Source organism: Salmonella sp. NW722 (genome assembly GCF_051702785.1).
In the GTDB taxonomy this organism is placed as follows: domain Bacteria; phylum Pseudomonadota; class Gammaproteobacteria; order Enterobacterales; family Enterobacteriaceae; genus Salmonella; species Salmonella enterica.
Genome location: NZ_JAMMIN010000002.1, coordinates 624,975 through 682,645 on the forward strand (window position 1 = coordinate 624,975; position 57,671 = coordinate 682,645).

The following is a 57,671-nucleotide window of genomic DNA, read 5'->3' on the forward strand; positions in this document are numbered from 1 at the left end:
ATATTCTCCATACTTTATTCTCCGTACTTTCAGCGATGAAGATGCAGATAAGATAGCGGTAATCACCGCTGGCATCAGAAGGATAACGTTGCGTCAGCAACGGCCCATAAGGCGAATAATCCTCCCGGATACGTCACTGCCCTGCAATCGCTTTTCCCCTTATCCTGAACACACCTCCTCATCTCTATTAGCGACAAAATCAACCAATTGCGATAAAGTACTGTCTGGTTATTCGGTTTGCGAGAACACGATGTACGCACGTTATGCTGGTTTGATTTTTGATATGGACGGTACTCTCCTGGATACCGAACCCACGCATCGCAAAGCGTGGCATGAGGTTTTGGGGCGCTATGGTCTTCGTTTTGATGAACAGGCAATGGTCGCGCTTAACGGTTCGCCAACCTGGCTTATTGCCCAGTCAATCATTGAGCTTAACCATGCCGATCTTGATCCCCTGTCACTGGCGCGTGAGAAAACCGACGCGGTAAAAAGCATCCTGCTGGACTGCGTAGAACCGCTGCCGCTGGTTGAGGTGGTTAAAGCGTGGCATGGGCGGCGTCCCATGTCGGTCGGTACCGGTAGCGAAAGCGCTATCGCGGAAGCCTTGTTAGCGCATCTGGGGCTGCGTCGTTATTTTGATGCGGTTGTGGCGGCAGATCACGTACAGCATCACAAACCTGCGCCTGACACCTTCCTACTGTGCGCCCAGCGGATGGGCGTTATGCCGACGCAGTGCGTGGTATTTGAAGATGCCGATTTTGGTTTACAGGCGGCGCGGGCGGCGGGAATGGATGCCGTGGATGTTCGACTATTGTGAGTGACGGACTGTCGCTCCTGTCTCTGTTTGCCAGTAGTTTTCTCAGCGCGACGCTGTTACCCGGTAATTCTGAGGTGGTTTTGGTTGCTATGCTGGTCTCCGGCGTCAGCCATCCCTGGGTCTTAGTCTTAACAGCAACAATGGGTAATAGCCTTGGAGGGGTAACTAACGTTATTCTTGGGCGTTTCTTTCCGCTGCGCAAAACGTCGCGCTGGCAGGAAAAAGCGACTGGCTGGCTAAAGCGTTATGGCGCAGCCACACTATTATTAAGCTGGATGCCGGTCATCGGTGATTTGTTGTGCCTGTTAGCGGGATGGATGCGCATCCCGTGGGGGCGGACGATCTTTTTTTTGTGTCTTGGTAAGGCGCTGCGCTATGTTGCGCTCGCAGCGGCGACGGTTCAGGGCATGATGTGGTGGTAATAATTGTAGGTTTGGCATGTATGGCCGCCATTACAGTTATGCTTATTAAAACGATTTGGACAGGCGGGAGGTCAATTTGATCCCGGACGTATCACAGGCTCTGGCCTGGCTGGAAAAACATCCTCAGGCGTTAAAGGGGATACAGCGCGGGTTAGAGCGCGAAACGCTGCGTGTCAATGCTGATGGCACGCTGGCGACAACAGGTCATCCTGAAGCGTTAGGTTCAGCGCTGACCCATAAATGGATTACCACGGATTTTGCGGAAGCCCTACTGGAGTTTATTACGCCAGTCGATGGCGATATCCAGCATATGCTCACCTTTATGCGCGATCTCCATCGGTATACGGCCAGGAAACTGGGCGATGAGCGGATGTGGCCATTAAGTATGCCCTGCTATATTGCGGAAGGGCAGCACATAGAGCTGGCGCAGTACGGCGCATCCAATACCGGGCGCTTTAAGACGCTCTATCGCGAAGGGCTGAAAAATCGTTATGGCGCCTTGATGCAAACCATCTCCGGCGTACATTACAATTTTTCATTACCGATGGCGTTCTGGCAGGCGAAATGCGGCGTTACGGAAGGCGAAGCGGCAAAAGAAAAAATTTCTGCCGGCTATTTTCGTCTGATTCGCAACTATTACCGTTTTGGCTGGGTCATCCCCTATCTGTTTGGCGCGTCTCCGGCCATTTGTTCCTCTTTCCTGCAAGGAAAGCCAACCACATTACCGTTTGAAAAAACGGACTGCGGCATGTACTACCTGCCGTATGCGACGTCGCTGCGTTTGAGTGATTTGGGCTATACCAATAAGTCGCAAAGCAATCTCGGAATTACGTTTAACGATTTGCATGAGTATGTGGCAGGTCTGAAGCGGGCGATTAAAACCCCTTCCGAGGAGTACGCGCGGATTGGTGTGGAAAAAGACGGTAAGCGGCTACAGATTAACAGCAACGTTCTGCAAATTGAAAATGAGCTGTACGCGCCCATTCGTCCCAAGCGCGTGACGCGCAGCGGCGAATCGCCTTCAGATGCGCTTCTGCGTGGTGGTATTGAGTACATCGAAGTTCGTTCTCTCGATATTAATCCGTTCTCACCGATCGGCGTAGACGAGCAACAGGTGCGCTTCCTCGATCTGTTTATGGTCTGGTGCGTATTGGCCGATGCGCCGGAAATGAGTAGCGATGAGCTGTTATGTACGCGTACTAACTGGAATCGCGTTATTCTGGAAGGGCGTAAGCCGGGCCTGACGTTAGGCATTGGCTGTGAAACTGCGCAGTTCCCGCTGCCCAAAGTAGGGAAAGATCTCTTCCGCGATCTGAAACGCGTGGCGCAAACGCTGGACAGTATCCACGGGGGAGAGGAGTATCAAAAGGTATGTGACGAGTTGGTCGCCTGCTTTGATAATCCTGAACTGACATTCTCCGCCCGGATCCTACGGTCTATGATTGATGAAGGCATTGGCGGCACCGGGAAAGCGTTCGGTGAGGCTTACCGTAATCTGTTACGCGAAGAGCCGCTGGAGATTTTACAGGAAGAAGAGTTTATTGCTGAACGTGACGCTTCAGTACGTCGTCAGCAGGAGATTGAGGCGGCGGATACCGAGCCGTTTGCCGCGTGGCTTGCAAAACACGCCTGATCCAAAAGAAAAAGGCCACTCACGGAGTGGCCAAAATTTCATCGCTGAAAACAGGGATGATGATAACAAATGCGCGTCTTTCATATACTCAGACTCGCCCCGGAACAAAGAGTTCAGTTTATTTTTAAAAAATTATCGGAGGTGACTAAATGCCATTATTAGATAGCTTCGCAGTCGATCATACCCGGATGCAAGCGCCGGCGGTCCGGGTTGCAAAAACGATGAACACTCCGCATGGCGACGCAATCACCGTGTTTGATCTGCGTTTTTGCATTCCGAACAAAGAAGTGATGCCGGAAAAAGGGATTCATACGCTTGAGCATCTGTTTGCTGGCTTTATGCGCGACCACCTCAACGGTAACGGCGTTGAGATTATCGATATCTCGCCAATGGGCTGCCGCACCGGCTTTTACATGAGCCTGATTGGCACGCCGGACGAGCAGCGTGTTGCCGACGCCTGGAAAGCGGCGATGGCGGATGTGCTGAAAGTGCAGGATCAAAACCAGATCCCGGAGCTGAACGTTTACCAGTGCGGTACGTATCAGATGCACTCGCTCAGTGAAGCGCAGGACATTGCCCGTCATATTCTGGAGCGTGATGTGCGCGTGAACAGCAATAAAGAGCTGGCGCTGCCGAAAGAAAAACTGCAGGAACTGCATATTTAGTCTTATTGGTAAGCGTTTCCAGTATTTAAATTAACCCCGGTTTATGGCCGGGGTTTTTTATTGCTTAATATAATTTGCGTTTATTATATTTGCGGCGAGAATACATTTTAAATTAAGTAATGCCTGGCCTGTTAAATAATAAAATGTGATCTGGTAAACAGAAAAGGCGGATAACTCACGATGCCAGAGTGTATTGATCACATAAACTAAAAATCATAAATAATTAATAGAAAAACATAATGGAATGCGCCAGATATCCAGGTAATAACAAGACTCTACTAATAGCCGGTCGATGGGGTTTTTAGCAAATCTTATCTGGTATACATCAAACTTAAGGGATAAAAAATGAAGGCTAAATATTTGGCGCTGATGATCGGTGCTTGCTTTTCTCATAACCTTTGGGCAGCGAATAATATCACTATTGAGCAGCGTCTGGCTGAACTGGAGCAACGTGTTGTTAATGCTGAAAAACGGGCATCCGATGCCGAGGCGCAAATTCGCTCGTTGAAACAGCAGCAGGTCGCCGCTACGCCGACGGTGAATGTCCAGTCTGCCGAGCCCATTGCAGCAGGTAAAACACCGCCGAAGCTGACCTTATCCGGATTCAGCGATATTAAGTTCTATGGCGATGTCGAATTTAATATGGATGCGGCAAGCCGTTCCGGTAGTCTGACATCGATGAGAACGTCAGCGAATAAAGATTGGGCACCGGGAACCAATGAACGCTGGGATATTAACGGGCGCCTGTTGCTGGGCTTTGATGGCTACCAGCGGCTGGACAACGGTAATTTTGCCGGATTCTCTGTACAGCCTCTGGCGGACCTGACCGGAAAAATGAACCTTGATGATGCCGTTTTCTTCTTTGGTCGTGAGAATGACTGGAAAATTAAGGTTGGTCGTTTTGAAGCCTACGATATGTTCCCGCTGAATCAGGATACGTTTATTGAATATTCGGGGAATACAGCGAACGATCTTTACAGTGACGGTTACGGCTATATCTATATGATGAAAGAAGGACGGGGACGTAGCGACAGTGGGGGTAACTTCCTGCTGAGTAAAACCATCGACAACTGGTATTTCGAAGTTAACACATTGCTGGAAAATGGCAGTACGTTATATACCGAGAAGCAGTACCACGGAATGGATTTAACCAACGATAAAAACGTGGCTTACGTCCGTCCGGTTATCGCCTGGCAAAACGGGCGTTTTTCAACGGCGATAGCGATGGAAAGTAACGTCGTTAACAACGCCTATGGCTATTATGAGAATGGGAAGTGGATCGATCAGTCAGATCGTACGGGCTATGGTTTTACCATGACCTGGAATGGTCAAAAAACTGACCCGGAAGATGGCGCAGTGATTAACCTGAATACCGCCTATATGGATGCGACCGATGAGACAGATTTTACCGCTGGGGTGAATGCGCTGTGGCATCGATTTGAACTGGGTTATATCTATGCGCATAACAAAATCGAAGCCTTCAATGCTGCCAATATCGATGCCGTTTGTGAGGACGATTGTTGGATCACCGATCCCGGCAATTATGATATTCACACTATTCATGCCTCATATTTATTCCCCAACGTGATGGATATGAAAAACTTTAACATCTACCTCGGTGCCTATGCTTCATGGGTAGAGGCCAATCCGAATAATGGCGATAACAGTGAAGATGCGCGTTACGGCGGGCGTCTGAGATTCAAATATTTCTTCTGATTGTTGGTCTACTAAAAAAGGGATCCGCAGATCCCTTTTATCAGATAGTTAGTGCGCGCCGCCACCGCCGCCGCCCGCACCGAAGGGCGGTTTGGCGAACCACACCAGGCCGAGCAGCACCAGGAAGATCCCCGCCGACATCCAGAAGATTTCGTTGGCGGAAATAATCAGCCCTTGATTCGTGATTTGCTGGGCTATCCAGCCTGACGCCTGTTGGTGCGTCATCCCTAAGCCTTCCAGTTTATCGTACATAGCCTGAGCGTTTGGATTATACGCCGTAATCGACTCCGTGAGCTGAGCATGGTGTAGCGACTCACGATCGGTCCACATAGTGGTGGTAATCGAGGTGCCGATGGAGCCCGCCAGCGTTCGCGTGAAGTTCGACAGGCTTGATGCCGCCGCCAGCCGTTCTGGCGGTAACCCGGAGAGCGTAATGGTGGTCAGCGGCATAAAGAAGCAGGCGACGGCAAATCCCTGAATAAACTGCGGCCATGCGGAAGCGCCGAAATCCATACCCGGTTCGAACGTCCAGGCGCGCCAGTAAAAACAGACGGCGTACATAATGAAGCTGAACGTGACCAGTCTGCGCATATCCAGTTTATGCGCGAAGCGTCCGATAATCGGCGACAAAATTACCGGAATAATGCCGACTGGCGCCGACGCCAGACCTGCCCACGTTGCGGTATAGCCGTACACCTCTTGCAAAAGCTGCGGCAGTAGAACAATGGCGCCGAAATAGAGCATATAGGCAAGGCTGATGCACAAGCAGCCAATCGTGAAGTTACGCGATTTAAAAAGAGAAAGATCGACGATAGGGTGATCGTCGGTTAGTTCCCAGACGATCAGGAAACTGATGGCGATGACGGCGACCACGGTCAGGATGATAATTTCCTGCGAGGAGAACCAGTCCAGCTCTTTACCGCGATCGAGCATAATTTGCAGGCTGCCGATGCCAATCACCAGTAACGCCAGCCCGACGGCGTCAATACGTCGCCGTTCGGTATGCGTTTCACGTCCGCGCAGCGTGTGTAACGTCATCAGGACGACGGCGATGCCAATCGGCACGTTGATGAAGAAAATCCATCCCCAGTGGTAATTATCACTGATGTAGCCCCCCAGAATCGGGCCGCAAATCGGCGCGACAATGACGGTCATTGACCAGAGCGCCAGCGCAATGGAGCGCTTTGCAGGCGGATAGTTATTCAGCAACAGGCTTTGCGAGAGCGGAATCAGCGGCCCGGCGACCACGCCCTGCACCACGCGGAAGAAGATCAGCATATTCAGGCTGCTGGATACGCCACAGGCCCAGGAGGCCGCGGCAAAGGCGACCGTCGACCACATGAACAGTTTGACTTCGCCAAAACGTTTCGCCAGCCAGCCGGTTAAGGGAATCGAGATAGCGTTCGCCACCCCGAAAGAGGTGATAACCCATGTCCCCTGGCTTAGGGAAGAACCCAGGTTCCCGGCGATGGTCGGAATCGCCACGTTGGCAATGGTGGAGTCCAGCACCTGCATGAATGTCGCCAGCGACAGCGCGATCGTCATGATGACGAGCTGCGCGCCCTCCAGCGGTTTTTGCTGTTGCATCACACGCACCTCAGGATTAACCCGCGTTAGCCTGTACGATGTCGTCGATCAGTTTATTGACCGGCGCGAGATTAATTTCGCGTGCGTTACTTTCGGCAACCGGCGTCGTTCGTACCTGGCTGGCCAGTACCTGACCGTCGCGATTAGCGGTATCCACGGTGACCAGCGTCGATAAACCAATACGCAGCGGATGTTGTTCTAACTGGCGGGCGTCCAGTTCGACGCGTACCGGCAGACGTTGAACCACTTTAATCCAGTTACCCGTCGCATTTTGCGCGGGCAGCAGGGAGAAGGCGCTGCCTGTTCCCATATCCAGACCGACGACTTTACCGGTGTATTTTACGTCGTCGCCATAAATATCAGTAATCACCGTCACTGGCTGCCCAATGCGCATATTCGCTAATTGGGTTTCTTTAAAGTTAGCGTCCACCCACAGATCGGTTGCAGGCACCACGGCCATCAGCGGCGTGGTGGGGCTGATTTGCGCGCCAGGCTGGACGGCGCGGCGGGAGACATAACCAGTCATTGGGCTGACGATGCGAGTACGCTCCAGCGCCAGCCAGGCGTTACGCACTTCGGTCGCCGCTTGTTGAACCGCAGGCTGATCTTCCAGATTACTGTTGAGTATCATTGCCTGGTTGGCATTGTACTGTTGAATGGCGACATCCAGCTGTGCCTGCGCGCTGGCGACGGCATCGCGGGCGTGTTGCAGCTCTTCACGGCCAATAAGATTGGCATTACCCAGCGGCACACGACGGTTAAGGTCGCTTTGCGCTTGCGCCAGGGCGGTTTTTTGCACGTCGATATTCGCCTGCAACTGCTTGCTGTTAATCATCAACTGGTGCGTCTGGCGCACGCTGGAGGCCAGCGCCGTTTTGGCTTTTTCAAACGCTTGTTTGGCGTCAGTCTGATCGAGCGTGACCAGAACATCGCCCTCTTTTACAAAGTCGGTGTTATCAGCCCAGACTTTCGTCACGCTGCCTGACACCTGCGCCATGATTTGAACCTGGTTCCCTGCCACGTAAGCATCATCTGTCTCTTCAATATGACGCAATACTAAAAACCAATAAATTCCATATGCCACGGCAATAATAACAAAGAGCAAGGTAAGAAGTAGCAGCGCTGTTTTGCGCTTGCCTTTCTTCTTAGCCGGTTGCTGCGGGGTTTGGATCTCCGCATTTGCGCTCATGTTGTTCTCCACGATCTTATTATTCACATCGGCTGAGCCGACCTGTTGTCAGAAAGGCCAGCAGTAATGCGTGCCGGCCTGTCCGCTTTCCTGTTATTAATCTGGATTTTTGAGCGGGTCGGCGCTTTAGCGCAGCGCCTCAAGAACAGTGCCTTCCTGCTCCATTTGATCAAGACGCGTCAGGAGTTTACGAGTGATGTGCTCAAGTTGATCTTTTTCGGCTGTGCTAAGTGATGACCAGAGTTGATGCAGACAATGATGCTGAGGCGGAAGCACTTCTTGCAAAAATGCCTGGCCTTTCTCCGTTAATTGCAGATGCAGGCAACGGCGGTCGTTATCGCTCTCACGACGCTCAATCCAGCCGCGTTTTTCCAGCTCATCTGCAATGCGTGTCGCATTGGTGCGAGATGAACCCAGCGCGCAGCTTAATTCAGACGGCTGAATACTGTGGTTTTCCTGAGACTCCAGCGTAATCAACGCCATAAACAACGTCTCGTTAATCCCTTGAGCCTTCAGCATTTTATTGCGGTTTTCCAGGAGCTTGCCTTGCATGTGCATACAAAGACGAGTCAAAAGAATTTCCTGGTAAGGAAAGTCTTCGTGACGGCTGGCGCGAAATTTTAGCATTTGTTCAATGGGCGTAAACGAACTATCCATTTGGGCATGACCTCATTAATTTCAGCCGATATAGTAACGACAGTGACAAATAAAGTAAATGTATTATTAATACAAAATCATTCTTTCAGGCTATAAAGCAACCAATGATACGCAGACTGAGACGTCAGCGGGAACATTGGGCCCGGTAAAGCGCCGCCTGCGGCAAATCCAGGAATGACGAGAAAAGCGTGAGTGCCTGCATGAAAAAATCAGGAGAGAACGATAAGCGGGAGGGGCGAAAGCCGGGTAAACGGCCTTACAACCCGATGCAAAAGCCACCGGAATATCACGGATAGCTATCGGTGAACGACCTTCGAATCCTTGAACGGGCGCTATTGGCCTGGGAGCAGATGGGGATGCAGGGCTTTCCATAGAATTATATTATTCTTCACCGGTATAAAAATAACCATGATAAATGAATAGCATAACCTTAACAGACTGGGGAGCTCCTTAACACCCTAAGGAGCTTAAACAAAGGTAAACGCTCACTATCCGCTTAATTTACGGCTTCCTGTCGGTGAAAACCTCGCCACCAGACCAGTAAATTAAGTAAGGCTACCGTGACACCCGCCAGACAAACGCCGGCCCAGCCGGCATGTTGCCAGGCGGAGGCGGAAATCAGCGACCCTGCGGCGCCACCGATAAAGTAGCTGGTCATATAGCCGGCGGTGAGCCGGTTACGCGCATCCGGATGCAAACGATAGATGACCGTCTGATTGGTGATATGTACCCCCTGAACGGTGAGGTCCAGTACCAGAATGCCAATAATCAGCGCCAGTACCGAGGTGTGCCCAAGCCAGATCGCCAGCCAGGAGAGTAACAGCAGCAGTAAGCCGAACGTGGTGGTGAGGTGAGATTTACCTTTATCGGCAAATCCGCCCGCCGGACGCGCGCCTAAAGCGCCGGCGGCCCCCGCCAGGCCAAACAGGCCAATCATCCCCTCGGAATAGCTAAACGGCGGCGCGGCGAGCAAAAAGGCCATTGACGTCCAGAGGATGCTGAAATTAGCAAAGGTCAGACAGCCCAGCAGCGCGCGGGTACGCAGCAGCTTATCGTGAATAAACAGGCTGAATACAGAACCCAACAGCTGCGGGTAGTTAAGATGGGTGTCGGATTTGAGCTTTGGCAGTCCGCGCCACAACGCGACGGCCATCAGCGCCATCAGCGCCGACGCTACCCAAAATACGGTGCGCCAACCGCCGAGGTTTGCCAGCAGTCCGGCGACCGTTCGCGCCAGCAGGATCCCCAGCAACAGGCCGCTCATAATGGTGCCGACCACTTTACCGCGGGTGGCGGGCGTCGCAAGCGTGGCGGCCAGCGGAACCAGAATCTGCGCCACCACGGAGAACAGTCCGGTTAAGGCCGTTCCGAGTATCATCATGCTAAGCGACTGACTGCTGGCGGTGATCAGCATTCCGCCAGCCGCCAGCAACGTCATGGAGACAATCAGCGTTCGGCGTTCAAACATGTCGCCGAGCGGCACCAGAAACAACAGGCCAGCGGCATAGCCCAACTGCGCGGCGGTAACGATAAACCCTGCGGAGCTGGCGGAAAGCGAAAAGTGATGCGCGATGGTATCAAGCAGCGGCTGGGCATAGTAGTTGCTGGCGACCGCCAGACCCGTGGCCACAGACATTAAAACGATCAGCGCCGGGCTAAGCTCATGAGTGGGTTTCGTCATTATGGTAATCGTGATTCAGATAATTATTTCCTGGGAAAACAATCATAGCGGATGTTGATGAATAAAGGGGAACAGTGACGTGATGAATCGTGCGCTTTGAGGAGAGATTGCGTTGGCCGGATAGCGGCGCATGAACTGCGCCTTATCCGGCATAAAAAACGATCTTATTTCTGCGCGGCCAGCGCTTCTTTCACCCAGCCGTCAAACTGCTGCTGGTGGGCGTTGATCCAGCCGTCCACGTGACCCTGAACATCGGCTTCAGACGATTTACCGGCATGCATCATGGCGTTCTGCGCGTTGATATCCGCCAGCGGCAGCTTCATGATGGCGAACAGTTTCGCCGCCGCCGGGTTTTTCTCCGCCCATGCCTTATTGGCGACAATATGCATGGTATTAACCGGGAACCCATAGTTCGCGCCGTTCGGCAGTTTAGTATCAATATTTTTCTGTTCGCCCGGCAGAGAGGAGAACGGCACCTGTAGCCAGACGACATCTTTACCCGGCTTCATTACGTCGCTCACCCAGTACGGGGTCCAGGTGTAATACAGCACCGGCTTGCCTTCTTTAAAACGGGTAATGGTATCAGCCATCATCGCCGCATAGTTACCGTGGCTGACCTCAACGGTTTTTTGCAGATCAAACGCTTTATTCTGGTGATTGATCACGGCTTCGCAGCCCCAGCCCGGCGAGCAGCCCATCATGTCCGCTTTTCCGTCGCCATTGGTATCGAAGATTTTGGCGATTTTCGGATCTTTTAGCTGAGCGATATTGGTGATGTTGTACTGCTCGGCGGTTTTTTTATCGATCAGATAGCCCTGCGCAGCGCCGGAGACGAAGACGCCCTCGCGGTAAAATTTTTTGTCTCCGCCTGCTGCGGCATACATATCATCATGCAGCGGCTGCCAGTTCACGGCGGTAAACGTCGCATCGCCAGAGGCGATGGAGGTATAGCCTACGTTGTAATCGACTTCACTCGGCTTATTTACGGTATAACCCAACTTTTCCAGCGCCCGGCTGACCAGTAACGTCTGGAAGGACTCTTCAGAAATCGTGCTTTGGATAGGTTGGACGGTAATGCCTTTGCCAGGCAGGTCGGCAGCGAAAGCGCTGGCGGTGACAAGGGTGGCAAACGCTGAGGCAAATATCACAGTATGTCGCATCGTTGTTCCTTTAATTATGGTAGGGAGTTGTAAGCCCGGTAAGCGCAATGTCACCGGGCGTCAGGAGAGTTACTTAACGAAAGGGCGGGTGATTAGCCCAACAGGACCGGTGGTATACCAGCGACGGTTACCGCGGCTACGTGAGTCGCGCCCGACGGCCTGCGTCAGACGGTCCAGAATGATGGCGAGAATCACAATGCCGACGCCGCCGACGGTTGCCAGCCCCATATCAAGACGACCAATGCCGCGTAGCACCATCTGGCCAAGCCCGCCGACCGCAATCATCGAGGCGATGACGACCATCGAGAGAGCCAGCATCAGCGTCTGATTAACGCCTGCCATAATGGTGGGCATCGCCAGCGGTAGCTGCACTTTGAACAACATTTGGCGCGGGCTGGCGCCGAACGAGCGCGACGCTTCAATTAAGTCGGCAGGCACCTGGTTAATGCCCAGGATCGTCAGGCGTATAATCGGCGGTAGCGCAAAAATAATCGTCACCACGACGCCCGGCACGTTACCGATGCCGAATAACATGACAATCGGCACCAGATAGACAAACGCAGGCGTGGTCTGCATCGCATCCAGCAGCGGACGAACTATTTTGGCCGCGCGCGGGCTGCGCGCCAGCCAGATTCCCATCGGTAATCCGATCACGACGCAGAACAACAGGGCGGTCAGCACCAGCGCCAGGGTAATCATCGCCTGCGACCAGGCGCCGATCGCGCCGATGGCGATCAGCGATATCAGCGTTGCGATCCCCATGCCCACGCCGGAAACCTGCCAGGCAATCAGCGCAAAGAGAATAATCGCCACAGGGGCGGGCATGCCCAGCAGCAGTTGCTGAAAGCCGTTAAGGATGTAATCCACCGGCACACGAATCCCCTGAAAAAGGGGACGGAAATGGGTGACGACCCAGTCGATTCCCTCTGTGACCCAGCTATCCAGCGGGATCAGCGTCTTATGGAACGGGTCCAGAAGAGAAAAGTGTTCAGGGGCTGGCGCGGGCGCGCTGTTCAACCAGTCGGTACTGCCGCCGTCCGTGGCTACGCCTGCCGGTGTTCCCCAGGCATCAGCCGTTTGCGTCGTAGTATCGGCCACCTGTGCGGTATCCCACGGATTCGTTTGATCAGCCATTGTTACCCCCCTCGCGATCTAAAGCCTGTAGCAACATACGTTTTGAAATAATGCCAACATACTGGTGTTCTTCATCGACAACCGGCACCGCGCAGGGCGCCTGGCCGACGTGAGAGAGCAACTCGCTGAGTGGGGTTTGCGCATCAACGACTAAAGGGTCGTCGATAAGCGCCGCTTCAATCCCTTGCGCCTGGCTTAATGCCGCTTTTAATGAGTCGATGGACACGACGCCCACGAATTTATTGCCACGCTCAATGACGTAACCATATTCACGGTCTTCGTCCTGTAATAATTTCAGTGCCGAACGGGGACCGAAACCTGGCGTTTTACGAATTAAGCCGACCGGACTGCGACGGGCAATATCTTTGGCGCTAAAGACCTGACTAATATCCACGCCACGGAAGAACGTGCGGACATAATCATTTGCCGGATTATTCAGGATCTCATCCGGCGTACCAACCTGTACGACCTCGCCATTTTGCATAATGGCAATCCTGTCGCCAATACGCATAGCCTCATCAAGATCGTGGGAAATAAAGACAATGGTGCGCTGATGTTTCGCCTGTAATTTCACCAGCTCATCCTGCATCTCGGTACGAATTAATGGATCGAGGGCGGAAAACGCTTCATCCATTAATAAGATATCAGGGTTGATTGCCAGCGCGCGGGCAAGCCCAACACGCTGACGCATCCCACCGGAAAGTTCATCCGGGTAGGCGTGAGCGTAATTCTCAAGCCCCACCTGACGCAAGGCGTCCAGCGCTTTTTCGCGACGCTCTTGCGCCGCGATGCCCGCTAATTCCATACCGAATGCCGTATTATCCAGCACGGTCATATGTGGCATGAGCGCAAATGACTGGAAGACCATCGCAATCTTTTTCCTGCGCACCTCGCGAAGCTCAGCGTCTGATATTTTGGCAATATCAACACCGTCAATCAGTACCTGCCCGCGGGTGGGTTCAATCAGGCGATTGAGAAGGCGTACCATTGTGGATTTACCCGAGCCGGATAATCCCATGATGACAAATATCTCGCCTTCTTCAATGGCCAGACTGGCGTCTTTAACGCCAAGCGATAGCCCCGTTTTTTCCAGTATTTGCTCTTTCGATAGTCCCTTTTCAATATATTTGAAGGCACGCTGCGGATGCTCTCCAAATATTTTATACAGATTCTTCACTTCTAATTTAATTGCCATGCAATAGAATGATTCCTGTTATTTACTTATGTCGATATGTTACCTGATAGAAATAGTTACCTTTTTCTACCCTAACATACTCAGAATCTGAGACAACCCTGAATTTGCTTCTGGCATGAATATTGCGAGGTGCTATCGGCTGTGATTTCCCATGATATAAGGGCTGAACGCGAATGGGGAGGGAGAGATATTTTTTGAGACAACCAGCAAAAATCCACCTGAATTGGAAGAATCCAGGTGAATAATGTCACTCGTATTGAGTGTAGGACATGTTGTAATATTTGCGCGATTTAACCCGGTATTGCTTGAAATAAAGGCATGGAAAATGTAACGTTATTTCCCATGCCCGTAAGGTTAAAAGTTCCAGTCTTCGTCTTCGGTTTCGACTGTTTTCCCCATCACATAAGATGAACCTGAGCCGGAAAAGAAATCATGGTTTTCGTCGGCATTCGGCGAGAGCGCGGCAAGGATTGCGGGATTCACGTCTGCCATCTCCGGCGGAAATAACGCCTCATAACCCAGGTTCATTAAGGCTTTATTGGCGTTGTAGCACAAGAAGGCTTTGACGTCGTTAACCCAGCCGGTTTCCGCATATAACGCTTCTGTGTAGCGGATTTCGTTGTCGTACAGTTCCATCAACAAATCGAGCGCGAAAAGCTTTAACTCTTCACGCTCGATTGCCGATAGTTTTTGTAGCGCTATCTGATACTTATAGCCAATATAATAACCGTGAACCGCTTCATCGCGAATGATTAAACGAATCAGGTCGGCAGTGTTCGTGAGCTTACCGCGGCTGGAGAAATACATTGGCAGCCAGAAGCCGGAATAGAACAGAAAAGACTCTAAAAAGACGCTGGCAATTTTTTTCTTTAGCGGTTCATCGCTGACGTAATGAGCCAAAATAATCTGCGCCTTACGCTGAAGCGGCGGGTTTTCTTCGCTCCAGGCGTAGGCGGCATCAACCTCTTTCGTCTGGCACAGCGTGGAAAAAATAGAACTGTAAGAGCGGGCGTGTACCGCTTCCATAAAGCTGATGTTCGACAGCACTGCCTCTTCATGCGGCGTGATGGCATCTGCCATTAACGACGGCGCGCCTGCGATGTTCTGGATAGTGTCGAGCAGCGTAAGTCCCGTAAACACGCGAATGGTGAGCTGCTGTTCGGCGGCGCTCAGCGTCTGCCAGGCCGGAATATCATTCGATAACGGCACTTTTTCCGGCAGCCAGAAGTTACTGGTCAGCCGGTTCCACACCTCCAGATCTTTGTCGTCCTGGATCTTGTTCCAGTTGATGGCGCTAATACGAGATAATTTCATATGGCTTTCCTTATAGCGCGCAGGATACGCAGCCTTCAATTTCAGTACCTTCCAGCGCCAACTGGCGAAGCCGGATGTAATACAGTGACTTAATACCTTTTCGCCAGGCATAGATCTGCGCTTTGTTGATATCGCGGGTCGTGGCGGTATCGGGGAAAAACAGGGTGAGCGACAGCCCTTGATCGACGTGGCGCGTGGCCTCGGCGTAGGTATCAATAATTTTTTCCGGACCGATATCGTAAGCATCCTGATACATGTCCAGATTTTCATTGGTCATAAACGGCGCGGGGTAATACACACGCCCGGTTTTGCCCTCTTTGCGAATCTCAATTTTGGCCACAATCGGATGAATGCTGGAGGTCGCATGATTAATGTAAGAAATCGAACCGGTCGGCGGCACCGCCTGCAAATTTTGGTTATAGATGCCATAGCGCATCACATCGTCGCGCAGCTTTAGCCACATTTCTCGTGTGGGTAGCGTAATGCCGCTGCGGGCAAATAGCGTTCTGACTTTCGCCGTTTTCGGTTGCCAGTCGTCCTGTAAATACTGCGTAAAATAGTCGCCGCTGGCATAGCGCGACTGCGCAAATTCGGCGAAGGTTTTGCCGCGTTCGCGGGCCAGCCGCATTGAAGTATGCACGGCATGCCAGGTAATGGTGTAAAAATAGAAATTGGTGAAATCCAACGCCTCCGGCGAACCGTAGGCAATGCCTTCTCTTGCCAGATAGCCATGCAGATTCATCTGGCCCAGACCGATGGCATGAGAGGCGGCATTACCGGCGGCTATTGAGGGCACGCTGCGTATATGGCTCATGTCCGACACCGCCGTCAGGCCGCGAATAGCGGTTTCTACGGTACGGCCAATGTCCGGTGAATCCATGACGTGAGCGATATTCAGCGAGCCGAGATTGCAGGAAATGTCATGCCCGATGTGGGTATAGTCAAGGTTATCGTCGTAACGGGAGGCGCTATTGACCTGTAAAATTTCCGAGCACAGGTTGCTCATATTAATGCGACCAGCAATGGGATTCGCGCGGTTTACCGTATCTTCAAACATGATGTAGGGATACCCGGATTCGAACTGAATCTCCGCCAGTGTTTGAAAAAAGTCGCGGGCGTTAATATAGGTTTTACGCACGTGCGGATCGGCAATTAATTCATCGTACCGTTCGCTAATGGCGATATCGCCAAACGGTTTGCCGTAGCGTCGTTGTACGTCATAGGGCGAAAAGAGCGCCATTTGCGCGTTTTCTTTCGCCAGCCGGAAGGTGATGTCCGGGATCACCACGCCGAGAGAGAGCGTTTTGATCCGGATTTTTTCGTCGGCATTTTCCCGTTTGGTATCCAGAAAACGCAGAATATCCGGATGGTGCGCATGGAGATAAACCGCGCCGGCCCCCTGGCGCGCGCCAAGCTGGTTGGCATACGAAAACGCGTCTTCCAGCATTTTCATCACCGGGATCACGCCGGAAGACTGATTCTCAATGCGTTTGATCGGCGCGCCCGCCTCGCGCAGATTGGAGAGTAAAAACGCGACGCCGCCGCCGCGTTTGGAGAGTTGCAGCGCCGAATTCACCGCCCGCCCGATCGACTCCATATTGTCTTCGATACGGAGCAGGAAGCAGGAGACCAGTTCCCCACGCTGCTGTTTGCCGCAATTTAAAAAAGTCGGGGTAGCGGGCTGAAAGCGACCAGAAAGCATTTCATCGGTCAGTTGGGTGGCCAGCGTTTCGTCACCCTGCGCCAGCGTCAACGCCACCATTGTCACCCGATCTTCAAAGTGTTCCAGATAACGTTTGCCGTCGAAGGTTTTCAGCGTGTAACTGGTATAGAACTTCCAGGCGCCAAGAAACGTCTGGAAGCGAAAGCCGCTGGCGTGGGCGTGCTCGAACAGGCGGAGGACGAAGGCGCGGTCGTAACGCGCGAGGACAGCGTCATCGTAATACCCTTCCCGAACCAGCGTCTCCAGACGTTCATGCTGGCTGGCAAACGTCACGGAATGCGGGCGGACGTGGGCGGCAAAGAAGGCGTCGATCGCCTGCTGGTCCTTGTCGAACTGAATATGGCCTGCTTTATCATAAAGATTCAGCATCGCGTTCAGGGCGTGGTAATCCATGGTTTCCTGCATTACGCGCTCCGGGGTAGTTGTTGCCAAAATTCATATACTCCTTTTCGGACGTTATCGATGTCGCGTTGTGTGCCCATGAGCTCAAAGCGGTACAGCCAGGGTACGCCGCATTTTTGTGCTATCACATCGCCTGCGCATCCCCAGGCATCGCCGAAATTGCGATTACCGGAGGCAATGACGCCGCGAATGCGCGCCCGGTTGTGTTCATCATTTAAAAAGCGGATCACCTGTCGCGGCACCGCACCGGCCATCCCGCCGCCGCCGTATGACGGCACAACCAGAATGTACGGTTCGTCTACCTGAATTCGCTCCCGTTCATTGAGCGGAATACGCGTGGCAGGCAGCCCCAGACGCTGCATAAAGCGGTGCGTATTTTCAGATCTGCTGGAGAAGTAGACGAGCGCGCTCATGCGTTTGCCGCGTGGGGTGTCGGGTGCAGACGGTTAATCATGTCCGGGCGGAAGCCAGACCAGCTCAAATCGCCCGCCATCACCACCGGTAATTGACGAAATCCTTGCGCCCGGAGCGTATCCGCTGCATCCGGCACCAGATCGACGTTCACCATCTCAAATTCAAATCCACGGCTTTCCATCGCCCGCTTTGTGGCGTGGCACTGGACACAGTTATTGCGGGTGTAAATAGTAATGCTCATGATTCGTATTTCCATTTAAAATGAGAAAACGGCGCGATGAAACGCGTCGGATTGTCGGGTGTTGATACAGGAAATACTAGATGTAGTTGAATTAAGATTCAACCATACAAGATATGGGAATTTTCGATTGATTTTAACGCCGCTGATGAACGCAGCGGGGTAGGGGCGGCATGGCTAATTTTTGCCGGATGGCGGCGTGAACGCCCGATCCGGCCTGCAGGTTGACGCATAATAGAGTTGGCTGACATCTGCGCCATCCGGCAACAATGCGTCACATTCGCATACCGATCGCCAGACGGTTAAAGCAGTTCATTAAACCGATGGCGAAGGTCAGATCGCTGATTTCACGCGCGCTGAAATGATCGAGCAGCGGCAGGTAAACATTATCTTCGGCGTGGGTTTCAGCAATGTGCGTCACCGATTCCGCCCAGGCTAACGCCGCGCACTCTTGCTCGCTGAAATGGTGGCTTACCCGCCATCCTGCCAGCGCATCTAATTTAGCTTGATTTACGCCAGCCTTACGCAGCGCTTTACTGTGCATCTCCAGGCAAAATGCACAACCATTTATTTGCGAAACACGCAGGTAAATCAGCTCCATCAGAGTGAGGTCAAGCGTGCTCTTTTCCAGCGCGTTTTTCGCCTGCACCAGAGCGCTGTAAACCTCCGGGCTCAGTTCATAATAGGGTTGGCGTAACGTCGTCATCATGTTTCTCCTCGTGTTGATGACGAGCACTGTAGCACTATAATGGTCTGTAAAAGAGAGCCATATTTTTACAGAAAAAGCAGACCATATGCCGCGCTATCAGCACATCGCTCGTCAGTTAAAAACGGCCATTGAGCAAGGAGAACTCGCGCCCGGAACGCGTTTGCCTTCCAGCCGGACGTGGGCGCAGGAATTGGGCGTTTCTCGCGCCACGGTGGAAAATGCCTATGGCGAGCTGGTGGCGCAGGGCTGGCTGGAGCGACGTGGCCAGGCAGGCACGTTTGTGAGCAACGCTCTACGGTTTGAGACGGCGCCGCCGATACCCGCTGTTTTTGCCGGAGAAAGTCCGGAACCGAAACCCTTTCAGATGGGGTTACCGGCGCTGGATCTCTTTCCACGCGAGAAGTGGGCGCGAGTAATGGGGCGTCGGTTGCGCACGCAGACACGCTTCGATCTGGCATTAGGCGACGTCTGCGGCGAGGCGATTTTGCGCCAGGCGATAGTCGATTACCTGCGGGTTTCGCGTAGCATTGAATGTCTGCCGGAACAGGTATTTATTACCTCCGGTTATGCGGATTCTATGCGGCTAATCCTGCGTACATTGTCTGTGCCGGGAGACAGCATGTGGGTGGAAGATCCCGGCTTTCCGTTAATTCGCCCGGTGATAACGCAGGAGGGGATTACGCTGGCGCCGATTCCGGTCGATGTCGATGGGCTGAATGTCGCGGCGGGGATGCGGGATTGCCCGCAGGGACGCTTTGCATTGGTGACGCCCGCCCATCAAAGTCCGTTGGGGGTGGCGCTGTCGTTAACTCGCCGACGGCAACTTCTGGCATGGGCGGCGAATGTGCAGGCCTGGATTATTGAAGATGATTACGACAGCGAATTTCGTTATCACGGTAAACCGCTTCCGCCGCTCAAGAGTCTGGATGCCCCGCAGCGAGTGATTTACGCCGGAACGTTCAGTAAGTCGCTCTTTCCGGCATTACGTACCGCCTGGCTGGTGGTGCCGATAAAGCAGATTGAGCATTTCCGCCAGCAGGCGTCGCTGATGCCCTGTAGCGTACCGTTGTTATGGCAGCACACGCTGGCTGATTTTATCCGTGATGGCCATTTCTGGCGGCATCTGAAAAAGATGCGCCAACATTATGCTCAGCGACGGTTATGGATTAAAGAGGCGCTGGCAGAACAGGGATTTGTCGTGACATTACAGAAAGGCGGTATTCAATTGGTTATTGAGGTTGAAGGCGATGATAAAGCGCAGGTAGCAAAAGCGAATCAGGCCGGACTGGCGGTACAGGCGTTAAGCCGTTGGCGAGTGGTTTCGTCAGGAAAGGGGGGCATTTTACTGTCGTTTACCAATATTACTTCCGCTGGCATGGCGAAACAGGTCGCATGGCAGCTTCGACAGGCGATACAGTAACCGTTTCGCCGAATGGCGCGACCTGGGCCTGCGGCAATGATGCAGGCCCAATAAAGTATGTCGCCATCCGGCAGCGCACGTCGTTAGCGACGCAGGCTAAGCAGCGCCCCGATAAAAATCCCTACCGCTGCGGCGGTTCCTACGCTACACCAGGGTTTTTCACGCACAAACGTATCCGCGCACCCCATCGCATCACAGGCGGCTTGTTTTACGCGAGTACGACCCTGCATCCGCGCCCGGGTCTCTTTCAGCAACGCCTGTGCTTTACGTCGCGCAGCCTCGGCTTCGTCTTTCGCATCGCTTCCCCAGGATTTAAGGACATCTTCCAGACTGTCGGCTAATCGATTGACATCATTCTGAATATCCTGAACACCATCATCGACGTCGTTTCGGTTCGGTTTGTTAAGCATATGATCCTCCATTGATTTCGATGTAGCTTTCAGTGTAGTTCATATTTTTACCTGCTGAGGCTTGTTACGGCGATATCATGCGTTTCTGGACTTTTCTGAAAGCGTTGATAACGCGCTATCGGGTAAGGTAAGCCCGCAGTACAAGAGAATGAGGATAAAATATGTATTTACGACCTGACGAGGTGGCGCGGGTACTGGAAAAGGCAGGGTTTACCGTCGATGTGGTGACGAATAAGACGTATGGTTATCGACGCGGCGAGAATTATGTTTATGTTAACCGCGAGGCGCGTATGGGGCGTACCGCGCTGATCATTCACCCCAGATTAAAAGACCGTAGCTCATCACTGGCTGACCCGGCTTCGGATATTAAAACCTGCGATCACTACCAAAATTTTCCGCTCTATTTAGGCGGCGAGACCCACGAACATTACGGTATTCCCCACGGCTTTAGCTCCCGAATAGCGTTAGAACGTTATCTGAATGGGCTTTTTGGCGACGAGAAAACCGACTAAAAGCGCGACTGGCAATGCCAGTCGCGACGCTAACTTACGCCTTAGCCTGATGATAGCTGCTCACTTTAAACAGGCGACGACAATAATCCAGGAAGTAGCCATAAACCGCGCCCATTAACATTGAAACAACAATGTTTGAACTCACGGCGGCCACTATCTGATGCCAGCCGGCACCGACGGTCAGCAAGATGATAATATAAACGGGTGACTGAAAGGTGACATAAGCCAATACATCCGCCAGGTTTTTGGCCCATCCCGCCGGGCTTGCCTTACGCGCGACGCGCATAATCAGATCGCGGTAAACGCCGTATGGCCATGCAATCAAAATGTTGACAGGTATCGCCACCAGCCTGGAAGAAAGCGACTGCTCAAAGCTCATTCCGGAGAGGAATATCTCGATCAACATGTTCACAACAGAACAGTAAACAACCATCGCAAACGTGTCTGCTACGGCATGACGCAAGCGTGACTGTGGAGAGAACATGTTAATGCTCCTTGTAGCGTATCAATCAGAATGAGGTGATGGTTGGTAGTGAAATCATAAAGCACTTTTGTCTTTGCATAGAGTATATCCCTATATAATAACTATCAACTAGTGTAATATTTTTATTTATAGGCTTTTTGTCGATAAAATACTCTGTGATTGTGTGTTTTTTGCTCGCGGCGAGATTTTCGTTGTTGTTAGTTATTAATTACTTTTAAATCAATGCATTATAATGCATTGTTTTTCTGGCGATTTTCAGCCACATTCCAAATGTTGTCAGATGCGATGTATTCTCGGCTAACGGCACGCGCTCTACTTTTCTCAGCATAATTATAGCTATTGCAGGGTGATTTTTAGCATAAAGCTCTGATGATGATTTTTGAATGGTTAATCTCTTATTGTGCTGAAATATTCACTTCTGTATAAGGTCAGCCACCGTGAGGGTCACCGCGGTTACTGATATACGCAATACGCTATATACGCTATGGATTTCGAGTTGCTTAAAGGCGGCAAGGGAGTGAATCCCCAGGAGCATAGATAACGATGTGACTGGGGGGAGCGACAAATCTGCCGGGAGCAGATTTGAACGTCGCGTGCGACGACCCGTCAGGGCGAGGCCCATGGATGGGCCGGGTAATCCGTAGCCAACACATAAGCCACTTGAAGAATGAAGGATATAAACAGCCGAACGGGAAACCTACAGATATACCGTAGGCAGAATAACCTGAAACACACAGGGGGTAATGAATATAACCTTCTGGTTAACAGATTAATATAATTAATCGAGTTATACTGAGTATATCTGTATGAACTTTAGGATCTGGAAATATAATCAATAATCGCATACAATACCGCCTGTAATAGTTTTTGTTTTCTGCGTTAAAAGGTTTTTATTGATATGAATTTGATGTTACAGAACTTAAATAATATCCGCACGCTGCGCGCTATGGCTCGCGAATTCTCCATTGACGTTCTTGAAGAAATGCTCGAAAAATTCAGGGTTGTCACTAAAGAAAGACGCGAAGAAGAAGAATTGCAGCAACGCCAGCTTGCCGAGAAGCAAGAGAAAATTAATGCCTTTCTGGAGCTGATGAAAGCAGACGGTATTAACCCAGAAGAGTTATTTGCCATGGATTCAGCAATGCCGCGTTCTGCTAAAAAGCGCCAGCCGCGTCCGGCAAAATATCGTTTTACTGATTTCAATGGCGAAGAAAAAACCTGGACCGGACAAGGTCGTACGCCTAAACCGATTGCCCAGGCGCTGGCGGCGGGGAAATCTCTGGATGATTTCTTAATCTAATCACGGATAACCTTTAACTGATGGCGCTTCGTTTCCTGTCTCTATTAATCGGGACTCCGGGAACGTTGCGCCATGCTCATTCTGATAAATCAGCACACGCCAAAATCGCCCTCTTCGCAATAGGGGGTGACATCTGCTGCTTTGAGGATCAATTTTTCGCCCGGTTCATTACCGACCTGTACCGCGACAATATGATCCTCGTTGACTTCAATCACTTTCAGTTTCGGCCCACCCATTCGGGGCTGTACGATATCGCCTGGTGTGAACATCACGCCCTCCTGTTGAACAATGCTATAAACCCGCCTTCAGTCTACTACACACTTACCGACGCGTGGTGAAGGTATCGCTTAATGAGTACGGCTATTCCAGGGCATTTTTTCCAGTAGTCGCGCCATTCCGCAGAAGCCGGTCATGCCTGCCAGCATTAACCCGGCCCCGACAAAACCGCTAATGAGGAAAAAGCCGCCGTGGACCGTATAGCCCAGAATCACCCCAAGCAACGTCAACCCGCCGGCGGCGATTTGCACCTGACGCATCAGCGGCAACGGTTGCGATTTGTCTTCTGTGACGGGCAATCCTGCCGCTTTCCATCCGTCGATGCCGCCTTCCAGTAGACTGACCTGAGCAGGGGCGGCAATGGCCTGTAGTTTTGCTGCATTGCTGCTGGTTCGTTTACCTGACTGACAGTGAAAAATAATCTGTTCCGCTCGCAGGTTGGCGGGCAAATCGCCCTGTTCAAGCCGGGAGAGCGGCGCCAGTTGCGCATGTGGAATATGCTCGCGCAGATATTCATCGGCGTCGCGCACATCAATCAGTTTCGCGCCTTGCGCTATCAGCGCTTGCGCCTCACGGGGGGAAACTATCCCAATGGACATCGTGCCTCCTTATGGACAATAGAGATTCTTTAACGTGGCGATAATCGTATTAACCGCCTCATTTTTAATGAAATAGTGAATGCGCTGGGCATCGCGTTGACTATCAATCAGCCCTTCTTCCCGCATCCGCGCCAGATGTTGCGACGTCGCGGAGGGGCTTAGCCCGGTAATGCGCGCCAGTTCGCCTGCGCTGGTTTTTGGCGAACCGCAAAGCATACATAAAATCAGTAATCTTTTTGGGTGGCTCATCGCTTTGAGCAGGGCCGCCGCCTGTTCTGCGCTGGCCTGAAGTTGTTCAAGCTCTGTCATAGTTATTTAAGCATTTTCTAAATTTAGTTAATTCTAAAATAAACGTCAACCTGATGCCAGCGTAAAGAGCGTAAAGGAGGGTAAAAGCGCGGCGCGCGACTGGCAGGCTCAGGTAAACTGACTATGCTTAGAGATAAAATCTCTTTTTAAACAATGACTAATTTTGCTTGTATGGAGTGTATATGGGTTTCTGGAGAATTGTATTTACGATTATTTTGCCTCCGCTCGGCGTACTTTTAAGAAAAGGGTTCGGTTGGGCATTTATCCTTAATATCCTGCTGACATTACTCGGATATATTCCGGGGCTTATCCACGCATTTTGGGTTCAGATGCGTCATTAATTACCGGCCACCGGCGGCGCATAAGCGCCGCTTATCAGGATAACTTCATTCCCTCTGCTACACTTTTCTTTGTGTGTATTTTTGACAAGCGAGGTGAATATGGGACTTTTCAATTTTGTAAAAGATGCAGGTGAAAAACTCTGGGACGCGGTAACCGCTAATCATGATAAGGACGATCAGGCGAAAAAAGTCCAGGAACATTTAAATAAAACGGGAATACCCGACGCTGACAAAGTGAATGTGCAAATAGCTGATGGAAAAGCGACAGTGACGGGTGATGGGCTGAGTCAGGAGGCAAAAGAAAAAATTCTGGTTGCCGTGGGGAATATCGCCGGGATTAGCAGCGTTGACGATCAGGTTAAAACCACGACGCCGGCGGCTGAAAGTCAGTTTTATACCGTAAAATCAGGCGACACCCTGAGCGCTATTTCAAAGCAAGTGTATGGTAACGCCAATCTGTATAATAAAATCTTCGAGGCAAATAAACCGATGCTGAAAAGCCCGGAAAAAATATATCCGGGACAAGTGTTGCGTATTCCTGAAGAATAATGGCTATCAGGTCGCGCCAGGCTACATTTTCCCTGCCATCGCCTGGCGAATAATGGGAATCGGCGTCAGCAAATGCTGACGCATTAATTCGCTGGCGCGTGCCGCCTCGCGCGCCAGTATCGCTTCGGTTAGCGTGTGATGCTGGATATGTTTATCTTCCAGCATCTCGACGGACAGAACGGTTTCACGTAACCAAATAAAGCGGTAGCGGGCCGCCAGGTCAAATAAGCGTTCGCGCATCTGTAGCAAGTAATGGGAGCCGCACCCGGCGACAATGGCGGAATGAAACGCCTGGTGGCGCTGATCCCATTCATCGAGCATATGTTCACTGGCATCGCTGGCTTCCAGTTTGCTGAGCATATGCGCTCGCGCCAGGATCTCCGCCTCCCACGCATCATCGCCGCGTTCAATCGCCAGGCGTACCAGCATCGCTTCCATATTGGCGCGCGCGTCAAAAATATCGAGGAGTTCCGCCTCTGACATGGACGCCACGCGATAGCCTTTTTGATTCACCACGGTGACCAGCCGTTCCGCCACCAGTTGTGACAGCGCCTCGCGCAGCGGCCCTACGCCAAGCGCATAGCGGGCGGTTAATAAACTCATCCGCAGTTTCTCATCCGGCTGATAAGTGCCGCGAATAATGTCATTTTTAAGCCAGCGATAGCCATCTATGGCCGTCGGTTGGGAAAGGGCGGTCATCTTTTACTCCTGAGAAGCTTCCCGGCCGACGCCGGGAATAACTAACGTAGGTTTTGCAGGGGGGCTTTTTGCCACCTTATCAGTTTTTTCCAGCGAGACATAATGGGGACAGTACCTATTATGCCCAGCCCTAACAGCCCCGTCGAAATGACTTCCAGTTGCTGTGCCGGTCGAAATAGCATCACCACCAGAACAAAGCAGATAAAGCCGATAACCAGCCAGGTGAGCCACGGATAAAGCCACATTTTCAACTTAATTTCTCCGCCCTGCGCCAGCAGAATTTTACGCATCCGCAATTGCGAAATCGCAATCACCAGATAGACCAACAGCGCGATGGCGCCGGAACTGTCGATAAGAAATTTAAACACTTTTGCCGGGGCGTAATAATTGACGATAACGGTTAAAAAGGCCGCGCCGGTAGAGAGGAGAACCGCTACCCAGGGCGTTTTGCTACGGTTAGTTTTTCCCATTATCGCAGGCGCATCGCCGCGGCGGCTAAGGGAATAGAGCATCCGGGAGGCGGTATATAATGCGGAGTTCAGACAACTGGTCACCGACAACAAAATCACGCAGTCCATAATGAATTTTGCGTGCGGAATATGAAGCAGCTCCAGTACCGAGCGGTACGAACCTACGCTTTTCAGGCCCGGCATATTCCACGGGATCAGCGCCACCACCACAAAAATGGAACACAGGTAAAAGATGGAAATTCGCCAGATAACAGAATTGGTGGCGCGTACGATATGTTTATCCGGCGTATCGGATTCCGCGGCAGCAATAGTGACGATTTCCGCGCCCATAAAAGAGAACATGGTGATCAACATGGCGCTTAACACCGCACCGAAGCCGTTAGGCATAAAACCGCCGTGATCCCATAGCCGGGAGATACCGCTTACCTCGGCATATGGATAAAAACCGCTAATCGCCGTCGCGCCCAGCGCGATAAACGCCAGGATAGCAATCACTTTACATAGCGCCAGCCAGAATTCGAATTCGCCGTAATTTTTGACGCTCAATAAATTGCTTCCGGTTAAGGCAAGCGTAATCACTAATGAAAATAGCCACACCGGAATACCCGGTATCCATGAATTCAGAATAATGGCGGCAATATTGGCCTCCAGCGGAATAACCAGCACCCAAAACCACCAGTATAACCAGCCGATGGTATACCCGGCCCAGGGGCCGATCGCTTTATCCGCATAGGTGGAAAAAGAACCGGTATCCGGCGTGGCGACGGCCATTTCAGCCAGCATTCGCATAATCATGACGACTAAAAGTCCTGCGAACAGATAGGCCAGCAGTACCGCAGGGCCGGCCTCCGCAATCGCCACGCTGGAACCGACAAACAGGCTGGCGCCGATGACGCCGGCGATCGATAACATGGTGACGTGGCGTGATTTCAGCCCGCCCCCTAATGCATGTGATTCTGACAATTGCCCCATCCTAAAACCTCTTTATTGTTATTGCGCTCGTTTACCGGATGGCGCCTGGCTTAATTATTCGGCCTACAATCGAAACGGTTTTTGTAGGCCGAATAAGACAGTTACGTCGCCATCCGACGCTGCTTATTGGACATTACGCTTGTTTCGCCTCATCAAAGCACTGGGCGATAATCTCCAGGCCTTGCCGAATCTGCGAGGCCTCAATAGTGAGTGGAACGAGGATGCGCAAGATGTTGTAGTAAGGACCGCAGGAGAGCAGAATTAACCCTTTATCGCGGGCGCGGGCCACAATGTCGGCGGTCAGAGTCGCGTTCGGTTTGCCGGGGTCGCCATTTTCAAACAACTCAATGGCGATCATGGCGCCCAGTCCGCGCACGTCGCCAATCTCACGGTGCGTTTCCGCTATCTCCATCAGGCCATCGCGCAGCGTTTTGCCAAGCGTATTTGCCTTTTGCAGTAGATTTTCCTGCTCGAAAATGTCCAGTACCGCCAGCGCGGCGGCGCAGGCAATCGGGTTTCCGGCATAGGTGCCGCCCAGCCCGCCCGGCGCGATAGCGTCCATCACGTCTGCCCGGCCGGTAACGCCTGCCAGCGGAAAGCCGCCGGCGATCGATTTCGCAAACGTGGTAATATCTGCCGCAACGCCCATCTGTTCCATGGCGAACAGCGTACCGGTCCGGCCCGCGCCGCTTTGCACTTCGTCGGCAATCAACATAATGCCGTGTTGGTCGCATAGCGCGCGCAGTCGCTGCATAAACGCGGGAGAGGCGGCGTAAAATCCGCCTTCGCCCTGTACCGGCTCAATAATAATGGCGGCGATATCTTCCGGCGCGGCATCATTTTTAAAGATGCGCTCAATGCTGGCGATGGCGTCGTCGTCGCTGATGTTGTGTAGCGGGCAAGGATAAAGCGCGCGGTAGACATGGCCTGGCATCAATCCCATACCAGCAGAGTACGGGTGTACTTTCCCGGTCAGAGAGAGCGTGTAGTGGGTACGACCGTGGTAAGCGCCGCTAAACGCGATAGCGCCGCTGCGTTTTGTCGCCGCGCGGGCGATTTTCACCGCGTTTTCAACCGCTTCTGAACCGGTCGTGACCAGCAACGTTTTTTTGGCGAAATCGCCCGGTACCTTCTGGTTCATGCGTTCGCACAACGCCAGGTACGGTTCATAGGCCAGCACCTGAAAACAGGTATGCGACAATTTCTTCAACTGCGCTTCGACCGCTGAAACAATGCCGGGATGTAAATGACCGGTGTTCAGGACGGCAATGCCGCCCGCGAAATCGAGATACTCACGGCCTTCGACATCCCAGACCCGACAATTTTCCGCCCGCTCGGCGAAAATCGGGTGAATCTGGCCCACGCCGCGAGGAACGGCGTTATGACGGCGCTGCATTAAAGCGTTATTGGTATTCATTAGCGACTCTCCTGTTAAAGGCCGATGCACATATATTTGATTTCTAAATAATCTTCGATGCCGTATTTGGAACCTTCACGGCCTAATCCGGAGGCCTTAATACCGCCGAAAGGCGCGACTTCGTTGGAGATAATGCCGGTATTAATACCGACGATGCCGTATTCCAGCGCTTCGCCGACGCGGAAAACGCGGCTTAAATCGCGTGCATAAAAATAGGCTGCCAGGCCGAACTCGGTATCGTTAGCCTGCCTGATGACATCCGCCTCGTCGCTGAAGCGGAACAGAGGCGCGAGCGGCCCGAATGTCTCTTCTTTGGCGACTTTCGCGTTATCAGGGACATCCGCCAGAATGGTCGGTTGAAAGAAGTTGCCGCCCAATTTGTGCGCTTCACCGCCCGTAATGACGCGGGCGCCTTTTTCCAGCGCGTCGGCGATATGCTCCTGGACTTTCGCCACGGCTTTTTCATCAATCAGCGGCCCGATAGCGACGTCGGCTTGCAGGCCGTCGCCGACCGCGAGCTTATTTACCGCCTGGTTGAGTTTTTCCGCAAAACGATCGTAAACGCCGTCCTGAACATACAATCTATTGGCGCAGACACAGGTCTGCCCGGCGTTGCGAAACTTCGAAGCCAGCGCGCCTTCGACGGCTTTATCCAGATCGGCATCGTCAAAGACGATAAACGGCGCATTGCCGCCCAACTCCAGCGACACTTTTTTAATGTCTTTGGCGCATTGTTCCATCAGCTGGCGGCCAATCTCCGTCGAGCCGGTAAACGACAGTTTGCGTACCAGCGGGTTGCTGGTCAGCTCGCCGCCAATATCGCCTGCCGAACCGGTAACGACGTTAAATACGCCTGCGGGAATTCCGGCGCGCCGGGCCAGTTCCGCCAGCGCCAGCGCGGAAAACGGCGTCTGGCTGGCGGGTTTGAGTACCATTGTGCAGCCTGCGGCCAGCGCGGGGCCGGCTTTACGGGTGATCATTGCCGAGGGAAAGTTCCACGGGGTAATCGCGGCGGTGACGCCGATGGGCTGTTTAATCACCAGCAGCCGTTTATCGGCCTGATGACCTGGAATCGTGTCGCCATAGATACGCTTCCCCTCTTCGGCGAACCATTCAATAAACGAGGCGGCGTAGCTAATTTCGCCTTTCGCTTCCGCCAGCGGTTTGCCCTGTTCCAGCGTCATCAGACGCGCCAAATCGTCCTGATGTTCCATCATCAGATTGAACCAGCGACGCAGGATATTGGCTCGCTCTTTGGCAGTGAGCGCGCGCCAAGCGGGCAGGGCGCGATTGGCGGCGTTGATGGCGTCGCGCGTCTCTTCCGCCCCCATTTTGGGCACATTGCCAAGCGGTTTCCCGTTGGCGGGGTTGCTCACGGGGATGACATCGCCGCCGCGCGCGTCGCGCCAGTCGCCATCGATAAAGGCCTGCTGGCGGAACAGGGTAGAGTCGTTAAGTTGCATAATTGCTTCCTGTCTGAAGGGTTAACGGGTAAATGCGGCGTGTAGTGCGTCCACGCTGCGTGCCGCACGCAGCGTACGTCCGGGGTTGCTCTGGCTTGCGCGTAGCGCCTGAACTTTGCTGACGATATGCGCGCCGATAGGTATCGCGGATGTCGCCGCCGGGGAGGGGGCGTTACAGGTGTGAATGGAACGCGGCGTCGTGACAAACAGAAAATCATCAATCAGTTTGCCGTCCGGCGAAACCGCCTGCGCCCGCACGCCTGCCGGCCAGGGCTGGAGATCGTTGACGGTCAGGCTGGGGCAATACTTTTGTACTCGCCGCAAATAGCCGCTTTTGCACAGCGAGTTTTTCATCTCGCCCAGCCCGGAAAGCAGATGGTTTTGCAGTACGCGGCGAATGCCGGCGGAGCGGAAAATCTCCAGGGTGTCGGTGAAGGAAACGTCGCGCTTACGGTAGCCTTCGCGTTTAAGCGCCAGCACCGCATTCGGCCCGACCGTAACGCTGCCGTCGATCATGCGGGTAAGATGGACGCCGAGAAACGGCATTGCCGGATCGGGGATCGGGTAGATCAAATGGTTAACGATCCGGTTGTGTCGCGGGGCCAGACGAAAGTACTCGCCGCGGAAAGGGCAGATAATAAAACCGGGCTCCACGCCCAGCATTTTGACCAGCCGATCCGCCATCAGTCCTGCACAGCCGATAAGCGTAGCGGTTTCTATTTCCCGACCTTGCGAGGTGCGAATAACAACGCCAGCGGCATGTTCTGTTAGCGCGCTGACCTCGGCATGGTAGATGATCTCGCCGCCTTTGGCCTGAAAGCGGTTCGCCATGGCCGTCGCGACATCGCGATAGCTGACAATCCCGCTGGAAGGGACAAAAATTCCGCCCAGGCCAACGATATTGGGTTCGCGTTCACGCAGCTCCGCCGCGCTTAACCACTCGCGCTCTAAGCCGTTGGCCGCCGTCCGCTCCCATAGCGCGCGCATCCGCGCCATTTCCAGCTCCGAGGTGGCGACCAACATTTTGCCGCAGGTGTCGTAGCGGATGTTGTTTTGATCGCAAAAGGTTTTGGTCGCCTGATTGCCTGCCAGACAAAACCGCGCTTTGAGGCTGCCGGGCGTGTAGTACACCCCGGCATGGATCACGCCGCTGTTATGCCCGGTCTGGTGGCAGGCTGGCGCGGGCTCTTTTTCCAGCAACGCGATGCGCGCATCCGGGTAGAGATCAATAAGTTGCATGGCGGTCGACATGCCGATAATGCCGCCGCCGATAATCACAAAATCATACATCCGCGTAATTCCTTCGCCGTGGCGCTTATTGGTGAGTTTGATAATGGCTGGCGGCGTAGGCGAAGTAACCGCGCTGGCGCATCAGTTCGCGACGCAAGTCAGGATGCGGCGTAAAACGATCGCGTCCATGTAGCCAGAACAGATTGTTAATCAACAGGAATTTGCCGACCGGTACCGGCACGGAGAGGATGTTTTGACTGGTTTCCAGCGCGTCTGAAAGCTCGCTGAGCCAGACGCCTTCTTCAAAGTCTTTTGGCTGGACGAACTGGTCGATATAACGCATGACCGGGCGGCCTTGTTGGTCGACATCAAACACCGGGTGCCAGACGTCATGGCTAACATTCTTGCTTGGCGGCGCCGCCCAACGCATGACGCGACGCGCCAGCGGATGGGTAAAAAACGACTCCAGATGTTCCCAGTCATCAAGGTGCAGCAGCAGCGAGTTACCGCCTTCCATATTTTGTTCGTCGATTTTCATCATCAGCACGTAGTCGGTCACCTCCTCAACATAGGTACCGTCATTGTGCAGTTCCATTACGCGGTGGGGCTGGCGCAGATAACTGTCGGAGTTGTCGACGTTTTTGACCACGAAACGCGCGTAATACTGGCCGCTCATCGCATCGTAGTTGGAGCGACCAATAAGATGCGCCACCGCCGTCGCCAGTTTGACCATCTCTTCTGCCTGTGCGACATCATCGATCCCTTCGGCGCTGATCAACAGCGCGCCTTGTGCACGGTTGAGGAGCGTTTTGATCAACAGCGGTTGTAGCTGATTGCCGCACAGATCGTCGAGGATCTTGCCGATTTTGAAACGTAAGAAAGATTTGTATTCCAGCGCCTGCACCGGCCACTGCGCAACCTGATGGAGAAATTGTCTTGTGGTATCCGCCGTAAACGTTAACGCCAGCAGGCGCGGCGACTGCGCCGAAGGGGCAAGGGTGAAACCAGTATGGCGTTGGGCTAAATCATCTGTGTTCGCTTTTACGGCAGTCAGTGCATTCATCAGAATCATTCCTCTCGGTAGATGGTCAGGGAGACATGGCGATGCTCATTTCGTAGCCATAAATTAAAAATATCGACATTTTCCAGAAACGCGTATGAAATAACCGCTTTTGTTTAATTATTGTGATCAAAAACAACAAATATTTAACAATACGAAAGGTGAGGTTAGCGGCGCCACGAGCCTGACAACGGCAAGAAGGGGTGTAAAATGAGCGAGTTATGGAAAGAGTGATGCTGGCGGGGTTGCCCGGCCTGGCACATGAGCGCGTAGGCCGGACAAGTACAACGTATTTCAGCAGTCAATTAACCGGCGTCAACCTGCGGTTTACGGCTGTGTTTACGGATCAGACGTAACACTGGCGGTACGACAATGACCATGATCGCCATGATCAGCAGGGCTTTGGCAACGCCGCTTTGCCACAAAATCGCCATATTGCCGTTACTGATGGAGAGTGCGCGACGCAGGTTTTGCTCCAGCATTTCCCCCAGTACGAATCCCAGGATCAGCGGCGACATGGGGAAGTGCATTTTACGTAAAATGTACCCTAACACGCCGAGCGCGACCATCAGCACCAGATCGAAGGTGGTGCTGTGTACCGCATACACCCCTACCGCCGATACGGCAGCGATGGCGGGTACCAGGAACCACAGCGGAATGGTGAGCATACGGGTGAACAGACCGATCAACGGGATATTCATGATCAGCAGCATCACGTTCGCAATCAGCAGCGCAGCGATGAGTCCCCAGACGATATCCGGCTGTTCGGTGAACATCGCCGGGCCTGGCGTGATGTTGTACAGCGTCAGCGCCCCCATCATCACTGCCGTAGTGCCGGAACCGGGAACGCCCAGCGTCAGCATCGGGATGAAGGAGCCGCAGGCAGAGGCGTTGTTTGCCGCCTCCGGCGCCGCGACGCCGCGAATATCCCCTTTGCCGAAGCTATCGCTGTTGCCACTGAGTTTTTTCTCGGTCATATAGGTAATGGCGCTGGCGATGGTCGCCCCGGCGCCGGGCAATACGCCGACAAAAAAGCCGATTACCGAAGAACGCAGGGTGGTGCCGATACACTGCGCGCCTTCTTTCAGGTTGAACAACATTCGACCCGTTTTGCGGACCATTGTTTGCCCGCTGCTGGTATGTTCCAGCATTAAAAGTATTTCTGATACCGAGAACAGGCCGATCACCACGACGATAAACTGTACGCCGTCGGAAAGATGAACGCTGTCAAAGGTAAAGCGATAAACCCCGGTGTTGGCGTCCACGCCGACGGTCGCAAGGCCAAGACCGATCAGAGCTGCCAGAAATGATTTAAGCGGGTTTTGCGCCATCATGCTGCCAAGACAGGCGATGGCAAAAACCATTAAGGCGAAATATTCCGCCGGACCAAAGGCCAGCGACCATTGCGCCAGTAAAGGGGCGAACAGAATGATGCCGCCGATAGCGATTAATGAACCGAAAAACGAGCTGACTGCGGAAATCGACAGCGCTACGCCGCCTTTCCCTTGCTGCGCCATTGGGTAACCGTCCAGCGCCGTCATGATCGCCGCCGCATCGCCGGGGACGTTGAGCAATATGGAGGAGATCCTGCCGCCATACTCACAGCCAATGTACACCGTCGCCAGCAGAATTAGCGCCGACTCCGCAGGCAGATGCAACGCAAAGGCCAGCGGCAGTAAGATTGCCACGCCGTTGATCGGTCCCAGGCCCGGCAGCAGACCGACGATCGTGCCCACGAAGCAGCCAATCAACGCGATAACCAGGTTTTCCGGCGTCATCGCCACCGCAAAGCCCTGAGAAAGATATATCCAGGTATCCATCGTTGCTCCGTTAACTCAGCCAGGCGCCGAGAGGTAAGGTGACATCAAGCAGCCGGTCAAAGGCATACCACAGCAGAATACCCAATACCGCGCCGGAGATACCCGCCGCCGGAATCGTGGCGCCGAACAGCATCCCGATAACCATGGTGAGAAGCGCGGTGGCGATGGGAAAACCCAGCCATTCGAATCCCCAGGCATACATCAACAGGATGATGATCATGGTAATTAGCTTTTGCAGAACATGGCGGCGCGGCCAGCTAACCGTGTCGGGATGGCGCAATAACAGCGCCAGCGCGCAGAGCGCCATCAGGCCGATAATCCCCAGCGGAAAAGGGCGGGGGCCGACGGGTTCATAGCTGTATTCGCTTTGGATCTGCCAGGCGATGAATAGCCCGGCGATACAGAGCAACAGCCAGATACCCGCAAAGATACGATCGCTCATCATTGCCTCCGCGATTATTTCGCGAGTCCGAAGGCTTTCGCCTGTTCACGGTAATCAGTAACCTGTTTTTTCACGTAGTCATCGAGCTGCTGGCCGGTCATGTCGAACTCAAACAGGCCGCGCAGATCGCGCTGCTTTTTAAACTCGTCGGTTTGCTGAAGCTTCTTGAAGGTATCCACCCACCACTGGTAATCGGCATCGCTGACTTTGGGCCCGACGTAGAAGCCGCGAATAATCGGCCACACCAGGTCGTAGCCCTGTTCTTTAGCGGTAGGGATATTGGCAAGCTGGCCCGGCAGACGATTTTCTGAAAAGACGGCAAGCACGCGGATTTTGTCGCCGCCCAGATAAGGCACCATTTCACTGAGATCGCCGGAGACAACCTGAACATGGTTGCCCATTAATGCCGTCACCGGCTCGCCGCCGCCCTCAAAGGCAACGTAGCGCATCTTGTGCGGGTCGACGTTCGCCTTTTGCGCCAGCAATGCCGACTTCATCCAGTCCTGGCTGCCAATAGAGGCGCCAGCGCCAATGACCACGCTGTTGGGATCTTTTTCCATCGCCGTCATCAGATCTTTCAGCGTTTTCCACGGGGAATCCGCACGCACGGCGATCATGCCGTAATCAGTGCCCACGCTTGCCAGCCAGCGCACATCATCCACGCCGTAGCGACCAAATTTCCCCTGCGACAGGTTGAGCAGCGAACCGCCGGAAAAGGCGACCACAGTCCCGGGTTCGCCAGGGCGTTGAGCGACTATCGCGTTATAGGCCACAGCGCCGACGCCGCCGGGCATATACGTTACCCGCATGGGTTTCTCGATAGCGCCAGTCTCCAGCAAACTCACCTGAATCAGCTTACAGGTAAGGTCGAAACCGCCGCCAGGTTTGGCTGGTGCGATACATTCCGTTCGCGACGGTGCCTCCTGCGCCAGAACAGAGGTACTCATTAATAAAATGCTTGCAGTAAGGGTACGAAGTAATTGTTTTTTCATTTTTTATCCTCACGCCGGACGTCCGGATTTTTCAGGTTCGGAAGAAGATTTTTGTGATTATGTGAGCCGACATGTAGCAGTTCGGTTGCGTGATTGTTAAAACAATAACCTTTCAATTCCCTTTCAATGCGGCAGAAACTTTACAGGATGTGATATGCGTCTCTTATTGGCGGAAGATAACCGTGAGCTGGCTCACTGGCTGGAGAAAGCGCTGGTGCAAAACGGCTTTGCCGTGGACTGCGTATTTGACGGCCTGGCGGCTGACCATCTTCTGCACAGTGAAATGTACGCGCTGGCGGTGCTGGATATCAATATGCCGGGAATGGATGGACTGGAGGTGGTGCAACGGCTGCGTAAACGCGGTCAGACCTTGCCCGTTTTGCTGCTCACGGCGCGAAGCGCGGTGGCGGATCGTGTAAAAGGTCTCAACGTCGGCGCCGATGACTATCTGCCGAAACCCTTTGAACTGGAAGAGCTGGATGCTCGTTTACGGGCCTTGCTGCGACGCAGCGCTGGTCAGGTTCATGAAGTTCAGCAACTGGGTGAATTGATCTTTCATGATGAAGGGTATTTTCTGTTACAGGGACAGCCGTTAGCGCTGACGCCGCGTGAGCAGGCGCTCTTAACCGTATTGATGTACCGACGAACGCGGCCGGTTTCGCGTCAGCAGCTTTTTGAACAGGTGTTCAGCCTGAACGATGAGGTAAGCCCTGAAAGCATCGAACTTTATATTCATCGACTGCGTAAAAAACTCCAGGGAAGCGATGTACGAATTACGACGCTGCGCGGCCTGGGTTATGTGCTGGAGCGCGGCGATGAAGTGGGTTAAGCCGCAATCGTTGTACCTGCAACTCTTGCTGTTCCTGGGGTTGCCGCTGATTCTGCTATGGGGGCTGTCGGCGTTTAACAGTTATGTCAATGCGCTACAGGCCGCCACTCAGGCTTATGATCGTACGTTGCTCTCCTCGGTGCGAACGGTATCGGAACGGCTGGTGGTGCGCAATAACCATCTGGAAGTTAACGTGCCCTGGGTGGTGCTGGATAGCTTCGAGCTTAATATGAATGATCGACTCTATTACAAAGTCGTCGACCCTTCCGGAAAGGTCATTTCCGGTTATGACGATCTGCCTGCCATGCCGCCCGCTACGCCTCGTACCCGGCTTTATCCGGCGCTGGCGTGGTTCTATCATACCGAGTATCGCGGCGAGGCGATCCGCGTGGCGCGTTTGCTACAGCCGGTCAACGAAGGCGGCATTATCGGCATGGCGGAGATTTATGTCGCAGAGACGCTGCAGTCCCGTCGTTATCTGGCGGGCCAACTGCTGTTCTCTTCCTGGATCTCACAGGGTCTGCTGGTGCTGCTAACCCTGGTGCTGGTTGGCTGGTTATTACGCCGGATCCTGCGCCCTATGCGTCAACTTTCGTCATTAATGGTACGTCGCGAACCGGGTCTGTTAACGCCGCTGCCGGAACTGCTGCCGTGGTCGGAAACACGCTTGTTAATCGTGGCGTTTAATCGCTACATTGACAGGCTCCGAGGCATCCTTTCCCGGCAGGAACGCTTTAGCGCCGATGCTTCTCACCAGTTAAAAACGCCGCTGGCGGTGTTAAAAACGCAGGCGGCGGTGGCGTTAGCCAGCCAGCACCCTCATCACTGGTACGAAAGTCTGCAGGCGATGAGCGTAACGCTGGATAGCACCATTCAGCTCACGGAAAGATTGTTGCAACTTTCTGCGGTAAAGCATAAAGAGCAGGGCGAGCGGCGTTTTTCCCCAGTGAATCTGTACGATATCGTACAGAGCGGCTGCTTTACCCGCCTGGCGCAGGCGCGAAGTAAACATATCGACCTGGGCTACGAAGGCGAACAGGAAGCGATGTGGATCGAGGGGGATGAGGTACTGCTTAGCGAGCTGTGCGGAAACTTGCTGGATAATGCGCTGAAATACACGCCTGAGCAAGGCATCGTCACCGCGCGGCTTGAACGAGATGGCGATGCCGTGACGCTGGTTGTCGAAGATAGCGGCCCCGGCATTGATGATGAACACATCCATCTGGCGCTACAGCCGTTCCACCGGCTCGATAACGTAGGAAATGTGGCCGGGGCGGGCATTGGTCTGGCTTTGGTCAATGATATCGCACGCCTGCACCGTACTCATCCCCATTTTTCCCGTAGTGAAGCGTTGGGAGGGTTATACGTTCGGATACGCTTTTTAAGCCTTGTTCCGCAGTAATGCGCACAAATGTGTCAGCGGTAAAGCACGTTTACAAAAAGTCGCATCTTGATGTGTGACGTTTTAATCAAATGATCATACATTCCCCCTACAAACCGTAGCGTTAATTAAAAATATAGTGGGTGCAGGGGCATGAATAATTATACTAAACGACGGGGAATAGCATTAACCGTCTTTCTTGTCGGGGTTAACATCCTGGCCTGGATTTGGGCGTTCTGTGTTTTTCATCACCATGCAGTCATGCTAAGCGCAGCCATACTGGCGTATAGCTTTGGGCTGCGTCATGCGGTTGATGCCGATCATATCGCAGCCATCGATACCGTCACCCGTAAACTGATGCAGCAGGGTAAAACGCCTTTAGGCGTGGGGGCGTTTTTTTCATTGGGTCATTCGACCATTGTCGTTCTGGCATGTCTGGCGATTGTTGTGACGTCGATGGCATTTCGCGATCGTATTGATGTTTTGCATCAATATGGTTCGTTGATTGGTACGGCTGTTTCCGCTTTTTTTCTGCTGGCGATGGCCCTGCTTAACCTGTTTATTTTGTTCAACGTCTGGCGGCAATTTCGCTCGGTTACCCGTGGCGAGTCAGTGAGGGCGCATGACGAGGCGATACCTGGCGGGCTGATGACGCGTATATTTCAGCGTACGTTTCGTTTGGTCACTTCCAGTTGGCATATGTATTTTGTCGGTTTTCTGTTTGGTCTGGGATTTGATACCGCAACCGAGGTTGGGTTGCTGGGCATTTCCGCTTCAGCAGCCAACCAGGGGCTATCTCTCTGGTCGATGATGATTTTTCCTGTGCTGTTTACCGCCGGGATGGCGCTGGTGGATTCCCTGGATAACTTTGTCATGGTCGGCGCTTACGGTTGGGCTTTCTCGCATCCATTACGTAAGCTTTATTATAATATGACCATTACCGCCGCATCCGTCATTGTCGCGCTGGCGATTGGCGGGCTTGAGGCGCTGGGGTTGATTGATGATGCGTTACAGTTAAGCGGAACATTTTGGCAGACCGTCAGCACGCTTAACGATCATATGGGGAATGTGGGCTTCTGGGTAGTGGGCGCTTTCGTGCTATTCTGGCTGCTCTCGTTGTTGAATTATCGCTGGCGCGGCTATGATAAAATCACCCTCAATACCTGATTGATTTCTGTAAAAATAGCATTTCGGCAGTGGTGTCATATCATTGCCGAAGCATTTTATCTCCTGAGAGTATATTCTTCCCGGTAAGTGCGTTATTTTTCATGCTTGCCTTTCGTTATCAATTTAAGCAATCCGATATAACATACAATACCAAAAATAATAATAACAGTTGTATACCCAAGAATCAGCCAGTCTGCATGTGTCATAATATAATCCAGTTATCAGGTATCCCGTGTTAAGGCGATCTTTAAGCCTGTTGTCAGCAAGAACCACTGTACCCGTTCAGTGCTGTTGGCAATAACGTATTGTTTATGCACAAGAGCGTTGTTACAAATAACGTATACATTGAGCATAGACCTCACCTACATTTTTGTAATGCCATAAAGTAAGGCTACACCTTTAATCTACTGACGGTATGCCAGGCCAGAAGAGATAAAAGGGTAGTTGTCATCATCATCTGTTCCTGACGCCAGGTTAATGACACACACATATGAAAATGTATAACCGCTGCACGCTTTTTAGCACGTTATCTGTAACATACCGTGTTAATCAATTCCATAAAACCGAGTATAGTGTAAGTGAATTTCGAGTAATTGTCATTATGATTATATGGTGGTTAACTTATTTTTTAAATTCTGATTAAATTTCGTTTTTTATCAGTTCATCAGGATTTATGAAAAACCTGGGCGTAAAAACATATTTACGTCCAGGCTTTCTTCTTAGCAAATCGATTTCCCGGTAAAATAGGGGGTCGACCACATGCGCTTATATTCCCATTCAGGCCTTAGTATGCCGATGGAAAAAAGCAATTTTTTTTGTCTTTCCTGGCAGTAATGTCTGGCGCGGTTAATATTTAGCCACATCAGTATGCTGCCGGGACTGAGTGGCCTGAACTCATTTTTAATTGCACCATTCGATACGTCAAAGTAGACGTTCATCTGGCTTTCAGATTTCAGTACGATATCAAATGCACAAGGTATCCCTTCAATATAAAGAATATGCCCAAACAGAAGGTGATGCAGTTGACTAAAAAAGGTGGCAAGGTTATCAGCGGGATAGCAAGATAAAGTATTGCCGAAACGAGACTGAAATAACTCGATAAAAATATGAGTCAGTTCATCAGAAGAACAATCAGCAACGCTTTTTACACTACCGCCTTTTTTAAGAAATTGCTGATATTCATTACGGCGTCTTTTTTCAAACTTAGAAGAGAACGTTTCTTTGACCAGACAATTTTGTTTCTTTCTGGTGAGTTTCCATATGGCATTGCGTATTTGTGGCTGATGCAACGCCGAAAGCCGGTTAGTACGATCGGGTAAGAAGCAGCGTAAATCTGGTGCCATCGGAATAAGTATCTCATCTGACGATAGCGGGAAGGTTCTGCGCGTCAGGATGCCAATATTCTGATCATTACAGATAAAGTAGGCGCCTTTAATCTTATCATCTTCTTTATAGTGGAAGAATTTAAAATGCCAGTTATGGCGCTTCATAAAATAATCCACAATATCTGGGTGCATATTGATACTACCGCCGTATTGCGTAAACACCTCCCGGTATAGGGCAAAGGAAGACGGCTGCCAGCGGGTTAATATACGCTTAACTTCTTGTATTTTCACCAAAACTCCTGACTTAGCTTACTGAAAATTCTATTTTGTATTATTTTTTTGCTCAACCAAATAAAAATGTGACAAATGTTTAGCTTGTATTTAATGGTTAACATGCTAATCGATGACGTTATGGTGAAGGGAATAAGATTAAGATGTTGATCATAGCATGAGTGAAAGCGACGGTTTAATGCCGCGCTTTTCACTCGCAAGCCATTCTGTATTTAACCATCCAGTAGCGATACAGATTTCAAAGAGATCCGCTGAACGGTAGCAGGATCTGCACATCCGCGTATGAAATAGTTCTACCGGGAGAGGCTGTTAACCTCTTGTATTATTGTATCCAGAATATGATAGCGTTTCCGATACTCTGCGCGTTTTTTGCTGGGGATACTTTCAGGCGCTTTACGCATCACCTGTGATGGCAGATGATATAAGGCACCTTTCTTAACGCCGTTTAGCGACTCCCAGAATTCACTATAGCTGGCCACAAAAGTTTTTTTCTTCTGGAATAAGTACCGGAGTTGACGATAAACATGGTTGTTTTCACTTACCGCATAAATCTCGTCGACATTACAGGCCAGCATCAATGTCGCAAATGCTTCATACAGCATCCGTTTAGGAAAGAGACCGTAACAATCTTTGGTGGCGTTACGTATGACTTGTGGGCCGACATGTTTACTGGGCCCTTGTAACCCGGCAACCAGCGCTATTTGCTTCCCTTCATGGCGGATAAAGGAAAATGATAAACGTGCCAACGGCGTATCATTGAAGCACAGCGTTAATGTCAGTTCACCTTCCCTGTCATAGCCACAGGGACCGCAGTAGATATCCACCAGAGCGCCGTTTTTTCCTTCCAGGTGAGCGAGCAAGATTTGTTCCTCGGACAGGAGGATCTTTTTAATTTTATTTTCCGGAAAGGACTGAACGAACTGGTAGTGTTCCAGAATAGCTTTTGCCCGGCAACGTATGCTAAGCCCGGTATACAAATAGGGCCGCTGGATTTTTGCCGGCAACAGTGGACGATGAATGATCAGCGTTCTGGGCTGAGACAGATGGCATAATTCATTGAAGTATTTAATTGTCGTTACGGGGTTAATAAGGCAACGTAATACAAATTTATAGCGAAACTTACGCTCTCCCCAGCGTTTATGGCGATAAGGCGTCTGCGCCATGACTTCTTTTAACATTAATAATGGATTATATCTTTCCATATCACTTTGCTGCATCGTCATACTACGTCCCTACTACTCGATAGACTTATAACCGAGACGGTAGCCTGATTGAGTTAAACGTAAAGGCAACGAAGAAGGCCTGTACAGACGACGTTGTTAAACAGTTTATCAATGGCAGCAATAAAACGCCTGAACACGCTTTTTAATAGATTTTCTGCTAATGAGTGGGATGAGTCCTGAGCGTAGTATTAAAACGAATGCCGTGTTTATTATTTTAAATAATGTTTATACTCTAAATAATTCGAGTTGCAGGAAGGCGGCAAGCGAGTGAATCCCCAGGAGCTTACTAAAGTAAGTGACTGGGGGGAGGGAACGCAGCCGCAGCACATGCAACTTGAAGTATGACGAGTATAAGCCAATATATTTATTTAGCTGGTATTGTGTAAGCCAGACAGCAAAGCGTCGTGATACGTTATTATGTAACCAGACGCAAAGGGGGTATTCACCTTATCTCTAAATGCAAATCTATATGATAAATTTTATCATGTACTGTGTTGCTCTCTCTGGGAGAAAATATATGCAGCGTTCACTCGGTAGTCTGGCCGGTATGGCTACATCTGCTTTTGGCGCGGGGACTTCTGCTGCTATGCGGCAAGCTACCTCTCCCAAAACTATTCTGGAATATATCATCAACTTTTTTACCTGTGGTGGGGTACGTCGGAAAAATGAAGCACAATATCAGGAATTGATAGACACTATGGCTGATACATTGAAAAGTTCAATGCCTGACAGAGGTGCTCCGTTGCCAGAAAACATCATACTGGAGGATATGGATGGGTATCGTGTCGAATTTAATCTTCCTGGTGAGAATAACGAAGCTGAACAAGTTATTGTACGGGTCAGTAAAGGCGACCATTCTGAGACGAGAGAAATTCCGCTTGTCTCTTTTGAAAAAATATGTCGAGTTTTACTATTCAGATACGAATTTTCTATCCCTCAGGATTCTGTAATGTTAACTGCCCAGGGAGGCATGAATCTTAAAGGTGCTGTCCTTACCGGAGCAAATCTGACGGCAGAAAATTTATGTGGCGCAGACCTAAGCGACGCAGATTTAGGGGGGGCAGTACTGTTTATGGCGGATTGTGACGGTGCAAATTTTAAGGGTGCAAATCTATCGGGAGCATCATTAGGCGACAGTAATTTAATGAACGCCTGTCTGGAACATAGTATTATGTGTGGCGCTACCCTCGATCGCGCTAATCTTACTGGCGCCAATTTACAATACACAAGTCTGTTAGGCTGTAGCATGGTAGAATGTCTTTGCTCCGGTGCAAATATGGATCACGCTAATATTTCAGGCGCAACCCTTATACGTGCTGATATGAGCGGTGCGACATTACAGAGTGCTACTATAATGGCTGCTGATATGGAAGGCGCTATCTTAACCCGGGCAAACCTGCGAAAGGCGAGTTTCATTTCTACGAACCTGGACAGGGCTGATTTGGCTGAGGCTAATTTAAATAATACCTGTTTTAAAGATTGTACACTAACCGATTTGCGTACCGAAGACGCCAGAATGTCTACAAGTACACAAACACTCTTTAACGAATTTTATAGTGAAAATATTTAGCCTTTTTGACGTAAATCTGAAATAAAAGCAATGTAAGAATAACTATCTGCTACTGAATAGTAGCTGAGAGTTAATTATTTACAGTATCTTTTATTATTACAGGAGTATGCGACGGTAAAAATATCTGAACAACCATTTCTATTTTCTCAAGTAGAACTTCCAACTAAAGCGAATTGTTTGAAAAGGAAAACGTTATGCCTGGATGTATAAGTGCCTGTTCGTGCGTTGCCAGCCCGACGCCTCCCGATCCTAAGGCCCCCCCTAAGCCTAAGTGGATAGAGTTAAAAGGTTATTGTGTTACATGTACTAGTCAGGAGGATATTCGTCCACCTAAAGCGGGTGAACCAAAGCAAAAAATGACACCCAGCGAGTTAGTGCTGTTACGAGGTCTTTTAAAAGACCTGGGGGTAACACAACATCCCTGGCAAGACCCGACAGTAAAATCCACTAACTGTGGGTTGCCATATTTTCCAGTAGATCCTGGAGAACGAGAAACCGATGTCTGACGGTTTTCTGTCTGCAAAGCGCCTGATAATTATTACCAGGCGCTTTGTATTTTGGAGCCAACATCACTTTCATTGTCATATATCGAATGACTACAATCGTATCCGATCCCACCATTACCCAGACGGAAAGTCGCTGGCAAACTGTAAGAACGGTTCGCCGTCGGCAGGGAAGCGGCGGTGAACCCTGAACCGCGCTATACCATCTTATCTGGTTGTTTATTATCATTAATGCTTTGAAAAATAATTAATTTCCTCTATTCCTGTTTTGTAAAACCTTCGTTCAGTAGGCGCATTCTGCCCCCTTCCCGGATTTACTGGCAAAGTGGAGCCCGGACAGAGAGTCATATTGCAAAATCCCGTTTCTGTTTTCTTATTACCAGATTTTTGCGGTCGAAAGATTGCCTTTCTTTTAATTGAATGATAATTATTATCATTGGCATATGATAATAATTACTATATAGCCGTAACCTGGCAAGGATGTGAGCTTGAGGGCAACAGCGCTACTTTAGACATTATTTAGGGAATGGGTATGAGAGTTAAGAAGTACATCTGGTTAATAACCGTGGTTTCTACAGGGATTAATAGTCCATTATCAGCAGCAGAATCTACAGACGACAACGGCGAAACGATGGTGGTTGAATCCACTGCCGAGCAAGTATTAAAGCAACAGCCGGGCGTTTCGATTATTACTCGTGACGATATTCAAAAGAATCCTCCCGTTAACGATCTTGCCGATATTATTCGTAAGATGCCTGGGGTTAATCTTACCGGCAATAGCGCCTCGGGGACGCGCGGAAATAACCGACAAATTGATATTCGTGGTATGGGGCCGGAAAATACCTTAGTGCTGATTGACGGCGTGCCGGTGACGTCGCGAAATTCGGTTCGCTATAGCTGGCGCGGAGAACGCGACACCCGTGGCGATACGAACTGGGTACCGCCGGAGATGGTAGAACGTATTGAAGTGATCCGTGGGCCCGCCGCCGCGCGCTATGGCTCCGGTGCCGCAGGTGGGGTGGTGAATATCATCACCAAACGCCCCACTAATGACTGGCACGGTTCGCTGTCGCTCTATACCAACCAGCCGGAAAGCAGCAAAGAAGGTGACACCCGGCGGGGTAACTTTAGCCTTAGCGGCCCGTTGGCTGGTGATACGTTGACGATGCGCCTGTACGGTAATCTCAACAGAACCGATGCCGACAGCTGGGATATTAACTCCTCCGCCGGGACCAAAAATGCCGCCGGACGGGAGGGGGTCACCAATAAAGATATTAATAGCGTCTTCTCATGGAAAATGACCCCGCAGCAAATCCTTGATTTTGAAGCGGGATATAGTCGGCAGGGGAATATTTATGCTGGCGATACGCAAAACAGTACTTCAAACGCGGTTACCAAAAGTCTGGCGCAGTCCGGGCGGGAGACCAATCGCCTGTACCGGCAGAATTACGGTCTAACTCATAACGGCATCTGGGACTGGGGGCAAAGCCGCCTGGGGTTCTACTATGAAAAAACCGATAATACCCGCATGAATGAGGGGCTCTCCGGCGGCGGCGAGGGGCGTATTACCAACGACCAGACGTTCACCACTAACCGCCTGACCTCGTATCGCACCAGCGGCGAGGTGAATGTCCCGGTGATATGGCTATTTGAGCAAACGCTCACCGTCGGCGCGGAGTGGAACCGCGATGAGCTGAACGATCCTTCCTCTACCAGTCTGACGGTTAAGGATAGCAATATCGCCGGGATTTCCGGTTCGGCGGCTAACCGTAGCAGCAAAAATAAATCGGAAATCAGTGCGCTGTACGTTGAAGATAATATCGAACCCATGGCCGGTACCAATATTATTCCGGGCCTGCGTTTTGACTATTTGAGCGAATCCGGGAGTAATTTTAGTCCCAGTCTTAACCTTTCCCAGGAGTTAGGTGAATACGTCAAGGTGAAAGCCGGTATTGCCCGGGTCTTTAAGGCACCGAACTTGTATCAAACCAGTGAGGGGTATTTACTCTATTCGAAAGGCAACGGTTGTCCAAAAGATATTACGTCGGGCGGCTGTTACCTGGTCGGTAATAAGAACCTCGATCCTGAAATTAGTATCAATAAAGAGATTGGGCTGGAATTTACCGTAGACGATTACCACGCAAGCGTCACGTATTTCCGTAACGATTATCAGAATAAGATTGTCGCAGGTGATAAGATTATTGGCAGAAGCGCATCTGGCGCTTATGTATTGCAGTGGCAGAACGGCGGTAAAGCGCTGATTGAAGGTATTGAAGCCAGCATGACTGTTCCGCTGATGCCGGACCGTCTGAACTGGAATACCAATGCGACTTATATGATCGCTTCTGAGCAAAAAGATACCGGCAATCCCTTATCGATAATCCCGAAATATACGGTGAATACCTTCCTCGACTGGACTATTACCAGCGCGCTCTCCGCTAACGTCAACTGGACGTTATACGGCAAGCAAAAACCGCGAACACATGCGGAGTCGCGTAGTGAAGAGACCAAAGGATTGTCCGGGAAAGCGCTGGGGGCTTACTCACTGGTCGGCGCTAACGTTAACTACGATATCAATAAGAACCTGCGTCTTAATGTCGGTATCAGCAATATCTTCGATAAACAGATCTATCGCTCCGCCGAAGGGGCAAATACCTATAACGAACCGGGGCGGGCTTATTATGCCGGTGTGACGGCCTCGTTTTGATGGATTATGCCCGCCGCTGGCGGGCATATTCTGGCGGCGGGTTAATGACAGCGTGGTTTTTGGCTTGCCGGTTCGCGACTGATATCCAGCAATGCACTGCGAAAAGAGGCGTTAAACATGGGCCCGTGGCCCAGGTCCGGGTAATGCTGCAGGGCCGCGTTAACGCCGTTGTTCTCAAGCGTTCTCACGGTCTCCTGAACTTTTTGCAGGAGCTCGGCCATCTGGCGTTGCCTGCTATCCCCATTCGACGCTGAACCTTCCATTATGATGAGTTTTTTATGGCAGAACAGCGACGGCTTCACTGTCGTAAGGCGATTCAACAGGACAAAGTTATCCCTGCTGAGTGACGGGCTGGCGCTGTAATAGATATGAAAGAAGGATGACGACAGCCAGGAGTCCAAAGCGAACAGGCCGCCATAAGAATGTCCCCATACCCCGCGCCGTTCGGGGTTGATGGTTATTCCTTGTTCCACCTGCGGCGCGATATGTCTCTCCAGTAGCTGGCGGAACGCTGACCCGCCGCCGGTTTTACGATGAAAACGCGGGTTATTTTCACTGCCATCGCGCTTGATTCCCGGCGCTGGCGTATAGTCATAAGCTCTACCGTTAAGATCAAACGGCAGGTTAGTTTGATAGCCAATCGCCACAATCACCGGCGGCGAGTGGTCTGCCAGCTGTTTGAGCAGCGCCTCCGGCAGCCTGTCCATCACTGCGTTGCCGTCCAGCATATATAAGACAGGATAACCCGACGGCGGGGCGGCTTTGTTGGGAATAGCGGTCCATACCCGGTAATGTCTTGCGCCATCGGCAGATTGAAAGTCATTGACCCTAAAATGGTAATATCCCGAACCTTTATCAGCAATATTCGGCCCTAATGGCTGCATATCCGGCTGCGCATAACTCAGCGCGCTAAAACAAAAACTCACTAACAATAGCGCCATGCGATAGCACTTGTTGTGGTACTGGCGACCATACATCGGATGTTATTCCTTTTTGGCAGGTGAAGTTTTATCGGGGCAGTAGACGTAATCCGTCAATCAGCGCGCCGCGCCACCAGGCATAATCGTGACCGCCGGTGTACACGCTGCAATGGCTTTCAACACCGGCGGCGCGCAATTTTTCATGCAACTGTTTGACCTGCGGGACCGTCGAACCTTCCAGCGATCCCACGCACAGATGCGTACGTACGGCTGGCGAGGGCGCGGATAACACATGTTCGCTGACCCATGAGCGCTCTTCTGCGCTGAAATGGGGCGGGCGATTGCGGTTGTCCGGCGTCCACCACATTGAGGGGGAGTGGCTCAGCACCAGGCCGAAGCTCTCTGGCGCGTGGCGGGCCGCCATCAGCGCGGTCACGCCGCCGAGGCTTTGCCCTGCCAGCACCGTTTGTGTACGGTCCGCCCACCGCCGTTCCGGGTAGTTGGCGCGAAGGGTTGGCAGCAGGCGTTCGGCAATGTCGAGCACCAGCTCGCGGCGACCGCCGAGGATTGCGACGCGTTCACCCGCGTTGATGTTATCAATGCCGAGTACGGCCACCGGCGCGATGCGTCCGCTGCGGATGGCGGCGTCAATGGCGGCGCTTACCCCAAGATGGTCGAACCAGATCTCGCCATCCGTGAGTACCAGTAAGCCCAGCGGTTGTACGACAGGAACGTCAGGAAGATACAGCCGCACACGGCGACGTTGTCCGGCGAGCCGATGTTCTGAGGTGAAAAGCTGCCCGGCGTAAGCGCGACAGCCTGACCACTCCTCCTGTGTCGGGGCATGATCCAACGCCAGAACGGACTCCTGCGTATTACCCCGAACATTTATTCCCGGCGTGCTGTTCAGCGGGTCCGCCTTCCCGACAAGGGAGGCGAAACGGCTTCCAAGCTGCAACACCGTCTCGTCCGGGGTTTCCGGTGGTATTTCGACCATCGTATAGGAACCGCAGTAGGACGCTGGTAAGCGAAGCGTCAGATGCCAGATATCCGTTGTGGGCAGTTGCGTCATCATACCTTTCGCCACGTTATCTTTATCGGTGACACGGTTCAGGCGAACATAAACCCCCCGCAGAGGAGAGGCGGCACGCCACAGGAAGGTGACTTCCCGTTCATCGTCTGCGCCGTTAATGGCTGTCACCAGCGGCAGCGCGAGCGAGTTTGCTTCTCGCCAGAAGTGAGAAGCGTCAACCTGGCTTCCGGCGGCGAGTTGGCGGCGAAGGCGCGTAGCGGTCTGTATAGCGACAGGAGCGACGGGCGGGCTCAGTCTCATTCTTTGTATTCCATCTCATTTATATTTCGGTCAGTATCAATAGCTAAAGCGGCTGTTACAGGAACAGCCGCTTGCGGGCTTTCTTTTGCGTAAATCGTGGCGATAAAAACTATCCTATGACCTCTCCTTGCGTATCGCGTGTCTGGCCGATGCTGTCCCGCCACAGACGAGCATACAGGCCATGAGCCGCTATCAACTGCTCATGGCTGCCATATTCAGCGATACATCCTTTATCGATTACGACAATAACATCGCAGCGACGAGCGGTGGTCAGCCGGTGCGCGACGATAAGCGCGATGCGTTTCTCGGTATGCGTCACTCCGGTAAGCGAGGTTATTAAGCGCTCCTCGGCGCTGCGGTCGATACGTGCTGTCGCCTCGTCGAGCAGCAGAATGTGCGCCTGCGCCAGTTGGGCGCGGGCGAGGGCAATCAACTGACGCTGGCCCGCGGATAGATCCGTGCCGCCGTTATTGACCGGAGTACGAAACCCCAGCGGCAGATGTTGCACAGTTTCAAAGAGTCCCGCCTGTCGCGCCGCGATCTCCACCTCCGTGTCGCTGCTGTCTGGCCGCGAATAGCGGATATTTTCGGCAATATCGCCGCTAAATAATGCGACATCCTGAGTGACCAGCCCCGTCTGGCGACGATAATCACTAAGCGACGCGGCATCAATTAGGCGCTCACCGACACGGATTTGCCCGCTGCCGGGAGAGTAGAGCCCGGCCAGCAGCTTGATCAGCGTCGATTTGCCAGCGCCGCTACGTCCGACCACCGCGACTACCGTTCCTGGCGGAATGGTGAGCGAGAGATTATCAAGCACTGGTTGCGTTTTTTCGGGATAGCGGAATGTCAATGCCTCCAGACGTAGCGCGCCGCCAGTGCCAGGCGTTATGGAGGACGGTTCAATATTCTCCGTTTCCTCAGTCGCCAATAGCGCATTGATATGTTTGCCGCTGGCGGTCGCCTGCTGCCAGGAATCAACAATGCCTGACAACTGCTGTACCGGGCCATAAAATTGTCCCAGTAGCAGGAAGAACGCCGCCAGTATCCCGGGCGTCATTTCGCCTCCGGCGACCCGGGTCGCCCCGATTAAAAGCACGGCGGCATAGGCGGCCTCGGTGCAGAAGGTCAGGAACGGAAAATAGACAGCAAGGTATTTTTGCGCCCGCACGCGGGTGGCGCGGAAGTTGTCTGATAACGCCCGTAGCCTGGCGGCTTCCTGCTTCTGTTGACCGTGTGACTGCACTACCCGCATACCGGAGACCTTTTCCTGAAGCGTACTGTTCACCTTACCAATTTCCAGCCGTGCCTGGGCGTAGGCAGGCGAGCTCAAACGGCGGTAAATCCACGTCGCCAGTATCACTACAGGTACGGCGCTTAATGCCGTTAACGCAAGAATGGGGTCAAGCCAGAACATTGCCGCGGCGATAGCGACCATCGTCACGATGCTGGTGGCCGCGCTGGCAAGACCGTTTTGCAGAAATCGGGCGAGTGAATCAACGTCGACGGTCATGCGAGTAAGACGCGAGTCGATGTGCTTCTCGTGCCAGGGAAGACTCAGGCGTAGCAGGTGGCTGAAGCTGCGTAAGCGTACCGTATGCTGTACCGACTCTGCCGCGCGGGCGGCGAAGATCGTTTGCAGCGCATAGCAGCACCAACCGATCGCTACCAGACACAGCGCGAGCAGAGCGCATATGCCAATAGTCGACATATCCCCTGCGGCAACGCCTGAGTCAATACCGCGCTGCAAAAGCACCAGCACGCCAACGCCTGCGGCGGAATCAAGCGCGATAAGCAGGGCGGCGATGACGAACATCCAGGCTACTGGCGTCAGCAGCGATGAGACTTGACGCCCGTGGCCTGCCAGCGCCATCTGTACGGCGCGTTCTGGAACGCGCGTCATCCGGTCGACAAAACCTTTTCCGGCGGTTGTCTGGCGCTCATGCGCGTCGTCGGATTTTACCGCCTGCGTTGTTGGCCATAGCGTACGTTGTTCTGCCGGGGCAAGGGCGAGAAAATCCCCCTCGCCGCTCATCAGCGAGCGAAACGTCGGACACCTTGCATCCAGCTCCGCCTGGGTACCGATATCCACGACGCGGCCTTTATCCAGCACGACGATCCGATCGGCTAACTGCAGTGTTGAACGGCGGCGTGCAATCACCAGCAGCATATGCTCATTATCGGCATAACGACCAAGAGCCGTGTTAATTTCCGCTTCAGTACCGGCATCGACCGCCGAGGTGGTGTCATCGAGAATCAGCAGTTCCGGCGCGGTAATCAGTGCCCGGGCTAGCGCAATACGCTGGCGTTGGCCGCCGGAGAGGTTGCTTCCGCGTTCGGTCAGTCGGGTGTTGAACCCCTGCGGTAGCGCATTGATGAACCCGCTGGCGCCTGCGGCATCGGCGGCGCGTCGAATGTCGTCCTGAGTCGCTTGCGGGTGCCCATAGGCGATGTTTTCCGCCACCGTACCGGCAAACAGAAACGCGTCTTCAAACACTACGCCAACGCGACGACGAAGCGCCGTCAGTTTCAGGTCGCGAATATTCTGTTGACCCGTAGTGGTGTTGAGCCATACTCCGCCGGAGGTGGGATCGTAAAAGCGCGCCAGCAACATCAGCAACGTTGATTTCCCGGAGCCGGATGCGCCAACCACCGCCACGGTTTCACCGGCGTGAATGGAAAACGAGATCTCATTGAGGATACGGTTACCGTTGTCGTAGTGGAAACTCATCTTCTCCACGTCCAGCCCGATAATCTGACCTTCAACCGACTCAGTACCGTCTTCCATGCGAGAACGCGTGTCGATAAGCGCGAAGACGCGCTCCACCGACGCCTGTGTGCGCTGTGCGATAACCAAAAACGATGCCAGTACGCGGGTAGGGCCGGTCAGCATAGCGAGAAAACTCGCGAACGCAACGAAGGTTCCCAGATCGATGCGCCCATTCATTACCGACCAGCCGCCATAGCACAGCAGGACGATTTGCCCTATCACCGGTAGCGCCAGCATGGTTGCGCCCGGCATCGCCTGCGAGATAGCGGCGCCGATGCGTACTCGCACCATTTGCCGCGACTGACCATCGAGCCAACGCGTTTCGCGTAACTCCGCCACGCAGGACTTCACCACTGAGATCTGTTCCAATACTTCGCGCATATGCTCCGTCATGTGCGCCAGCCGGTCTGAGGCAAGCCCCGTTTGCGCGAAAACACGGCGACGGGCGCGCAGGGCGGTAATAGCAAGGGCGGCCAGTACGCAAATCACGATAAGCGTCATGGATGGCGACATCCATAGCATCACCGCGATACCGGCCACATAGTAAGTGAGCACCGCCAGCGGCACCGGACACATCTGTAGCAAGGTGTGTACCTGTTGAAGATCGCTGTTGGTACGCGAAATGACCTGCCCGGTACGCAAGGCGTCCTGGCCTGCGCCGTCCAGTTTTTGAATACTGTCGAACGCACGGCTACGTAACGTATGCTGAACCCACAACGAGAGTTCTCCGGCATAGCCGCGGCGCACGTAATTCCCGATAAAATCAAAAAGGGCAATTAACAGCAGGCCGCAGGCAAGTAACGGCAGGTGGGTCGTATCGCCTGCTATCGCGTCATTGACGGCCTGACGCGTTATTAGCGGCGTCAGCGCAGCCAGTAAAATGGTCGATACTGATGCTACGATGACAATGATGCTCAGTGTTTTACGTTCCCAACACACGCGGGCAAGGCGAACTATCCAGGCACGAGCGGGCATGGGGGAATGAGTCGCGGGCATTAAGCCTCCTTATCGGTGAAAGATGAGTTATGGCGACACACGCTGGGTTCAGCCGCCATATTGTCATTGCGCTGCCGCGGTTAGCCGTGTTGCAGCATGGCGATCAGTTTTTTTGCCACCTCGGTCGGGCAAGGCTGGGCCGCCATTTCCGCCGCGACCTCCTGCGACGCCTCGCGAAGCGCGTGATTATCGAGGAAGGTATTGATCATGCTGCTCGTAAGTCCGCTTTTACCGGGAATAATGCCGCATCCGCGCTCGACCACGGCGCGGGCATTGACGGGTCTGTCGGCACCCTGGCCAAAGACTATCTGCGGAATGCCGGCATGCAGCGCCGTCAGGGTGTTGCCTGCGCCGCCATGGTGGATAAAACCGTCGGCGCCGTTAAGGAAAACGCCCATCGGAAGCCAGTCGACCAGACGGACATTCGGCGGCAGTGAACGTAAATCCGAGCGGGCGTTTGCCGGAAGATGCAGGATGATTTCGGCATCTACTTCGCCGGCAGAATCCATTACCCAGGAAATCAGATCCAGGCCATCCACCATCGGTTTGACGGTGCCGAGGCTGACCAGAAGACGCTTGCGATCAGGTGTACGTTCCCACCATTCTTCCCAGACGGCGCCGCCGTTATACGGGACGTATTGCATGGAGATAACCGGCTCTCCGTCATTTTGCAGTATGCTCATGCTGGGCGGTGTGACGTCTATCCACGCCAGATCTCTTGGTGGCGCGCTGACCCCATGGCGGCGGTAGGCGTCAGAAAGTGATTTCGTCACGCCTTTGATGTGCCAGGGCGTATGACCGAAGCCGACGGTTTGCATCACTACCGGAATGTCATACTTAGCGGCAATCAGTGGTCCAACGACCCCAAGGGGAGGGTAGACGATGAGATCTGGTCGCCACTGCCCGGCGAACGCGACCAGCGGGTCAGTCATCTCTTCGCTGAAGAATGAGAAGTTCCCCATTTTTGTTCCAATGTTATTTTCTTTTCGCAATGCCTCCTGACGGCGATAACCCGCTTCCGAATCGAAACCAGGCGCAGCGTCAAATACCACCAACCCAGCTTCGGCTGCTTTCTGTGCAAATTTTCCACCGCTTGCAATCAGCACTTCATGGCCATTAACACGAAACGCTTGCGCCAGGGACAGCACAGGGTATAGCAGTCCATACAGTGGGGGACCGACAAACAGAATACGCATGAGAAATCCTCTCTCTCCACGTCATACATCGAACAAGTTGTTAATGAGAATGATAATAATTACCAATATCATTTGTAAAATGCAATAACTAATACGACACTTGAGCATGTGATGATTTTTTGCGTAAAAATCGGGAAAGAGGAGAGCGTTAAGCGGTGAAGTTTGGTTTCAGGCTTATTTACGCGCGTATGGTCGCGAAGGCAAAGCGTCAGGATTGGGGAACTGGATTCGCATACCAGACGCCCGTGGATTATTAATGATAACTTCGCAAATAACCTTTCAGACAATGAGGTAAACGTACCGACAACAAGGTAACGGGAAACGTAGGGAGTAGTATTGATAACGCGTTGCGGGGCAATTTAATGGTGTCCGGCGGCAGATCGTGTTCTGTGTGGACTTTCCGTGCAGTGATGTGACGGACGCCTCTTCCTAAAGTAGTCAGTGCCATACTTTTAATGACTGCATTAATCCTGGCGTTAAATCCTTTAATTTGGTGGACGTAAAGTGGACATAGACAACAAAAAGGGGCTACGTATTCACGTTGCCCCTTGTTTTATTTGCTGGCGTCCTTGTAATTGGTGGGGGAGGTGGTTGAGTTTGTTGGGGATTTTTATTTTTTGCGCGAAGGCGAAGGCGCAAAAGAGTGGCGATAGTGTTGATATGGAAGGGGGTATCTTGTTGATTATTAAGTTGATTGTTGTAGGAAGGATTTTGCGTGTTAGTCGAGGCTTGTGGGTGGACGTCATAGGTTTGTTGCTTCTAGCTGATCTGATAGCCTTTCGTTCAGACCTCTATCTACTTGGAGTAGACGTTTAATATTCTGATGGGGATTTCAGGAGCTGTCAGGCTATAAGCTAGGGGCACCTCACAACCATAATCACCTTGAGGGACTACAGTAAGTGAGAAAATAAGTATTCATTTTAAGTTAGGTTACAATCAGCAAAAGGCAAGAATGCTAAGATGATGAACAAAATGAATAATTACTCCCCAAATTGGTATCTTTTGCATAAGTTATTGGTTGATGAAACACCTGTGTTCACTCGGGATAGACTCTGGACTTACAAAGAGCATCAGCATGCCAGAGCGCTCGCGATCTATCTTGCGCACGCCACTTTGGCAACCCCTGTACTTAACAAAACAACTATAGCTGAACTATTATCTGGATCGAGAGGCTGGCCATGTAAAGATGGTAAGCACCATTTTATACAAACTAACTGTTCGCTTGATTTCCTCGAGGATGCGGGATTTTTGTCATTTTACGCTGACTGGTGTAGCGTACATTGTCAACATCCTTGGCAAACAGAAGTGCTCGATGACAGTATTATCGATATTTTGAACACAGCGGAACAGCTTAAACAGATACGGCTTGGCTTGAATGATTTTATTGAACCACACTTTTGCATAAATGTTAACGAACTTACAGCACTATTAAGTGAAGAATTTGGCAACGTTTCTCTGGAAACATTATTACCACTATGTACGCGGATAAACGACGCTGTCAGTGTTGCACCTGAGACCTCAAAATTCACTCCTCTTCATAGTACTTATCTCTGGCAAACTCTACTTGAGAAGTATCCTGCGAAGGAGGCGTTTAGACGCTGGATGCTATGTATACAAGTACAGGGAAGGGCTATTGTTCCTGTACTATTTAGCCTTCTGGAAAAGAAGCAAGAGGAAATGTTTTTTGAAGAAATTGAAAGGCTCTTATCATCAGAACTCTCATCGTCATATTCATTGAAAACTATATTCAAACAAGTTACAAATTCTCAATATTTCCGGCAACTTGTTGAGTCTCGAACTATACAATTTAATGTATCCCTGAACGAGGATATGCCTGAAAGTGTAATGAAGTCAGGAATATCAGCTACTGGAAATATAACGGCTCAGGATTTAGATGCGCTATATATGTATCCTGCAGGAGATGACCCCGATGAAATGGAGGCTTTTGAAAAATGGGAACAATTCGGGTATGAACTTGGACTGTCGATGCCCTTAACATGGTTGATCCAAGAGTGTTTGATTCATTCAATCTATATTGACAGACGATGCCTCAGAGGTTCGTCTTTTTCATTAAATCTGCTTGTAATGGCTAAAAACAATCCGGTTTTAAGGCACATCTTGTTTAATATCCTACCACAACGATTCAACTGGACGTATATGCTATTTCTGTTATCCCGTGCCGATACTTGTGATACAGCCTTAGTTCATTTGATCAGTAGGGGAACGCTTCATTCTCTCTTGAGCAGTTATTCTGGGGCTGCGGGTATTGAGAAAACCTACAGGGAAGCGCTTTTAAAAGAGTATTTACGAACAATTGAGGGCTGTGATGCCAATGGGCAACGTCTACTGAAGATTGCATATCATATCGCTGATTTATGTGGTTTCTATAATGACAATTATATTGATTCGCCAGAATACAGAATATTAACTTGCCTACTGCAACGTCTTGACGATGCGAGTGTGCTGCAATTGGTCAGTTCTTTCATTAAGCAATTAGAAGAGCAACTACCTCGACGAGTTTTGAGGCTTAAAGAAAGAAGTATTTACTATATTGGGTTTTGGCTCGCTGAGCGTATTGAAAAAGTGGAGGGAAATCATAAACAAAAGATTCAGCAAGAATTGTGTACCTGTTTGTATACCTTCTATCAAACAGCCTTTGAAGAATGTTTTAGTGGAAAGCGCCGAGATCTTGAACCTGGCGCTTTTTTTGCCTCCTTACCATGGGCAAGTCTGATTGCAGTAAAAGGAGCTAGTCCTTTGCTTTCTATGTCAGTGAGGATATTAGATTGGAAAGATTCACTGACATATGAAAATAAAAACTGGTCGGCAGTTGCTTCTGCTATAAGGCATTACATGCAGACTTTGATGTGTGTTGTTAAGTGCAAAATTGATGTCATTGAGCACAAAAGGGTTTGGCGAAAAGTAACAGAAATAGTGTGTTCGTATGGGTTTGGAAAACAGGAAGGTAGGGTATATATATTTGATAGGTATATTACTGATAATACTAGGGATTTATGGGTGGCCTTTAGTGTTTTTTTGAATAGTATCCCCGATGATCTCTATGTTGATTTTATCGAACAGTGTAAAGAGAGAATTCCAGTTAGCTCCTTGTATATCATGCTTGACCATTGTCATATCTTGGCTAGAGAGCAGGTTTTGCAGGATATTATTTTAGCTCGTCGAGATCTGGATAAAGAAAATTTAGGTCTCAATGATCTTGAATTAGCATTCATATCGGCATGTGACAATAATCATTTAAAATTAGCTTGGGGGGTCTTGCAGGCAGCAAAACCTATTCTTAGTCGACTTAGAAGTATGAAAAACATTGATTTGCTAGAGCGTATTTGTCGATGGGAAGGATATGCTTATAAGTATGAACATTTAAGATTATTTATGGAGTTAAAAGATAATCCTAATGAATATATTAGGGCCTCTAAGTTAATATCTTTCAAGAAACCTGATATAGATTTATCTGAAAACAACATCCACTTTAAGAATTTGTCTTATGAATGTGACCAGTTTAGTCGTTACATTTGTGCAATAGCCTTGTATAAAAGCGATCCGGAGAAAAGTGTAAGTATAATGGAGTCCCTTTATAGGACTAGTAAGAGCCTTCACCATTCCTTTGCCCTTTTTGTGGCAAGAATTGAATATGGCGAGAAAGTGGGGGATCTTTCACTTCTATCTCTCGCTCTTAATAAATTTCTCATATCTATTAAAGAGACGAAACCCCAAGATATTGGAACTCAGTGGGCAAGCCAAATACTGGATGCTATGCGGAAACTGAATTTTCAACATCAGGCTGATATTTTCTGGCGAAAATTAACGCCTGAGCAGCGTAACACCAAAGAAATAATGCTGCCATATTGCCTTGCTCTTGTAGAACGAAACGAAGTCTGGGCAGCACAGCAGATCATTGATAATTATCGAAAATTAAATGCTGATATCGGCGACGATACCAGTCTAATGCCACTTCTTGAGAAGTTAAATAAGGCTCTTCCTGAAGAACCTGTTGTGACTGGTATTTTCAGGGCTATGG

Annotated in this window: 49 protein-coding genes (1 of these 49 only partly in view); 17 read left to right on the forward strand and 32 right to left on the reverse strand. The window is 51.6% G+C overall.

Annotated features, from left to right (window positions below; genetic code table 11):
- Positions 1–250: 250 nt before the first annotated feature.
- The 5 genes from yqaB to NA330_RS07380 all read left to right on the forward strand — a co-directional run bounded on the left by yqaB (position 251) and on the right by NA330_RS07380 (position 5,253).
- Positions 251–817 (forward strand): fructose-1-phosphate/6-phosphogluconate phosphatase, encoded by a 567-nt coding sequence (gene yqaB / locus NA330_RS07360; RefSeq protein ID WP_023242190.1) that lies wholly within the window; start codon positions 251–253, stop codon positions 815–817.
- Complete coding sequence (locus NA330_RS07365; protein ID WP_001279499.1) at positions 814–1,239, forward strand: YqaA family protein; 426 nt, start codon at positions 814–816, stop codon at positions 1,237–1,239. The genes yqaB and NA330_RS07365 overlap by 4 nt, the downstream gene beginning before the upstream one ends.
- Before the next feature lie 76 nt (positions 1,240–1,315).
- On the forward strand, positions 1,316–2,872 hold the full coding sequence (gene gshA, locus NA330_RS07370; protein WP_023242189.1) for a glutamate--cysteine ligase: 1,557 nt from the start codon (positions 1,316–1,318) through the stop codon (positions 2,870–2,872).
- 149 nt (positions 2,873–3,021) lie between these two features.
- A complete protein-coding gene (gene luxS / locus NA330_RS07375; RefSeq protein ID WP_001130194.1) occupies positions 3,022–3,537 on the forward strand; it encodes an S-ribosylhomocysteine lyase in 516 nt (171 codons plus the stop codon).
- Between the two features lie 345 nt (positions 3,538–3,882).
- Complete coding sequence (locus tag NA330_RS07380; protein WP_023242188.1) at positions 3,883–5,253, forward strand: carbohydrate porin; 1,371 nt, start codon at positions 3,883–3,885, stop codon at positions 5,251–5,253.
- A 48-nt stretch (positions 5,254–5,301) separates the two neighbouring features.
- Here the strand turns inward: NA330_RS07380 and emrB are convergent, their stop codons facing one another.
- The 12 genes from emrB to NA330_RS07440 form a co-directional block, all read right to left on the reverse strand.
- On the reverse strand, positions 5,302–6,840 hold the full coding sequence (gene emrB / locus NA330_RS07385; protein ID WP_001187297.1) for a multidrug efflux MFS transporter permease subunit EmrB: 1,539 nt from the start codon (positions 6,838–6,840) through the stop codon (positions 5,302–5,304).
- Between the two features lie 16 nt (positions 6,841–6,856).
- A complete protein-coding gene (emrA, locus tag NA330_RS07390; protein ID WP_001275603.1) occupies positions 6,857–8,029 on the reverse strand; it encodes a multidrug efflux MFS transporter periplasmic adaptor subunit EmrA in 1,173 nt (390 codons plus the stop codon).
- Positions 8,030–8,155: 126 nt separating this feature from the next.
- Positions 8,156–8,686 carry a transcriptional repressor MprA gene (gene mprA, locus NA330_RS07395; protein WP_000378431.1) on the reverse strand — a complete coding sequence of 177 codons (531 nt, stop codon included), beginning with the start codon at positions 8,684–8,686 and terminating at the stop codon, positions 8,156–8,158.
- A 496-nt stretch (positions 8,687–9,182) separates the two neighbouring features.
- Positions 9,183–10,367 carry an MFS transporter gene (locus tag NA330_RS07400; protein WP_000165758.1) on the reverse strand — a complete coding sequence of 395 codons (1,185 nt, stop codon included), beginning with the start codon at positions 10,365–10,367 and terminating at the stop codon, positions 9,183–9,185.
- A 164-nt stretch (positions 10,368–10,531) separates the two neighbouring features.
- A complete protein-coding gene (gene proX / locus NA330_RS07405) occupies positions 10,532–11,527 on the reverse strand; it encodes a glycine betaine/L-proline ABC transporter substrate-binding protein ProX (RefSeq protein ID WP_001216613.1) in 996 nt (331 codons plus the stop codon).
- 69 nt (positions 11,528–11,596) lie between these two features.
- Positions 11,597–12,661, reverse strand: coding sequence for a glycine betaine/L-proline ABC transporter permease ProW (gene proW / locus NA330_RS07410; RefSeq protein WP_000775021.1), 1,065 nt, complete (start codon positions 12,659–12,661; stop codon positions 11,597–11,599).
- Positions 12,654–13,856, reverse strand: coding sequence for a glycine betaine/L-proline ABC transporter ATP-binding protein ProV (proV, locus tag NA330_RS07415; protein ID WP_000985529.1), 1,203 nt, complete (start codon positions 13,854–13,856; stop codon positions 12,654–12,656). The genes proW and proV overlap by 8 nt, the downstream gene beginning before the upstream one ends.
- Positions 13,857–14,210: 354 nt before the next feature.
- A complete protein-coding gene (nrdF, locus tag NA330_RS07420; RefSeq protein WP_000777903.1) occupies positions 14,211–15,170 on the reverse strand; it encodes a class 1b ribonucleoside-diphosphate reductase subunit beta in 960 nt (319 codons plus the stop codon).
- 10 nt (positions 15,171–15,180) lie between these two features.
- Complete coding sequence (gene nrdE, locus NA330_RS07425; protein WP_024149252.1) at positions 15,181–17,325, reverse strand: class 1b ribonucleoside-diphosphate reductase subunit alpha; 2,145 nt, start codon at positions 17,323–17,325, stop codon at positions 15,181–15,183.
- A complete protein-coding gene (nrdI, locus tag NA330_RS07430) occupies positions 17,298–17,708 on the reverse strand; it encodes a class Ib ribonucleoside-diphosphate reductase assembly flavoprotein NrdI (RefSeq protein ID WP_023242186.1) in 411 nt (136 codons plus the stop codon). The genes nrdE and nrdI overlap by 28 nt, the downstream gene beginning before the upstream one ends.
- On the reverse strand, positions 17,705–17,950 hold the full coding sequence (nrdH, locus tag NA330_RS07435; RefSeq protein WP_000028870.1) for a glutaredoxin-like protein NrdH: 246 nt from the start codon (positions 17,948–17,950) through the stop codon (positions 17,705–17,707). Before nrdH ends, nrdI begins: the two co-directional genes overlap by 4 nt.
- 271 nt (positions 17,951–18,221) lie before the next feature.
- Positions 18,222–18,653 carry a carboxymuconolactone decarboxylase family protein gene (locus tag NA330_RS07440; RefSeq protein ID WP_000209807.1) on the reverse strand — a complete coding sequence of 144 codons (432 nt, stop codon included), beginning with the start codon at positions 18,651–18,653 and terminating at the stop codon, positions 18,222–18,224.
- A gap of 88 nt (positions 18,654–18,741) precedes the next feature.
- Between NA330_RS07440 and NA330_RS07445 the strand changes: the two genes are divergently transcribed.
- Positions 18,742–20,076 (forward strand): PLP-dependent aminotransferase family protein, encoded by a 1,335-nt coding sequence (locus NA330_RS07445; RefSeq protein ID WP_023242184.1) that lies wholly within the window; start codon positions 18,742–18,744, stop codon positions 20,074–20,076.
- 83 nt (positions 20,077–20,159) lie between these two features.
- Here NA330_RS07445 and NA330_RS07450 read toward each other — a convergent pair whose 3' ends face one another.
- A complete protein-coding gene (locus NA330_RS07450) occupies positions 20,160–20,486 on the reverse strand; it encodes a DUF883 domain-containing protein (RefSeq protein WP_001519557.1) in 327 nt (108 codons plus the stop codon).
- Between the two features lie 161 nt (positions 20,487–20,647).
- On the opposite strand from NA330_RS07450, the gene NA330_RS07455 reads away from it, so the two are divergent.
- Entirely contained in the window at positions 20,648–20,998 is a 351-nt protein-coding gene (locus NA330_RS07455) for a DUF2002 family protein (RefSeq protein WP_000281305.1), read from the forward strand.
- Positions 20,999–21,032: 34 nt separating this feature from the next.
- Here the strand turns inward: NA330_RS07455 and alaE are convergent, their stop codons facing one another.
- Positions 21,033–21,482 (reverse strand): L-alanine exporter AlaE, encoded by a 450-nt coding sequence (alaE, locus tag NA330_RS07460; protein WP_000492669.1) that lies wholly within the window; start codon positions 21,480–21,482, stop codon positions 21,033–21,035.
- A gap of 898 nt (positions 21,483–22,380) precedes the next feature.
- Between alaE and stpA the strand changes: the two genes are divergently transcribed.
- On the forward strand, positions 22,381–22,782 hold the full coding sequence (gene stpA, locus NA330_RS07465) for a DNA-binding protein StpA (RefSeq protein WP_001051100.1): 402 nt from the start codon (positions 22,381–22,383) through the stop codon (positions 22,780–22,782).
- A gap of 89 nt (positions 22,783–22,871) precedes the next feature.
- Here the strand turns inward: stpA and NA330_RS07470 are convergent, their stop codons facing one another.
- The 3 genes from NA330_RS07470 to NA330_RS07480 form a co-directional block, all read right to left on the reverse strand.
- Positions 22,872–23,051 (reverse strand): hypothetical protein, encoded by a 180-nt coding sequence (locus NA330_RS07470; RefSeq protein ID WP_000494942.1) that lies wholly within the window; start codon positions 23,049–23,051, stop codon positions 22,872–22,874.
- 78 nt (positions 23,052–23,129) lie between these two features.
- Entirely contained in the window at positions 23,130–23,657 is a 528-nt protein-coding gene (locus tag NA330_RS07475; RefSeq protein ID WP_001607345.1) for a rhodanese family protein, read from the reverse strand.
- A gap of 9 nt (positions 23,658–23,666) precedes the next feature.
- A complete protein-coding gene (locus NA330_RS07480) occupies positions 23,667–23,966 on the reverse strand; it encodes an ArsR/SmtB family transcription factor (RefSeq protein ID WP_000137432.1) in 300 nt (99 codons plus the stop codon).
- Between the two features lie 182 nt (positions 23,967–24,148).
- Between NA330_RS07480 and NA330_RS07485 the strand changes: the two genes are divergently transcribed.
- Complete coding sequence (locus NA330_RS07485; protein ID WP_023242183.1) at positions 24,149–24,307, forward strand: YqaE/Pmp3 family membrane protein; 159 nt, start codon at positions 24,149–24,151, stop codon at positions 24,305–24,307.
- A 99-nt stretch (positions 24,308–24,406) separates the two neighbouring features.
- Positions 24,407–24,856, forward strand: a complete 450-nt coding sequence (gene lysM / locus NA330_RS07490; protein WP_000522406.1) for a peptidoglycan-binding protein LysM — start codon at positions 24,407–24,409, stop codon at positions 24,854–24,856.
- 21 nt (positions 24,857–24,877) lie between these two features.
- Here the strand turns inward: lysM and csiR are convergent, their stop codons facing one another.
- The 9 genes from csiR to NA330_RS07535 form a co-directional block, all read right to left on the reverse strand.
- Entirely contained in the window at positions 24,878–25,555 is a 678-nt protein-coding gene (csiR, locus tag NA330_RS07495) for a DNA-binding transcriptional regulator CsiR (RefSeq protein ID WP_000126152.1), read from the reverse strand.
- A gap of 41 nt (positions 25,556–25,596) precedes the next feature.
- The gene (gene gabP, locus NA330_RS07500; protein WP_000531282.1) at positions 25,597–26,997 is read right to left on the reverse strand and encodes a GABA permease; all 1,401 of its coding nucleotides are present in this window, start codon (positions 26,995–26,997) and stop codon (positions 25,597–25,599) included.
- Between the two features lie 133 nt (positions 26,998–27,130).
- Positions 27,131–28,414 (reverse strand): 4-aminobutyrate--2-oxoglutarate transaminase, encoded by a 1,284-nt coding sequence (gabT, locus tag NA330_RS07505; protein WP_023242182.1) that lies wholly within the window; start codon positions 28,412–28,414, stop codon positions 27,131–27,133.
- Between the two features lie 14 nt (positions 28,415–28,428).
- Positions 28,429–29,877 (reverse strand): NADP-dependent succinate-semialdehyde dehydrogenase, encoded by a 1,449-nt coding sequence (gene gabD / locus NA330_RS07510; protein ID WP_001176532.1) that lies wholly within the window; start codon positions 29,875–29,877, stop codon positions 28,429–28,431.
- Between the two features lie 21 nt (positions 29,878–29,898).
- Positions 29,899–31,167 (reverse strand): L-2-hydroxyglutarate oxidase, encoded by a 1,269-nt coding sequence (lhgO, locus tag NA330_RS07515; protein WP_023242181.1) that lies wholly within the window; start codon positions 31,165–31,167, stop codon positions 29,899–29,901.
- 25 nt (positions 31,168–31,192) lie between these two features.
- Positions 31,193–32,170, reverse strand: coding sequence for a glutarate dioxygenase GlaH (gene glaH / locus NA330_RS07520; RefSeq protein WP_000993100.1), 978 nt, complete (start codon positions 32,168–32,170; stop codon positions 31,193–31,195).
- Between the two features lie 302 nt (positions 32,171–32,472).
- Entirely contained in the window at positions 32,473–33,987 is a 1,515-nt protein-coding gene (locus NA330_RS07525) for a tripartite tricarboxylate transporter permease (RefSeq protein WP_000382034.1), read from the reverse strand.
- Between the two features lie 10 nt (positions 33,988–33,997).
- A complete protein-coding gene (locus NA330_RS07530; RefSeq protein WP_001574835.1) occupies positions 33,998–34,432 on the reverse strand; it encodes a tripartite tricarboxylate transporter TctB family protein in 435 nt (144 codons plus the stop codon).
- A gap of 11 nt (positions 34,433–34,443) precedes the next feature.
- Positions 34,444–35,421 carry a Bug family tripartite tricarboxylate transporter substrate binding protein gene (locus NA330_RS07535; protein ID WP_000744413.1) on the reverse strand — a complete coding sequence of 326 codons (978 nt, stop codon included), beginning with the start codon at positions 35,419–35,421 and terminating at the stop codon, positions 34,444–34,446.
- A gap of 154 nt (positions 35,422–35,575) precedes the next feature.
- Here NA330_RS07535 and tctD point away from each other — a divergent pair, with 154 nt between their 5' ends.
- From tctD to NA330_RS07550, 3 genes are all read left to right on the forward strand, one after another.
- A complete protein-coding gene (tctD, locus tag NA330_RS07540; RefSeq protein WP_001237934.1) occupies positions 35,576–36,250 on the forward strand; it encodes a transcriptional regulator TctD in 675 nt (224 codons plus the stop codon).
- Positions 36,237–37,652 (forward strand): sensor histidine kinase, encoded by a 1,416-nt coding sequence (locus NA330_RS07545; protein WP_080164319.1) that lies wholly within the window; start codon positions 36,237–36,239, stop codon positions 37,650–37,652. Before tctD ends, NA330_RS07545 begins: the two co-directional genes overlap by 14 nt.
- A gap of 132 nt (positions 37,653–37,784) precedes the next feature.
- The gene (locus NA330_RS07550; RefSeq protein WP_080164320.1) at positions 37,785–38,798 is read left to right on the forward strand and encodes a HoxN/HupN/NixA family nickel/cobalt transporter; all 1,014 of its coding nucleotides are present in this window, start codon (positions 37,785–37,787) and stop codon (positions 38,796–38,798) included.
- Between the two features lie 719 nt (positions 38,799–39,517).
- Here the strand turns inward: NA330_RS07550 and NA330_RS07555 are convergent.
- Together NA330_RS07555 and NA330_RS07560 are read right to left on the reverse strand one after the other, a co-directional pair.
- Entirely contained in the window at positions 39,518–40,414 is an 897-nt protein-coding gene (locus NA330_RS07555; RefSeq protein WP_000701504.1) for an antimicrobial resistance protein Mig-14, read from the reverse strand.
- A 293-nt stretch (positions 40,415–40,707) separates the two neighbouring features.
- Positions 40,708–41,637, reverse strand: coding sequence for a VirK family antimicrobial peptide resistance protein (locus NA330_RS07560; RefSeq protein ID WP_000178739.1), 930 nt, complete (start codon positions 41,635–41,637; stop codon positions 40,708–40,710).
- A gap of 517 nt (positions 41,638–42,154) precedes the next feature.
- Here NA330_RS07560 and pipB2 point away from each other — a divergent pair.
- From pipB2 to NA330_RS07575, 3 genes are all read left to right on the forward strand, one after another.
- Complete coding sequence (gene pipB2 / locus NA330_RS07565) at positions 42,155–43,207, forward strand: type III secretion system effector PipB2 (RefSeq protein WP_023242180.1); 1,053 nt, start codon at positions 42,155–42,157, stop codon at positions 43,205–43,207.
- Between the two features lie 173 nt (positions 43,208–43,380).
- On the forward strand, positions 43,381–43,713 hold the full coding sequence (locus NA330_RS07570; protein WP_077684053.1) for a hypothetical protein: 333 nt from the start codon (positions 43,381–43,383) through the stop codon (positions 43,711–43,713).
- Between the two features lie 529 nt (positions 43,714–44,242).
- The gene (locus tag NA330_RS07575; protein WP_023242179.1) at positions 44,243–46,417 is read left to right on the forward strand and encodes a TonB-dependent siderophore receptor; all 2,175 of its coding nucleotides are present in this window, start codon (positions 44,243–44,245) and stop codon (positions 46,415–46,417) included.
- 41 nt (positions 46,418–46,458) lie between these two features.
- Here NA330_RS07575 and NA330_RS07580 read toward each other — a convergent pair whose 3' ends face one another.
- From NA330_RS07580 to iroB, 4 genes are all read right to left on the reverse strand, one after another.
- A complete protein-coding gene (locus tag NA330_RS07580) occupies positions 46,459–47,394 on the reverse strand; it encodes an alpha/beta hydrolase (RefSeq protein WP_023242178.1) in 936 nt (311 codons plus the stop codon).
- Positions 47,395–47,425: 31 nt separating this feature from the next.
- Positions 47,426–48,670: an esterase family protein gene (locus NA330_RS07585; protein WP_023242177.1), complete on the reverse strand. Its 1,245-nt coding sequence runs from the start codon at positions 48,668–48,670 to the stop codon at positions 47,426–47,428.
- Between the two features lie 109 nt (positions 48,671–48,779).
- Positions 48,780–52,436 (reverse strand): salmochelin/enterobactin export ABC transporter IroC, encoded by a 3,657-nt coding sequence (iroC, locus tag NA330_RS07590; RefSeq protein WP_023242176.1) that lies wholly within the window; start codon positions 52,434–52,436, stop codon positions 48,780–48,782.
- A gap of 80 nt (positions 52,437–52,516) precedes the next feature.
- A complete protein-coding gene (gene iroB / locus NA330_RS07595; protein ID WP_023242175.1) occupies positions 52,517–53,632 on the reverse strand; it encodes a salmochelin biosynthesis C-glycosyltransferase IroB in 1,116 nt (371 codons plus the stop codon).
- Between the two features lie 960 nt (positions 53,633–54,592).
- Here iroB and NA330_RS07600 point away from each other — a divergent pair.
- A protein-coding gene (locus NA330_RS07600; protein WP_023242173.1) for a hypothetical protein crosses the window boundary here: on the forward strand, positions 54,593–57,671 show its 5' portion. 698 nt of this gene lie beyond the right edge of the window; only the first 3,079 of its 3,777 coding nucleotides appear in the window; it begins with the start codon at positions 54,593–54,595; the stop codon falls past the right edge of the window.

Coding starts and splice junctions, on each gene's coding strand:
- yqaB (WP_023242190.1), top strand. CDS start 251: ATGTACGCACGTTATGCTGGTTTGATTTTTGATATGGACGGTACTCTC.
- luxS (WP_001130194.1), top strand. CDS start 3,022: ATGCCATTATTAGATAGCTTCGCAGTCGATCATACCCGGATGCAAGCG.
- NA330_RS07380 (WP_023242188.1), top strand. CDS start 3,883: ATGAAGGCTAAATATTTGGCGCTGATGATCGGTGCTTGCTTTTCTCAT.
- emrB (WP_001187297.1), bottom strand. CDS start 6,840: ATGCAACAGCAAAAACCGCTGGAGGGCGCGCAGCTCGTCATCATGACG.
- emrA (WP_001275603.1), bottom strand. CDS start 8,029: ATGAGCGCAAATGCGGAGATCCAAACCCCGCAGCAACCGGCTAAGAAG.
- mprA (WP_000378431.1), bottom strand. CDS start 8,686: ATGGATAGTTCGTTTACGCCCATTGAACAAATGCTAAAATTTCGCGCC.
- NA330_RS07400 (WP_000165758.1), bottom strand. CDS start 10,367: ATGACGAAACCCACTCATGAGCTTAGCCCGGCGCTGATCGTTTTAATG.
- proX (WP_001216613.1), bottom strand. CDS start 11,527: ATGCGACATACTGTGATATTTGCCTCAGCGTTTGCCACCCTTGTCACC.
- proW (WP_000775021.1), bottom strand. CDS start 12,661: ATGGCTGATCAAACGAATCCGTGGGATACCGCACAGGTGGCCGATACT.
- proV (WP_000985529.1), bottom strand. CDS start 13,856: ATGGCAATTAAATTAGAAGTGAAGAATCTGTATAAAATATTTGGAGAG.
- nrdF (WP_000777903.1), bottom strand. CDS start 15,170: ATGAAATTATCTCGTATTAGCGCCATCAACTGGAACAAGATCCAGGAC.
- nrdI (WP_023242186.1), bottom strand. CDS start 17,708: ATGAGCGCGCTCGTCTACTTCTCCAGCAGATCTGAAAATACGCACCGC.
- nrdH (WP_000028870.1), bottom strand. CDS start 17,950: ATGAGCATTACTATTTACACCCGCAATAACTGTGTCCAGTGCCACGCC.
- NA330_RS07440 (WP_000209807.1), bottom strand. CDS start 18,653: ATGACGACGTTACGCCAACCCTATTATGAACTGAGCCCGGAGGTTTAC.
- NA330_RS07445 (WP_023242184.1), top strand. CDS start 18,742: ATGCCGCGCTATCAGCACATCGCTCGTCAGTTAAAAACGGCCATTGAG.
- NA330_RS07450 (WP_001519557.1), bottom strand. CDS start 20,486: ATGCTTAACAAACCGAACCGAAACGACGTCGATGATGGTGTTCAGGAT.
- NA330_RS07455 (WP_000281305.1), top strand. CDS start 20,648: ATGTATTTACGACCTGACGAGGTGGCGCGGGTACTGGAAAAGGCAGGG.
- alaE (WP_000492669.1), bottom strand. CDS start 21,482: ATGTTCTCTCCACAGTCACGCTTGCGTCATGCCGTAGCAGACACGTTT.
- stpA (WP_001051100.1), top strand. CDS start 22,381: ATGAATTTGATGTTACAGAACTTAAATAATATCCGCACGCTGCGCGCT.
- NA330_RS07470 (WP_000494942.1), bottom strand. CDS start 23,051: ATGTTCACACCAGGCGATATCGTACAGCCCCGAATGGGTGGGCCGAAA.
- NA330_RS07475 (WP_001607345.1), bottom strand. CDS start 23,657: ATGTCCATTGGGATAGTTTCCCCCCGTGAGGCGCAAGCGCTGATAGCG.
- NA330_RS07480 (WP_000137432.1), bottom strand. CDS start 23,966: ATGACAGAGCTTGAACAACTTCAGGCCAGCGCAGAACAGGCGGCGGCC.
- NA330_RS07485 (WP_023242183.1), top strand. CDS start 24,149: ATGGGTTTCTGGAGAATTGTATTTACGATTATTTTGCCTCCGCTCGGC.
- lysM (WP_000522406.1), top strand. CDS start 24,407: ATGGGACTTTTCAATTTTGTAAAAGATGCAGGTGAAAAACTCTGGGAC.
- csiR (WP_000126152.1), bottom strand. CDS start 25,555: ATGACCGCCCTTTCCCAACCGACGGCCATAGATGGCTATCGCTGGCTT.
- gabP (WP_000531282.1), bottom strand. CDS start 26,997: ATGGGGCAATTGTCAGAATCACATGCATTAGGGGGCGGGCTGAAATCA.
- gabT (WP_023242182.1), bottom strand. CDS start 28,414: ATGAATACCAATAACGCTTTAATGCAGCGCCGTCATAACGCCGTTCCT.
- gabD (WP_001176532.1), bottom strand. CDS start 29,877: ATGCAACTTAACGACTCTACCCTGTTCCGCCAGCAGGCCTTTATCGAT.
- lhgO (WP_023242181.1), bottom strand. CDS start 31,167: ATGTATGATTTTGTGATTATCGGCGGCGGCATTATCGGCATGTCGACC.
- glaH (WP_000993100.1), bottom strand. CDS start 32,170: ATGAATGCACTGACTGCCGTAAAAGCGAACACAGATGATTTAGCCCAA.
- NA330_RS07525 (WP_000382034.1), bottom strand. CDS start 33,987: ATGGATACCTGGATATATCTTTCTCAGGGCTTTGCGGTGGCGATGACG.
- NA330_RS07530 (WP_001574835.1), bottom strand. CDS start 34,432: ATGATGAGCGATCGTATCTTTGCGGGTATCTGGCTGTTGCTCTGTATC.
- NA330_RS07535 (WP_000744413.1), bottom strand. CDS start 35,421: ATGAAAAAACAATTACTTCGTACCCTTACTGCAAGCATTTTATTAATG.
- tctD (WP_001237934.1), top strand. CDS start 35,576: ATGCGTCTCTTATTGGCGGAAGATAACCGTGAGCTGGCTCACTGGCTG.
- NA330_RS07545 (WP_080164319.1), top strand. CDS start 36,237: ATGAAGTGGGTTAAGCCGCAATCGTTGTACCTGCAACTCTTGCTGTTC.
- NA330_RS07550 (WP_080164320.1), top strand. CDS start 37,785: ATGAATAATTATACTAAACGACGGGGAATAGCATTAACCGTCTTTCTT.
- NA330_RS07560 (WP_000178739.1), bottom strand. CDS start 41,637: ATGACGATGCAGCAAAGTGATATGGAAAGATATAATCCATTATTAATG.
- pipB2 (WP_023242180.1), top strand. CDS start 42,155: ATGCAGCGTTCACTCGGTAGTCTGGCCGGTATGGCTACATCTGCTTTT.
- NA330_RS07575 (WP_023242179.1), top strand. CDS start 44,243: ATGAGAGTTAAGAAGTACATCTGGTTAATAACCGTGGTTTCTACAGGG.
- NA330_RS07580 (WP_023242178.1), bottom strand. CDS start 47,394: ATGTATGGTCGCCAGTACCACAACAAGTGCTATCGCATGGCGCTATTG.
- NA330_RS07585 (WP_023242177.1), bottom strand. CDS start 48,670: ATGAGACTGAGCCCGCCCGTCGCTCCTGTCGCTATACAGACCGCTACG.
- iroC (WP_023242176.1), bottom strand. CDS start 52,436: ATGCCCGCGACTCATTCCCCCATGCCCGCTCGTGCCTGGATAGTTCGC.
- iroB (WP_023242175.1), bottom strand. CDS start 53,632: ATGCGTATTCTGTTTGTCGGTCCCCCACTGTATGGACTGCTATACCCT.